40 protein-coding genes and 1 tRNA gene (1 of these 41 cut by a window edge) are annotated in these 57,671 nt (G+C 36.9%); 37 read left to right on the top strand and 4 right to left on the bottom strand.

Going from position 1 to position 57,671, the window contains the following annotated elements:
• The 28 genes from ACECE_RS29425 to ACECE_RS0213025 form a co-directional block, all read left to right on the top strand.
• Positions 1 to 1,871: the 3' portion of an HAF repeat-containing protein gene (locus tag ACECE_RS29425; protein WP_010247868.1), read on the top strand. It extends 355 nt beyond the left edge of the window; the window shows 1,871 of its 2,226 coding nt (coding positions 356–2,226); the start codon falls outside the window, past its left edge; its stop codon occupies positions 1,869 to 1,871.
• Positions 1,872 to 2,010: 139 nt separating this feature from the next.
• Positions 2,011 to 3,822, top strand: coding sequence for a translation elongation factor 4 (lepA, locus tag ACECE_RS0213155; RefSeq protein WP_010247866.1), 1,812 nt, complete (start codon positions 2,011 to 2,013; stop codon positions 3,820 to 3,822).
• Positions 3,823 to 3,836: 14 nt separating this feature from the next.
• Positions 3,837 to 4,979, top strand: coding sequence for a radical SAM family heme chaperone HemW (hemW, locus tag ACECE_RS0213150; protein WP_010247863.1), 1,143 nt, complete (start codon positions 3,837 to 3,839; stop codon positions 4,977 to 4,979).
• 205 nt (positions 4,980 to 5,184) lie between these two features.
• Positions 5,185 to 6,264: a heat-inducible transcriptional repressor HrcA gene (gene hrcA / locus ACECE_RS0213145; protein ID WP_010247860.1), complete on the top strand. Its 1,080-nt coding sequence runs from the start codon at positions 5,185 to 5,187 to the stop codon at positions 6,262 to 6,264.
• A gap of 24 nt (positions 6,265 to 6,288) precedes the next feature.
• Positions 6,289 to 6,900 carry a nucleotide exchange factor GrpE gene (grpE, locus tag ACECE_RS0213140; RefSeq protein ID WP_010247857.1) on the top strand — a complete coding sequence of 204 codons (612 nt, stop codon included), beginning with the start codon at positions 6,289 to 6,291 and terminating at the stop codon, positions 6,898 to 6,900.
• A 45-nt stretch (positions 6,901 to 6,945) separates the two neighbouring features.
• On the top strand, positions 6,946 to 8,787 hold the full coding sequence (gene dnaK / locus ACECE_RS0213135) for a molecular chaperone DnaK (RefSeq protein WP_010247854.1): 1,842 nt from the start codon (positions 6,946 to 6,948) through the stop codon (positions 8,785 to 8,787).
• 193 nt (positions 8,788 to 8,980) lie between these two features.
• Complete coding sequence (gene dnaJ / locus ACECE_RS0213130) at positions 8,981 to 10,129, top strand: molecular chaperone DnaJ (protein ID WP_010247851.1); 1,149 nt, start codon at positions 8,981 to 8,983, stop codon at positions 10,127 to 10,129.
• 25 nt (positions 10,130 to 10,154) lie between these two features.
• Positions 10,155 to 11,099, top strand: a complete 945-nt coding sequence (prmA, locus tag ACECE_RS0213125) for a 50S ribosomal protein L11 methyltransferase (RefSeq protein ID WP_010247849.1) — start codon at positions 10,155 to 10,157, stop codon at positions 11,097 to 11,099.
• Positions 11,081 to 11,824, top strand: coding sequence for a 16S rRNA (uracil(1498)-N(3))-methyltransferase (locus ACECE_RS0213120; RefSeq protein ID WP_010247846.1), 744 nt, complete (start codon positions 11,081 to 11,083; stop codon positions 11,822 to 11,824). Before prmA ends, ACECE_RS0213120 begins: the two co-directional genes overlap by 19 nt.
• The gene (locus ACECE_RS0213115; protein ID WP_010247843.1) at positions 11,824 to 12,195 is read left to right on the top strand and encodes a response regulator; all 372 of its coding nucleotides are present in this window, start codon (positions 11,824 to 11,826) and stop codon (positions 12,193 to 12,195) included. The genes ACECE_RS0213120 and ACECE_RS0213115 overlap by 1 nt, the downstream gene beginning before the upstream one ends.
• A gap of 363 nt (positions 12,196 to 12,558) precedes the next feature.
• On the top strand, positions 12,559 to 14,262 hold the full coding sequence (locus ACECE_RS0213110) for an RICIN domain-containing protein (RefSeq protein ID WP_407636665.1): 1,704 nt from the start codon (positions 12,559 to 12,561) through the stop codon (positions 14,260 to 14,262).
• A 181-nt stretch (positions 14,263 to 14,443) separates the two neighbouring features.
• Entirely contained in the window at positions 14,444 to 15,322 is an 879-nt protein-coding gene (locus ACECE_RS0213105) for a YicC/YloC family endoribonuclease (protein WP_010247838.1), read from the top strand.
• 18 nt (positions 15,323 to 15,340) lie between these two features.
• Positions 15,341 to 15,616, top strand: coding sequence for an extracellular matrix/biofilm regulator RemA (gene remA / locus ACECE_RS0213100; RefSeq protein ID WP_010247835.1), 276 nt, complete (start codon positions 15,341 to 15,343; stop codon positions 15,614 to 15,616).
• An 11-nt stretch (positions 15,617 to 15,627) separates the two neighbouring features.
• Positions 15,628 to 16,251 carry a guanylate kinase gene (gmk, locus tag ACECE_RS0213095; RefSeq protein ID WP_010247832.1) on the top strand — a complete coding sequence of 208 codons (624 nt, stop codon included), beginning with the start codon at positions 15,628 to 15,630 and terminating at the stop codon, positions 16,249 to 16,251.
• Between the two features lie 40 nt (positions 16,252 to 16,291).
• Positions 16,292 to 16,528, top strand: coding sequence for a DNA-directed RNA polymerase subunit omega (rpoZ, locus tag ACECE_RS0213090; protein ID WP_010247829.1), 237 nt, complete (start codon positions 16,292 to 16,294; stop codon positions 16,526 to 16,528).
• Positions 16,529 to 16,656: 128 nt separating this feature from the next.
• Positions 16,657 to 17,862: a bifunctional phosphopantothenoylcysteine decarboxylase/phosphopantothenate--cysteine ligase CoaBC gene (gene coaBC / locus ACECE_RS0213085; RefSeq protein ID WP_010247826.1), complete on the top strand. Its 1,206-nt coding sequence runs from the start codon at positions 16,657 to 16,659 to the stop codon at positions 17,860 to 17,862.
• A 58-nt stretch (positions 17,863 to 17,920) separates the two neighbouring features.
• Complete coding sequence (locus ACECE_RS0213080) at positions 17,921 to 19,309, top strand: glycine--tRNA ligase (RefSeq protein ID WP_010247823.1); 1,389 nt, start codon at positions 17,921 to 17,923, stop codon at positions 19,307 to 19,309.
• Positions 19,310 to 19,650: 341 nt separating this feature from the next.
• A complete protein-coding gene (gene ppdK, locus ACECE_RS0213075) occupies positions 19,651 to 22,293 on the top strand; it encodes a pyruvate, phosphate dikinase (protein WP_010247821.1) in 2,643 nt (880 codons plus the stop codon).
• 329 nt (positions 22,294 to 22,622) lie between these two features.
• Complete coding sequence (locus ACECE_RS0213070; RefSeq protein WP_010247818.1) at positions 22,623 to 23,966, top strand: WD40/YVTN/BNR-like repeat-containing protein; 1,344 nt, start codon at positions 22,623 to 22,625, stop codon at positions 23,964 to 23,966.
• A gap of 62 nt (positions 23,967 to 24,028) precedes the next feature.
• Positions 24,029 to 25,042 (top strand): D-alanine--D-alanine ligase family protein, encoded by a 1,014-nt coding sequence (locus tag ACECE_RS0213065; RefSeq protein WP_010247816.1) that lies wholly within the window; start codon positions 24,029 to 24,031, stop codon positions 25,040 to 25,042.
• Positions 25,043 to 25,445: 403 nt separating this feature from the next.
• Positions 25,446 to 33,074 (top strand): putative Ig domain-containing protein, encoded by a 7,629-nt coding sequence (locus ACECE_RS31145; RefSeq protein ID WP_010247813.1) that lies wholly within the window; start codon positions 25,446 to 25,448, stop codon positions 33,072 to 33,074.
• Positions 33,075 to 33,145: 71 nt separating this feature from the next.
• Positions 33,146 to 33,898: a sigma-70 family RNA polymerase sigma factor gene (locus ACECE_RS0213055; protein WP_010247809.1), complete on the top strand. Its 753-nt coding sequence runs from the start codon at positions 33,146 to 33,148 to the stop codon at positions 33,896 to 33,898.
• Between the two features lie 9 nt (positions 33,899 to 33,907).
• Positions 33,908 to 36,139 carry an anti-sigma-I factor RsgI family protein gene (locus ACECE_RS0213050; protein ID WP_010247806.1) on the top strand — a complete coding sequence of 744 codons (2,232 nt, stop codon included), beginning with the start codon at positions 33,908 to 33,910 and terminating at the stop codon, positions 36,137 to 36,139.
• A gap of 223 nt (positions 36,140 to 36,362) precedes the next feature.
• Entirely contained in the window at positions 36,363 to 37,097 is a 735-nt protein-coding gene (sigI, locus tag ACECE_RS0213045) for an RNA polymerase sigma-I factor (RefSeq protein WP_010247803.1), read from the top strand.
• Between the two features lie 14 nt (positions 37,098 to 37,111).
• Positions 37,112 to 38,980: a PA14 domain-containing protein gene (locus tag ACECE_RS0213040; protein ID WP_010247800.1), complete on the top strand. Its 1,869-nt coding sequence runs from the start codon at positions 37,112 to 37,114 to the stop codon at positions 38,978 to 38,980.
• A gap of 283 nt (positions 38,981 to 39,263) precedes the next feature.
• Positions 39,264 to 41,105 carry an S-layer homology domain-containing protein gene (locus ACECE_RS0213035; RefSeq protein ID WP_010247797.1) on the top strand — a complete coding sequence of 614 codons (1,842 nt, stop codon included), beginning with the start codon at positions 39,264 to 39,266 and terminating at the stop codon, positions 41,103 to 41,105.
• Between the two features lie 108 nt (positions 41,106 to 41,213).
• Positions 41,214 to 41,287 (top strand) — tRNA-Gln (locus ACECE_RS0213030).
• Between the two features lie 420 nt (positions 41,288 to 41,707).
• Positions 41,708 to 42,904 (top strand): DUF2812 domain-containing protein, encoded by a 1,197-nt coding sequence (locus ACECE_RS0213025; RefSeq protein ID WP_010247792.1) that lies wholly within the window; start codon positions 41,708 to 41,710, stop codon positions 42,902 to 42,904.
• Between the two features lie 89 nt (positions 42,905 to 42,993).
• Here ACECE_RS0213025 and ACECE_RS0213020 read toward each other — a convergent pair whose 3' ends face one another.
• Complete coding sequence (locus ACECE_RS0213020) at positions 42,994 to 44,175, bottom strand: hypothetical protein (RefSeq protein ID WP_010247789.1); 1,182 nt, start codon at positions 44,173 to 44,175, stop codon at positions 42,994 to 42,996.
• A gap of 445 nt (positions 44,176 to 44,620) precedes the next feature.
• Between ACECE_RS0213020 and ACECE_RS0213015 the strand changes: the two genes are divergently transcribed.
• Positions 44,621 to 46,234, top strand: a complete 1,614-nt coding sequence (locus ACECE_RS0213015) for an NADP-dependent glyceraldehyde-3-phosphate dehydrogenase (RefSeq protein WP_010247786.1) — start codon at positions 44,621 to 44,623, stop codon at positions 46,232 to 46,234.
• 159 nt (positions 46,235 to 46,393) lie between these two features.
• Here ACECE_RS0213015 and ACECE_RS0213010 read toward each other — a convergent pair whose 3' ends face one another.
• Positions 46,394 to 47,035, bottom strand: a complete 642-nt coding sequence (locus ACECE_RS0213010; RefSeq protein WP_010247784.1) for a LysE family transporter — start codon at positions 47,033 to 47,035, stop codon at positions 46,394 to 46,396.
• A 274-nt stretch (positions 47,036 to 47,309) separates the two neighbouring features.
• Here ACECE_RS0213010 and ACECE_RS0213005 point away from each other — a divergent pair, with 274 nt between their 5' ends.
• Both ACECE_RS0213005 and ACECE_RS0213000 read left to right on the top strand, forming a co-directional pair.
• Complete coding sequence (locus ACECE_RS0213005; protein WP_010247781.1) at positions 47,310 to 48,320, top strand: macro domain-containing protein; 1,011 nt, start codon at positions 47,310 to 47,312, stop codon at positions 48,318 to 48,320.
• A gap of 105 nt (positions 48,321 to 48,425) precedes the next feature.
• Positions 48,426 to 49,079, top strand: coding sequence for a vWA domain-containing protein (locus tag ACECE_RS0213000; RefSeq protein ID WP_010247778.1), 654 nt, complete (start codon positions 48,426 to 48,428; stop codon positions 49,077 to 49,079).
• Between the two features lie 235 nt (positions 49,080 to 49,314).
• On the opposite strand, the gene ACECE_RS0212995 is transcribed toward ACECE_RS0213000, so the two are convergent.
• On the bottom strand, positions 49,315 to 50,247 hold the full coding sequence (locus ACECE_RS0212995) for a helix-turn-helix transcriptional regulator (RefSeq protein WP_010247774.1): 933 nt from the start codon (positions 50,245 to 50,247) through the stop codon (positions 49,315 to 49,317).
• Positions 50,248 to 50,370: 123 nt separating this feature from the next.
• Between ACECE_RS0212995 and ACECE_RS0212990 the strand changes: the two genes are divergently transcribed.
• Positions 50,371 to 51,009 carry a type 1 glutamine amidotransferase family protein gene (locus ACECE_RS0212990; protein WP_010247771.1) on the top strand — a complete coding sequence of 213 codons (639 nt, stop codon included), beginning with the start codon at positions 50,371 to 50,373 and terminating at the stop codon, positions 51,007 to 51,009.
• Between the two features lie 250 nt (positions 51,010 to 51,259).
• Here ACECE_RS0212990 and ACECE_RS0212985 read toward each other — a convergent pair whose 3' ends face one another.
• Positions 51,260 to 52,804, bottom strand: a complete 1,545-nt coding sequence (locus tag ACECE_RS0212985; protein ID WP_010247768.1) for a stalk domain-containing protein — start codon at positions 52,802 to 52,804, stop codon at positions 51,260 to 51,262.
• Between the two features lie 268 nt (positions 52,805 to 53,072).
• Between ACECE_RS0212985 and ACECE_RS0212980 the strand changes: the two genes are divergently transcribed.
• From ACECE_RS0212980 to tnpB, 5 genes are all read left to right on the top strand, one after another.
• The gene (locus ACECE_RS0212980) at positions 53,073 to 54,128 is read left to right on the top strand and encodes an HRDC domain-containing protein (RefSeq protein WP_010247765.1); all 1,056 of its coding nucleotides are present in this window, start codon (positions 53,073 to 53,075) and stop codon (positions 54,126 to 54,128) included.
• A 32-nt stretch (positions 54,129 to 54,160) separates the two neighbouring features.
• Positions 54,161 to 54,481, top strand: a complete 321-nt coding sequence (locus ACECE_RS0212975) for a hypothetical protein (RefSeq protein WP_010247762.1) — start codon at positions 54,161 to 54,163, stop codon at positions 54,479 to 54,481.
• A gap of 63 nt (positions 54,482 to 54,544) precedes the next feature.
• Positions 54,545 to 56,923 (top strand): DUF4268 domain-containing protein, encoded by a 2,379-nt coding sequence (locus tag ACECE_RS0212970; RefSeq protein ID WP_010247759.1) that lies wholly within the window; start codon positions 54,545 to 54,547, stop codon positions 56,921 to 56,923.
• Positions 56,924 to 56,995: 72 nt separating this feature from the next.
• Positions 56,996 to 57,298 carry an IS66 family insertion sequence element accessory protein TnpA gene (gene tnpA / locus ACECE_RS0212965; protein ID WP_010245199.1) on the top strand — a complete coding sequence of 101 codons (303 nt, stop codon included), beginning with the start codon at positions 56,996 to 56,998 and terminating at the stop codon, positions 57,296 to 57,298.
• The gene (tnpB, locus tag ACECE_RS0212960) at positions 57,292 to 57,648 is read left to right on the top strand and encodes an IS66 family insertion sequence element accessory protein TnpB (protein ID WP_026073830.1); all 357 of its coding nucleotides are present in this window, start codon (positions 57,292 to 57,294) and stop codon (positions 57,646 to 57,648) included. The genes tnpA and tnpB overlap by 7 nt, the downstream gene beginning before the upstream one ends.
• The last annotated feature ends 23 nt before the right edge of the window (positions 57,649 to 57,671 follow it).

Below are 57,671 nucleotides of genomic sequence, written 5' to 3'. Positions count from 1 at the left end.
ATGCGTTTTTATGGGAAAATGGAGTCATGAAGGATATGGGTACTTTGGGTGGAAATGATGTAGAGCCCACTGCAATAAATAATAAAGGCCAAGTGGTGGGTGTTTCTGAGACTAAAGAGAACGAATACCATGCGTTTTTATGGGAAAAGGGAGTTATGAAAGATTTGGGTACTCTCGGCGGAAATTATACAAAGGCTACTGCAATAAACGATAAAGGTCAAGTTATAGGCTACTTATTTACTAAAGATGCAAAAGAAAGACATGCGTTTTTATGGGAGAATGGTGCTATGAAGGATTTGGGCACTCTTGGGAGTTGCTCGTTGGGCACTGATATAAATGAAAAGGGTCAAATTGTCGGATTTTCTGATACTAAAAAAGATAATAAATGGCACATTATTTTATGGGAAGATGGTGTTACTAAGGACTTAATAACCCTTGAAAATTCTACGAGCCATTCTGGTATCAATTATATTTACGATGATAATATATATGTTCGTATAAATGAGAATGGTATGGTATTGGCTTATGAGAGTTGGCGGGAAACAGTTTTATGGAAAGAAGGTGCTGTTAAGAAAATCGATTTTGGTGTCATTACTAGTGCTTTTGACGTAAACCCTTACGATGTGAATGATGATGGGGGAATTATAGGTGTTTTGGAAGGGAAAAATGCATCTACAAGTGCTTTTATATGGAAAGATACCAAGCCGTTTACAGTACAAACTATGATTCCTACTAATCAAGATATAGGAAAAACTGAACGTGAATTAACTGTTAAGGTAAATGGAAGTGAAGTTGTTTTTCCTGATGCAAAGCCTTACATTGATAAATCAAGTAACAGAACACTAATACCTATCAGATTTGTAAGTGAAAAATTAGGAGCACAAGTGACTTGGGACGGGTCTCTAAAAGTTATTGGGATTAAAAAAGAAGATATAGATATAAAAATGAAAATTGGAGATTCATTTGCTGTTGTTAATGGAGAAGAAATCCAGCTTGATGTACCTGCAGTAATTACATCTGGAAGAACGAGTGTACCTTTGAGATTTATATCCGAAGTATTAGAAGCTAAAGTTGAATGGGAACCAGAAAATATGACAGTTTCTATTTTAGCCATGGTTACAAAATTTGATGAAAAGCTTCTAACAGAGTTGAAGTCCATTTACAATAGTTATATGGAGTCATATAAAACGGGAGACATTGAAAGTGCTAAAGGATATGTGTCTGAACGTTATTATGCTATAGTTAAAAATTATCTTTTAGCTACAGGGGAAACTAAAATGCCAGAAAATCAGTTGTTAAGTGATATAAAAGATATTGAGGGTGCTATTCGATGTGGTGTGTTTGAAAATGGTCCTACAATAGGTATAGTTTACAAAAAGCCTTCAAAAGCAGAGGATAAGATTACGTTTGTTTTTTTGAGATTTGTGAAAGAAGATAGTGGTTGGAAATATGATTATACCTTAGTAGAGGATAGATACGGTTATAACGAAACGGACAAGTTTACAGCTAAGGATATCACTGGTGACATGCTTGATGGCAAGGTAATAACTGATGTACCTGCTATAAATAATGTTGAAATACCAAAATCGTATTTATCAATAGGTTTTCATAATAGCTGTTTCGTTTCTGTATCTATTAATAATGAAGAGCCAGTTATAGGAGCATACTTGGGGTTAATAATGGATGGGTTAAAAAAAGGTGAGAATACTGTGGATATACTAATAATTCCAGATGATAAAGATAATAACCCTTCCTTGCCGGAGATAGAAATATATTATTTGGATGAGAGCAATGCGAAAAAAGTAGTTTATAGCAATAAAGGTGTAGAAAAAACAGGAAATACCTCACAGACATTCATAGTAAAGCCATAAATTGTTTTTTAATAATACAAAATAAATATAATACAAATAAATAAAAAAATAACCTATTCATAAAAAAGTTCTTATGTTATAATTATATGCTGATATAAGTATAATCATAGGAACTTCCTTTATACTGGAGGATGAATTAATGGCAAGTGAAAGACAAAAGAAAATTAGAAACTTTTGCATAATTGCGCATATAGACCACGGTAAATCTACTCTAGCAGATAGAATGCTTGAGGAAACCGGGGTGCTTACAAAACGAGAAATGGAAGACCAGATTCTGGACAATATGGATATTGAACGTGAGCGTGGTATTACTATAAAGTCTCAGGCTGTAAGAATGGTTCATAAAGCTGAAGATGGAGAGGAATATATACTCAACCTTATAGACACACCGGGGCATGTCGATTTTAACTATGAGGTCTCACGAAGTCTTGCTGCCTGTGAAGGTGCAATACTGGTTGTTGACGCTGCACAGGGAATAGAAGCTCAGACCTTGGCCAATGTATATCTTGCTCTTGAACACGATCTTGAAATACTGCCTGTTATTAATAAAATTGACCTGCCCAGTGCACAGCCGGAGCATGTCAAAAAAGAAATAGAGGATGTCATTGGGCTTGATGCAAGTGGGGCTCCATTGATTTCCGCCAAAAGCGGACTCAATATAAGAGAGGTTCTGGAAAAGGTAGTTAAGGTTGTTCCATGCCCGGAAGGGGATGAAGAAGAGCCTTTGCGTGCGCTTATATTTGACTCTTATTATGACAGCTATAAGGGTGTTATTGTTTATACAAGGGTTAAGGAAGGCAAGGTAAAGGTTGGCGATGAAATCCGGATGATGTATACCAAAAAGGATTTTATGGTTACAGAAGTAGGATATTTCAGACCAGGTGCATTGACGCCTTGTGCTGAACTTAAAGCAGGTGACGTTGGCTATATTGCTGCAAGTATCAAAAACGTAAAAGACACAAGGGTGGGGGATACCGTTACTTTATCGGAGAATCCTGCGAAAGAGCCACTTCCAGGGTATAAGAAGGTAAATCCGATGGTGTTCTGTGGGATTTATCCTGCTGATGGTTCTAAGTACGGTGATTTAAGGGATGCGCTTGAGAAGCTTCAATTAAATGATGCTTCATTGACGTTTGAGCCGGAATCTTCTGTAGCTTTGGGATTTGGTTTCAGGTGTGGTTTCTTAGGACTTCTTCATATGGAAATAATTCAGGAGCGTCTTGAAAGAGAATATGATTTTGATCTTGTTACTACTGCGCCTAGCGTTATATACAAGGTGACAAAGACTGATGGTGAGCAGTTCTCAATAGATAACCCGACTAATTTGCCGCCAACAGCTGAAATTGAATTCATGGAGGAGCCTGTTGTTAAAGCTACTATTATGTCTCCTACTGAATTTGTTGGTAACATAATGGAATTGTCTCAGGAACGCCGTGGAGTATATAAAGATATGAGTTATATTGATGAAGGCAGGGTAATGCTGACTTATGAAATGCCTTTGAATGAAATCATATATGACTTTTTTGATGCATTAAAATCGAGAACAAAGGGATATGCTTCTTTGGACTACGAGCTTTTAGGATACAGAAAATCAGACCTTGTCAAGCTTGATATATTCTTAAATGGTGAAATAGTCGATGCTCTTTCGTTTATAGTTCATAGCGAGAAGGCATATTCAAGGGGAAGAAGAATAGCTGAAAAGCTTAAGGATACCATCCATAAACAGCAGTTTGAAATACCGATACAGGCTTGTATCGGAGGTAAAATAATTGCCAGAGAGACTGTAAAAGCATATAGAAAAGACGTTTTGGCCAAGTGTTATGGTGGAGATATAACAAGAAAGAAAAAGCTTTTGGAAAAGCAAAAGGAAGGAAAGAAGAGAATGCGTCAGGTAGGAAGCGTAGAAGTTCCTCAGGAAGCTTTTATGAGCGTTCTCAAGTTAGACTCCTAAGGGTGTGTGTTGGTATGGATAATAAAAAAAGTATAGGCATATATATTCATATACCTTTTTGCAGGGCAAAATGTTTTTACTGCGATTTTAATTCCTTTGCATGCAGGGACGAGCTTGTCCCTGCATATTTTAATGCCTTGAAAAAGGAAATCAGCTTATATGCAGAAAAGCTTAAAGGTTACAACATAAAAACTGTATTCATCGGAGGGGGTACACCTTCGGTGGTTGATGCGCAATATATATATGAAATTATGAGCCTGTTGAATCAGAAATTGGATATAGATAAAAAGGCTGAGATCAGTATTGAGACAAATCCCGGAACTTTGAATTTGGAAAAGCTACAAATATATAAGGAAATAGGTGTGAATAGATTAAGTATTGGCCTGCAGGCTTGGCAGGACAGGATACTTAAAATGCTTGGGAGAATACATACAGCTAAAGAGTTTGAAGATAATTTTAAACTTGCAAGACAAGTTGGTTTTGATAATATAAATGTTGATTTAATATTCGGCATTCCTGATCAATCTTTTGAAGATTGGTGCGAGACTTTGAAAAGTGTTACTGAACTGGGCCCGGAGCACATGTCATGCTACAGCCTTAAAATTGAGGAAGGTACTATATTTGGAAGTAGGCTGGAAAATGGGGAACTTGAACCTTTAGATGATGATATTGACCGAAAAATGTACAGTTACACTAAAGACTATCTTGCAAAAAAGGGATACAAACATTATGAAATATCGAATTTTGCAAAGCCGGGATATGAATGCCGGCACAACCTGGTATATTGGGATGTGGAAGAGTATATTGGGATTGGAGCAGGATCACATTCGTTTTTTGAATCTACCAGGTTTAACAACGTCTATGATATTGAAAGTTATATATCCAGCATTCTAGGTGAAAAAATTCCTTCTGAAAATGCAGAGAGTATAAATAAGAAGGAAAGCATGGCTGAGTTTATGATTCTAGGTTTAAGGCTTATAGACGGTGTAAGGGTAGAGGATTTTAAGAGCAGATTTGGTGTAGAAATCTATAGTGTGTATGGCAAAGAAATAAATAGACTGGTGGACTGGAAATTGATAATTGTAAAGGAAGGATTCATAAGCCTTAGCTCTATTGGGCTTGATTATGCAAACCAAGTGTTCATGGAATTTATTTAAGGAATGGCTGAAGTTATATTTCCAGAATTCTTTAATTGAAAGAGAAAACAAGCTACGGCGAAGAAAATAATTAGTGCGAATAATATTACAATTTAAAAGCAAATAATATCCATAAAAACATCTTGACAAAAGAAATCTACGGTGGTATTTTTAAAATAGTATTAGCACTCATTAAGGTAGAGTGCTAACAAAAGGAGAGATAATGATGTTTTTGGACGATAGGAAGAGGTTGATTTTGCATGCAATTATCGACGATTACATCAGTACCGCTGAACCTATAGGTTCTAGGTCAGTTTCAAAAAAACACGAGTTGGGACTTAGTTCTGCTACAATAAGGAATGAGATGGCGGATCTTGAGGAGATGGGTTATCTTACACAGCCGCATACATCAGCTGGTAGAATACCTTCCGATAAGGGATACAGGTTTTATGTGGATCAGTTGATGAAAGCCTGTGAACTTACTGTTGAGGAGATAAATACTATTAAGCGTGAAATGGAGACCAAAATCAATGAGCTCAGTCAGCTTTTAAGGCAGGCATCTGCTACCATGTCACGTTTTACGAAATACACCTCAATGGCAGCAACACCTGAAAGAAAAAACAGTGTTTTAAAAGCTGTTCAGGTTGTTCCAATTGAAAGAGGCAGTGCACTGGTAGTTGTAGTTACCAATGCAGGGATTGTTAAGAATAGTTTGGTTAAGATACCGGATACGGTATCTCCCGAGTTTTTAATAAGGGTTTCAAACATTTTTAATGAAAAATTAAGTGGCCTTACATTAGAACAAATTAATATAGTAGTAATAAGGGAAATTGAGATTTTAATAGGGTCATCCCAGGAGTTATTGTTGCCGATCTTAAACGGCGTGACCGAATGCATTAATCAAATTGATGCTTCAGAAGTATATCTTGATGGTACTACCAATATATTGAATTTTCCGGAATTTAGTGACGTTGTTAAGGCAAGAGAATTTTTAAACCTGATGGATACAAAGGATATACTATCTTTAGTGCTTAGCAGTATAGGCAGTGATGATAATAATGGTGGTATTAATATTCAGATAGGTAAAGAAAACAAGATTGAGGAAATGCAGGATTGCAGCTTGATAACGGCTACCTATAATTTAGGCGGTTTGGTTATTGGAACGATAGGAATTATTGGACCAACAAGAATGGAATATGCAAGGGTTCTTGCAGCAATGAATTATGTCAGAAGAAAAATAAATGAAGAAATTGATAGATTAATTGGTACAAACTTCAAGGATTTGAATAGAGATAAGAATTTATAATCAAAGGAGGGTTAACAGATTCCAATGAAGAAGAAAGATAATTTCAAAAACGACAAAGAGCAAAATATGAATAAAGATGAGTATTTAGACAAAGGTCTTGGTGATGGGGCAGAAACTGAATGCGATTGTGGTTGTGGTTGCAATCAGGCAGAAGATTCAGCTTCCAGTCAGGAAGTTGAAGAATTAAAGTCAAAGCTTGAAGAAAAGACAAAACAGTGTGATGATTATTTCAACATGCTGCAAAGAACAGCGGCTGAGTTTGATAACTTTAAAAAAAGGACTGCCAGAGAAAAAGAGGCTTTGTATCTAGATGCTACAATTGATGTTGTTGCTGCTTTCCTGCCTGTAATTGACAACATAGAAAGAGCAGTTCAGGCGGCAAACAACGATGCAGGGGACAATTCACTTAAAGAGGGAATAGATCTTGTATACCGTCAGTTCAAGGATGTAATGAAGAAACTCAATGTTGAAGCTATAGAAGCTGTAGGTAAAGAGTTTGATCCAAATCTGCATAACGCTGTTTCACATATAGATGATGAACAATATGGAGAAAATGTTGTAGCAGAAGAGTTCCAAAAGGGATACATTTTTAAGGACAAAGTTATAAGACACAGTATGGTTAAGGTAGCAAACTAGAAATTTAACGTAAAAAAATATATATTAATAGAAGGAGGCTTTATTATGGCTAAGGTAATTGGAATAGACTTAGGAACCACAAACTCATGTGTGGCGGTAATGGAAGGTGGAGAACCTGTTGTTATAGCAAATTCTGAAGGAGGTAGAACAACCCCATCAGTTGTAGCTTTTTCAAAGACAGGTGAAAGACTTGTAGGACAGGTTGCTAAAAGACAGGCTATTACAAACCCTGAGAGGACAGTAATATCCATTAAAAGAGATATGGGTACAGACAGAAAGGTAAAAGTAGACGACGGTTCTTATACTCCACAGGAAATCTCAGCAATGATTCTTCAAAAGATTAAGACTGATGCTGAGGCCTACTTAGGTGAAAAAGTGTCTCAGGCTGTTATAACAGTTCCTGCATATTTCAGTGACGCACAAAGACAGGCTACAAAGGATGCCGGTAAAATTGCAGGACTTGAAGTTTTAAGGATAATAAACGAACCTACTGCAGCGGCGTTGGCTTATGGCCTTGATAAGGAACATGAACAGAAAATACTTGTATTTGACCTTGGTGGAGGTACGTTTGACGTATCCTTGCTTGAAATTGGTGACGGAGTATTTGAAGTTTTGGCAACACATGGTAACAATAGACTTGGTGGAGATGATTTTGACGAAAGAATAATGAATCACCTTGTTGATACTTTCAAGAGAGAAAACGGCATAGATTTGAAGAATGACAAAATGGCTATGCAGAGACTTAAAGAAGCTGCAGAAAAAGCAAAAATTGAATTATCCGGTGTTACAACAACAAACGTAAATCTTCCGTTTATTACAGCTGATGCGACTGGGCCAAAGCACCTTGATGTTACAATTTCAAGAGCAAAATTTGATGAATTGACAGCTGATCTTGTTGAAAAGACTATGGAACCGACAAGACGTGCAATGCAGGATGCTAACCTTAGTCCAGACAAAATAGATAAGATTCTATTGGTTGGTGGTTCTTCAAGAATACCTGCTGTTCAGGAAGCCGTTAAGAAGTATTTTGGCAAGGAGCCTTTCAAAGGTATAAATCCTGACGAATGTGTTGCTGTAGGTGCTGCTATACAGGCTGGAGTTCTCACAGGTGAAGTTAAAGATTTGCTGCTTCTTGACGTAACTCCGCTTTCACTTGGTATTGAAACTCTTGGCGGGGTATTTACAAGATTGATAGATAGAAATACAACAATACCTGCAAAGAAGAGTCAGACATTCTCAACAGCTGCAGACGGACAGACTGCTGTAACAGTAAGGGTATTCCAGGGTGAAAGGCAAATGGCTGCTGACAACAAGCTGTTAGGTGAGTTTAACCTTGACGGTATTCCACCAGCTCCAAGAGGAGTGCCACAGATTGAAGTTACTTTTGACATAGATGCAAACGGTATTGTTCATGTATCTGCAAAAGACCTTGGTACAGGTAAAGAGCAAAAAGTAACTATAACAGCTTCCACAAACCTCTCTGACGCTGAAATTGACAAGGCTGTAAAAGATGCGCAGAAGTTTGAGGCAGAAGACAAAGCGAGAAAAGAATCAGTTGATGTTAGAAATAATGCAGACTCTATGGTATTCCAGTCTGAAAAGACTTTGAAGGATCTTGGAGATAAAGTTGGAAGCGATGACAAGGCAAAAATCGAAGCTGAAATAAATAAGGTAAAAGAAGCTTTGAAGGGCACAGATACTGAGTCCATCAAAAAGGCAACAGATGATTTGAGTAAAGCATTTTATGACGTGTCAGCAAAGATTTATCAGCAGAATCCTGGAGCAGCAGGCCCTGATATGGGTGGAGATCCTGGAGCGCAGGCAGGTCCAGATGGACAGGAAAACGTGTACGATGCAGATTATAAAGTAGTTGACGACGACAAATAATTTAGTGCAAGGTTTAATTTATCAAATGAAAGGCCAAAGTCATTGAAAATGGCTTTGGCTCTTTGTTGTAATATTATTGCAAAGTATAATATCTAGAGAAGTGTAATTAATATATTTTTGCAATTTACATACTATGTGGTATAATCTTTTCTATGTGTGTTATTAAAACTTATGATTTGAAGGAGTTGATTGGGTGGCTAATAAGAGAGACTATTATGAAGTCCTCGGTGTTGACAAAAGTGCATCCGATGCTGATATAAAAAAGGCTTACAGGAAAATGGCAAAACAATATCACCCTGATATGAATCCGGGAAATAAAGAAGCTGAGGCTAAGTTTAAGGAAGCAAATGAGGCTTATGAGGTTTTGAGTGATTCCCAAAAGAGAGCACAGTATGATCAGTTCGGTCATGCGGGCTTTGAACAGGGAGGCTTTGGCGGCGGTTTCAATGGTGATTTTGGTGATTTTGGTGGCTTTGGAGATATATTTGAGACGATCTTTGGTGGCTCAGGTTTTGGAGGAAGATCTTCTTCAACGAAAGCCCGTAGAGGACCTCAAAAAGGAGCTGACTTAAAAACTTCTGTAGATATCAGTTTTGAGGAAGCGGCTTTTGGGGTTGAAAAGGAGATCTCGATAAATAGGATGGAGGTCTGCGAAAAGTGTGAAGGATCAGGGGCAAAACCTGGAACTCAACCATCGACATGTCAGCATTGTAATGGAACGGGACAGATTCAGTATAAACAGAGAACGCCTTTTGGACAATTTGTGAATATAAAGACTTGTGATGTTTGCCACGGAGAGGGTAAAGTGATAACAAGCCCTTGTGAGGCATGTAATGGTAAAGGCAGGATACGAAAACCAAAGAAAATGAAAGTTAATATCCCTGCAGGAATTGATGACGGACAGACAATATCCTTAAGAGGAGAAGGAGAGCCCGGATCAAAAGGTGGTCCTGGAGGAGATCTCTATATTTCCATAAGGGTAAAGCCCCATGCTATTTTTCAGAGACAGGGTAATGATGTCGTTTGCGAGATGCCGATAACCTTTGTGCAAGCAGCATTAGGTACTGAATTGGAGGTTCCTACACTTGATGGAAAGGTGAAATATACTGTGCCAGAAGGTACTCAAACAGGATCGGTTTTCAGGCTTAAGGGTAAAGGTATTCCTTTCTTGAGAGGAAATGGCCGCGGGGATCAGTATGTAAAGGTACAGGTTGAAGTGCCAACGAAGCTTAACGACAAACAAAAATCTATTCTAAAAGATTTTGCTGAATTAAGTGGGGATGAAGTGCATGAACAGAGGAAGTCTTTTTTTGAAAAAGTAAAGGATGCCTTTGGAATGTAATATTTTTATGGAGGACTATTAGTATATGATTTGGCATGAAGTAAGGATAAAGACAACTGAGGAAGCATACGATGCAGTTACGGAGATGCTTACATCCATAGGTGCAGGTGGAGTTGCTATTGAAGACCCCAATGATATAATAAGTGAATTGTCAAAACCTGATTCGTTGGACTATGCTGATGAAGAATTCTTAAGCAGTCTGGAAGAGGCAGTTACAATAAAGGCGTACTTTTCAGAAGAAAAAAATATTTCCGAACTTACGTCACTAATTGAGGAAAAACTTAAGTTTATCAGTCAGTTTCTGAATGTAGGTGAAGGGTTTGTAGGGACATCACAGGTGGATGATGAAGATTGGAGTACATCCTGGAAAAAATATTACAAACCACTTAATTTAACTGATAAATTGGTTATAAAGCCCTCGTGGGAAAGCTACGAAAAAAAGAACGACGAAATAGTTGTAGAGATGGACCCGGGAATGGCTTTTGGAACAGGAACGCATGAGACTACACAAATGTGTTCTATCTTGTTGGAGAAGTATGTGAAGCCGGGAGATAAAGTAATAGACCTGGGATGCGGTACAGGTATACTTTCAATAATAGCTGCCAAATTGGGTGCAGAAGCTGTTACAGCGGTTGATATTGATGAAGTGGCAGTAAAAGTTGCCAAGGAAAACTGTGCTATAAATGGCGTAGATGGTAAAGTTTCGGCTTTTAGAGGGGTTATTGATGATCTCAAAAAGGAAAAAGCGGATATTATTGTTGCGAATATTATTGCAAATGTTATAATTGATATATCAAGCAAAATTCCTTCATATTTAAAGAAAGATGGTCTGTTTGTTACTTCAGGTATTATAAAGGAAAGAAGTCAGGAAGTTCTTGAAGCCTACACAAAGCTGGGTTTTAAATGCGAGCAATTTGAAGAACTTGGGGAATGGGTGGCGATTGTATTTAGATGCCTAGATTCTTTATAAACTCAAAAGATGTTTTTGACGATAATATAAATATTACAGGTGAAGACTATAATCACATTAAAAAAGTGTTGAGGCTAAAGTGTGAAGAAATTGTCACGCTCAGCGACGGAATAGGAAATGAGTATGTAGCAGAAATTAAGGATTTTGGCGATGGTTTTGTGCATACAAAGGTTATTGAGTCGTATAAAAACACAACTGAGCCTCCGATTAAAGTTACCCTGTATCAAGGTTTACCTAAATCAGATAAAATGGATTTCATTATTCAGAAAAGTGTTGAACTTGGAATAAGCAGAATAGTTCCGGTTCTTACTGAAAGGACTGTAGTAAGACTGGATAGTGAAAAAGATGCAGCGAAAAAGTGTGAACGATGGAACCGTATTTCACAGGAAGCAGCTAAACAATGTAACAGGGGCATTATACCCAAAATAGAAGTTCCCATAAGTTTTAAAGAGGCGATAAAGAAAGTGCATGATGTGCCGTTATCATTGATACCTTATGAAAAGGAGTCAAAAAACTCTTTAAAACAAATTCTTAAAAGCGTTGGAGATATAAGCGAAGTCTCAGTTTTTATCGGACCGGAAGGCGGATTTACAGAGCAAGAAATAGAGGAGGCAGTTAATTGTGGGCTTTCTTCTGTTACACTTGGGCCAAGAATACTGAGAACTGAAACTGCTGGAATTACTGTTTTAACAATACTCATGTATGAATTGGGAGATGTGGGTTAATGAGAAAGCTTACGTTTGTTGTAGTAGACGATGCAATTTTTATGCGTACGCTGTTAAAGAAGATGATTGAAGAGTATGATGGGTATACAGTTGTAGGTGAAGGCTCAAACGGATATGATGCAATTGATCTGGCTAAGTTGCATCAACCAGACATCATGACTCTGGATATTACTATGCCTGAACTTGACGGAATAAAAGCAGTAAGCGATATTCTTAAATTCAGCCCTGAAACCAGAATAATCATGGTTTCAGCTATGGGACAACAGTCAATGGTTATAGAAGCTATTAAACTTGGTGCAAAAGATTTTGTTGTAAAGCCTTTTGAAAAGTCAAGAGTTATGCAGGCCATTAAAAATGTTCTGGTTGAATAATTCTATAATAAGTCTATAATTCAAGAAATGTAAGTCTAGTATTTAAGTCCATGGGAATGTTTATTTCCAAGGACTTTTATTTTTATGGGAAATATTGTTTTGAATGAGGAAAGGTATATTGTGGTTTTTATTAGTTTAGTCTATAATTTATATAAATAGGCTTAATTTTGATTTGCGTCTAAAACTCTAAAGTTTCGATTTAGCTAACAGGTACAAGGTATAAAATCTGGAATTCACAAATTCAACATAATATAATTTGTTATAAAAAAATCAAAGGTTAAGTGAGTATTAAATAGGGGAGACTTTATTATGAAAAAATCATTTATTTCACTTGCTTTGGTAGTTTTTTTTCTTTCATTGATAATGATTGTTCCGAATTCATTGTCTTTAGCAGCAGAAGGTACATTGACAAATGGAACACAATTTAAAGACACGTCAGGAAACATAATACATGCTCATGGTGGTGGATTAATTAAATATGGAGGTTATTACTATTGGTATGGGGAATATCGTGATAGTTCAAATTACTTTTTGGGAGTCAGATGTTACCGATCAGCAGACCTTGTAAACTGGGAATACAGAGGCGAAGTATTGTCTCCAAATTCGGCATCAGAACTTGCAAAGTGTAATATTGAAAGACCAAAGGTTATGTATAATGCATCTACAAATGAATTTATTATGTGGATGCACTGGGAGAATGGAATTAATTATGCTCAGGCAAGGGCTGCAGTTGCTTATTGCAAAACTCCCGACGGCAAATATACATATAGTGGAAGCTTCAGACCGTTGGCATCTACAGGCGTGACAGATCATGGACTCCAGGGATATATGTCAAGGGATTGCAATGTATTTGTTGACACAGATGGTAAAGGTTATTTTATTTCTACGGCAAATGAAAACATGGATTTGCACGTGTATGAATTGACTTCTGACTATAAAAGCATAGCATCTCTTAAAGCAAAGTTGTTTGTAGGTCAACAGAGAGAGGCGCCATGCCTTGTTAAAAGAAACAACTATTATTACCTTATTACCTCGGGTTGTACAGGTTGGGATCCAAACCAGGGAAAATATGCTTATTCACAGAGCTTGGACAGCGGGTGGTCTTCACTTTATAACCTGGGAAATTCTACTACATATAACTCCCAACCGGCATTTATAATACCTGTTCAGAGCTCTACGGGAACAGAATATCTCTATACCGGAGACAGGTGGGCAGGAGCTTGGGATGGCAAAGTAAATGATTCGCAATATGTATGGCTTCCTTTAGAATTCAGATCAGATACAAGCTTGCAACTACCATTTTATAACTCTATAAAAATAAATGCTGCTGAAGGGAAAATTACTGAAAACATACCTGATACAACAAAGTATAAAATAGTGAATAAAAATAGTGGAAAGGTGCTTGATTCCAGGGATGGAACTCAAGCAGCACAGCTTGTTCAATGGACCGACAATACTAGTGCCAGCCAGAGTTGGTATCTAGTTGATACGGGCAGCGGTTATAAAAAGATAGTTAGTTCAGCTAGTGGACTGGTTTTGGATGTTAAAGATAGTTCTACTTCAGATGGTGGTGCAATTATTCAATGGTATAGTAATGGAGGTACAAATCAGCAATGGCAATTTATAGATATTGGAGATGGGTATTACAAAATTAAAAATTGCAGTAGTGGAAAGCTGCTCGATGTCACAAAATGGTCGACTGATGATGGCGGACTTATTCAACAGTGGTCCGATGCCTCAGGTGCAAATCAAAATTGGCAACTTGTTCGGTTAACTGATATTACAACACCTACACCAACTAAAACATCAACTCAAACACCAATAGTTACGTCAACACCTACAAAGACAACCCAAACAGTTGTAAAAGGGGATGTTGATGGCAACGGAACAGCAAATTCAATAGATTTTGGTTATATGAGAATGTATTTGCTTGGTTCAATAAAACAGTTTCCAACGTCAGATCCCAATGTTGGATATCAGGGAGCCGATATTGACGGTAACGGTTCATTCAATTCAATTGACTTTGGATATATGAGACAATTGCTATTGGGAATGAGGACATTTTAATTTAGGTTTCGAGTAAAATGCAAATTGCCATGTAATTTGCATTTTTATTAAGTAAACGTGAGAAAATAGGAAAAAACACAAAAAAAATTAAGATTATACCTGTAATTTATCGATAATTATGTTATAATGCATATTGTTTGGAATAAGACTATATTAAATTCATAAAAAGGATGAATTGATTATGATAAGAAGTATGACAGGGTTTGGCAGGGGGAAGTCACAGGCTGATGGGATGGAATGCCTGGTAGAAATAAAAACTGTAAATCATAGATATAGTGATATTTATATTAAGATTCCAAGGCAGATTTCATTTCTTGAGGACAAGGTAAGAGAAGTGGTAAGTAAAGCCGTATCACGTGGTAAAGCAGATGTTTATGTCAGTTTTGATGACTTCAGCGAAGATTCCAGAAGTATAATGATTGATGAAGGGCTTGCAAAGACCTATATTGATACAGTGAGGCTTTTGAAAGATAAATACGATCTTCAGGACGATATATCCGTTTCCCTTATTGCTAAATTTCCTGATGTATTGAAGGTTGAGAAAGTTGAGCAGGACGAGGAAAAAATGTGGAAGCTCATAAGTGAAGCTTTAGATGGTGCTGTTGATTCCTTAATCAATATGAGGCAGATCGAGGGAGAAGGTTTAAAAAACTGTATTCTGGAGAGAACTGATTATATCGAGAATATTGTTAAAGAAATTAGTATAAGAGCTCCTGAAGTTGTAAAAGAATATAAGTGTAAATTAGAAAACAGAATTAAAGAATTGCTTGATCAGCAGATTATTGATGAAAACAGGATAGCGACAGAAGTAGCAATATTTGCAGACAGGTGCAGTATTGATGAGGAGCTGGTAAGACTTACAAGTCATATCGGCCAGCTAAGGGAGACATTGAAAATCGGGCAGTCTGTTGGAAGAAAACTTGATTTTTTAATCCAAGAGATGAATAGAGAAATAAACACCATTGGTTCAAAGGCCAATGATTTAAATATAACAAAATTTGTTGTTGATATTAAGAGTGAATTGGAGAAAATAAGAGAACAGATACAAAATATCGAATAAGTATTAGGAGGAATATTAATGAAGTTAATAAACATTGGATTTGGGAATATTGTATCCGCTAGCAGGCTTGTTGCTATAGTCAGTCCTGAGTCCGCACCTATAAAGAGAATAATTCAGGAAGCAAGAGAGCGCGGAATGCTGGTTGATGCAACCTATGGGAGAAGGACAAGAGCAGTAATAATTACTGATAGTGATCATATAATATTATCTGCTGTACAGCCTGAAACAGTAGCTCATAGATTAAACAGCAAGGAAACTGAAGTAGTTGTTGAAGAGGAAGAATTGGAAGAATAGGGGGAACTGTGATGTTCCGTGAGGGACTTTTAGTGGTAGTTTCAGGCCCATCAGGCACTGGTAAGGGCACACTTCTTAGCAATATAAAAGAAAGAGAAAAAAATATAAGGTTTTCTGTTTCTGCGACGACAAGGAGTCCAAGAAGTGGCGAGATAGATGGAGTAAATTACTTTTTTAAAACACATGAAGAATTTGACAGCATGATTAAAAACAATGAGCTGGTAGAATGGGTAAAATATTGTGATAATTTTTATGGTACACCCAAAAAGTGTATTGAGGACACTATAAAATCAGGGTTTGACTGTTTACTGGAGATTGAGGTTGAAGGTGCATTGAACATTAAAAAGATTTACCCTGATTGTGTATCAATATTTATTCTGCCACCATCCTTTGAAGAGTTAAGAAGAAGGATAGAAGCCAGAGGTACGGAAAAAGCTGAAGTTATAGATAAGCGTATGGATAAGGCTATAAAAGAAATGAACTATGTAGACAGATATGACTATGTTGTTGTGAACGATAGGATTGAAGAGGCTGTAAGTAGCATTAGCAGTATACTAACCTCAGAAAAACTTAAGTTCGAAAGGAACATAAATATACTTGAGAGTATTGGAATAGAAAATAGGAGTTTTGCTTAGAAATAAATTGTGCAAAAAACTAATTGGAGGTTTGAGACTTATGAAAGATAATAATGTAAAGAAACAGTCAATGATTGATCCCGGTATAAGTTCATTGCTAAATAGGGTAGACAGCAGATATACATTGGTTGTAGCGGCAGCTAAAAGAGCAAGACAAATTACAGAAGGCGCACATAAGCTTACAGAATGTGAGTCTGAAAAACCGGTAACTATTGCAATTAATGAAATTGATGAGCAGAAGATTACATATATCAGGACAAAGAGCGGAATAAAGTAAGGTGTATGTAATTTATAAAGTTTAGATTGAGGTTGAGACGCTAATGGTTTTTCTCAATCCCAATCTTATTTTTTGAGGAATTTAGGGATACTAAAAACCCTGTGATTTCTTGTTATGGAGAGGATTTTATGTTAGAGGGCAAAACAGTTGTAGTAGGTGTTTGTGGCGGCATAGCAGCATATAAAGTGGTTGAAGTAGTTAGCAGGCTAAAAAAGCTTAATGCGGATGTTAATGTAATTATGACCGAAAATGCTGCTAAGTTTGTTACTCCACTGACCTTCAGGTCAATTGCACATAATCCTGTTATAACAGATATGTTTGATGAGCCGAAGGAGTGGGATATACAGCATATATCACTAGCTACAAAAGCTGATGTTATAGTGGTTGCTCCTGCTACTGCAAACATAATTGGAAAAGTTGCAAACGGTATTGCCGACGACATGCTTTCAACTACAATAATGGCTTCAAAAGCTCCTGTAGTTTTTGTGCCGGCAATGAATACCAATATGTATGAAAATCCAATTGTTCAAGATAATATAAAAAAACTTTCTGAACGTGGATATATATTCTTAGAAACTGAAACCGGACGTATGGCATGCGGAACTGTAGGAAGGGGACGATTGCCTGAACCGTCGGCTATTGTGGAAAGTGTCAGCGAACTTGTTTGCAGTAAGTGTGATCTAAAAGATTTAAAAGTTTTGATAACTGCAGGACCTACGCAGGAACCTATAGACCCTGTAAGGTTTATTTCCAACAAATCGTCTGGGAAAATGGGATATGCTATTGCAGCACAGGCAAGTAAAAGGGGTGCTAAGGTCAAGATTATATCAGGCCCGGTTAATCTTAAGACTCCATGTGGAGTTGAGGTCATCGGAGTAAAAACTGCTCATGAAATGTTTAGTGAAGTGATGAAAAGCTATGAGGACTTTGATGTATTAATTATGGTTGCAGCTGTAGCAGATTACAAATGTGCTAATACATCAGATAAGAAGATTAAAAAGAAAGATGACAATTTGACTATAGAATTAGTTAAAAACCCTGACATAGCGAAAGAACTTGGAAAAGTGAAAGGAAACAGGATATTGGTAGGGTTTAGTGCGGAAACTAATGATCTTATCAATAATGCCTGTGAAAAGCTTACTTCAAAGAATTTGGATTTGATAATCGCTAATGATGTTACACAGGAAGGTGCAGGGTTTGAAACTGATACAAATATAATAAAGATCATAAAAAGAGACGGAAATATACTGGATTTTCCTATAATGAGTAAAACAGAAGTTGGGGATAGGATTTTAGATGAAGTGTTAGCTTTGTTGCGAAAAGATTATTATTGACAACAAGTGAATGAAGATTAAAAATATATATATTGATATTGTTAAGGAGGCATTTTTGATGGAATTTGAAAAGACTATGGACAAGATAGTCGCACTTGCGAAAAATAGAGGTTTCGTATATCCGGGATCAGACATATATGGAGGACTTGCAAATGCTTGGGATTACGGTCCTTTGGGGGTTGAACTCAAGAATAATGTAAAAAAGGCATGGTGGAGAAAATTCGTGCAGGAAAGTCCATATAATGTTGGTGTTGACTGTGCTATTCTTATGAATCCACAGGTGTGGGTTGCATCAGGACACGTTGGAGGCTTCAGTGATCCGTTAATTGACTGTAAGGACTGTAAGACACGTCACAGGGCTGACAAAATGATAGAGGATTGGAATGCTGAAAACAATCTGGATGTTAGGATTGATGGCTGGACAAACGATCAGCTTATTGAATATGTAAAGGAAAAAGGAGTAAAATGTCCTAATTGCGGATCTGCTAACTTTACCGATATCAGAAAGTTCAATCTTATGTTTAAGACTTTTCAAGGAGTTACAGAGGACTCAAAGGCGGAGATATTCTTAAGGCCTGAAACAGCTCAAGGAATATTTGTTAATTTCAAAAACGTTCAAAGAACTTCAAGAAAGAAGATACCATTTGGAATCGGACAGATAGGTAAGTCCTTCAGAAACGAAATTACTCCTGGTAACTTTACATTCAGGACTCGTGAATTTGAACAGATGGAACTTGAATTTTTCTGTGAACCCGGAAAAGATCTTGAGTGGTTTGATTACTGGAAAAACTATTGCTTTAACTGGCTCTTAAACCTTGGAATAAACCAAGACAGCTTGAAGATGCGTGATCATGAGAAGGAAGAGCTTTCACACTATAGTAATGCAACAACAGATATTGAATTCAAATTCCCATTCGGTTGGGGAGAACTTTGGGGTATTGCAGATAGGACTGACTTTGACTTGAAGCAGCATATGACGCATTCAAAAGATGATTTGTCATATTTTGATCCTACTACGAATGAAAAGTACGTTCCATACTGTATTGAGCCTTCACTTGGTGCTGACAGGGTTACACTTGCGTTCTTGTGTGATGCTTATGATGAAGAAGAGGTAGCAGAAGGTGATGTTAGGGTTGTTCTGCATTTCCATCCTGCAATTGCACCTGTTAAGATAGCTATACTTCCGCTTTCCAAAAAGCTTGGTGATGATGCATACAAGGTATATGAAGCGCTTACCAAAAAGTATGTATGTGAATATGATGAAACCGGAAGTATAGGAAAAAGGTATAGAAGACAGGACGAAATCGGAACTCCTTACTGCATAACATTTGATTTTGACTCACTTGAGGATAAGAGTGTTACAATCAGGGATAGGGATAATATGCAGCAGGTTAGAGTAAAGATTGAGGATTTGGATAATTACTTTGAAGGTAAGTTTGAATTTTAGTTAATAGATAAGAATTAGTTATATCTTCTTATAAAGGATGTAGGCTTTGATAAATTGCCCACGTCCTTTTTTTACAGTAGAAAAGTGCTAAGAAGAATAATTATTAATTTTTTGGAGAGACTTATTAAGGGATTTTTACCCATAGAAAATTTGTATATTTATTCGTAATTTTTCAAAAAAATTAATGAAAAATTTTATAAGTATGTTATAATTAGTATGGTCAGAAAAGCAGTTCCCACAGATGTCCATTTATAAGAAATAAGAAAAGTATATTTAATATACATTTCTAGAATATAGTACATAAATGATACACAAAAAAGTAAATGGGAGGGTTTTTTTTAATGGCAAAGTATGTATATCTTTTTAACGAAGGAAACGCTTCAATGAGAAACCTGCTTGGCGGCAAAGGGGCCAACCTGGCAGAAATGACGGGTTTAGGCCTTCCTGTTCCTAGAGGCTTCACAGTTACGACGGAAGCATGTACCAAGTACTATCAGGATGGTAAAGTTATTTCTAAAGAGATCGAAGAAGAAATTTATACAATGATGTCAAAGACTGAAGGAATTGTAGGTAAGAAATTTGGTGATCCGAACAATCCTTTTTTAGTTTCAGTTAGGTCTGGAGCAAGAGCTTCCATGCCTGGAATGATGGATACAATATTAAACTTAGGACTTAACGATACTGTTGTTGAAGGTCTTGCAAAACTTACTGACAATGTAAGATTTGCTTATGATAGTTATAGAAGATTTATTCAGATGTTTAGTGACGTTGTAATGGAAGTAGACAAACCAAAGTTTGAAAAGATACTTGATGCTGTTAAAGAAGAAAATGGAGCTCATTTCGATACAGATTTGACAGCTGATAATTTAAAGGAAGTTGTCAAAAGATATAAAGAACTCTTCAAAAAAGAAAAGGGATTTGATTTCCCTCAAGATCCAAAAGTTCAGTTAATGGAAGCTGTTAAAGCAGTTTTCCGTTCTTGGGACAATCCAAGAGCTATAGTTTATAGAAGACTTAATGATATTCCAGGTGACTGGGGAACCGCTGTAAATGTACAGGAAATGGTTTATGGAAATATGGGAAATGACTCCGGTACAGGGGTTGCTTTTACAAGAAACCCATCTACAGGAGAAAAGAAGCTATATGGAGAGTTCTTGATGAATGCACAGGGTGAAGACGTTGTTGCCGGTATCAGAACACCTCAATCAATAGATCAACTCAAAGAAATCAATCCTAATGCTTATAATCAATTTATAGATATTGCAGAAAAACTTGAAAAACACTATAGAGATATGCAGGATATGGAGTTTACAATCGAAAAAGGTAAGCTGTTTATGCTGCAGACCAGAAATGGTAAAAGAACTGCTGCAGCTGCTTTGAAAATAGCTGTTGATCTGGTTAATGAGGGAATGGCTACAAAAGGTGAAGCTGTAATGAAGGTTGATCCAAAACAGCTTGATGCACTCTTGCATCCGAACTTTGAGCCTAAAGCCTTAAAAGCTGCCATACCTGTTGCAAAAGGATTACCAGCATCACCAGGAGCTGCTACAGGTAAGATATATTTTGAAGCTGAGCATGCAGTTAATGCTTACAAAAATGGTGAGAAGTTTGTTGTTCTTGTTAGACTTGAAACATCTCCGGAAGATATCGAAGGTATGCATGTTTCAAAGGGAATACTTACTGGACGTGGCGGTATGACTTCCCATGCAGCGGTTGTTGCGCGTGGTATGGGGACATGTTGTGTTGCAGGATGTAATGATGTGAAAATTAATGAGGAAGAAAAGTATTTTATTGATAAAAATGGAAAGAAGTATGTTGAAGGAGATTGGATTTCTCTTGATGGTTCAACTGGTAATGTTTATGGTGATCGTTTACCTACAGTTCAGCCTGAAATGACAGGCGATTTTGCAACATTGATGGGTTGGGCTGATGAATTAAGAACATTGAAGGTAAGAACAAATGCCGATACACCTGCTGATGCAGCACAGGCTATGAAGTTTGGTGCAGAGGGGATTGGACTTTGCCGTACAGAGCATATGTTCTTTGATGCTGACAGAATACCTGCAATGAGAGAAATGATTGTTGCAAGGACTGAGGAGCAAAGAAGAAAAGCTCTTGATAAATTGCTTCCTATGCAAAGGGGAGACTTTGAAGGTTTGTTTAAGGAAATGAAGGGATACCCTGTAACGATCAGATTCCTGGATCCTCCGCTTCATGAATTCCTTCCACAAGCTGATGAAGATATAGCTTCACTTGCTAAAGAAATGGGAATGAGCTTTGAAGACCTAAAAGGAATTGTTGCAGATCTTCATGAGTTTAATCCTATGATGGGACATAGAGGATGCCGTCTTGCGGTTACTTATCCTGAAATTGCTGAGATGCAGACAAGAGCTGTTATTGAAGCAGCTATAAATGTTAATAAACAGGGAATGAATGTTATACCTGAAATCATGATCCCATTGGTAGGCGATATTAAGGAATTGAAATTTGTTAAGGATGTTGTAGTAAAAACAGCAAATGAAGTAATAGAAAAGTCAGGAATGAAGCTTGAATATAAGGTTGGAACAATGATTGAGATTCCAAGAGCTGCAATTACTGCTGATGAAATAGCAAAAGAAGCTGAATTCTTCTCGTTTGGAACAAACGACCTCACCCAGATGACTTTCGGCTTCAGCCGTGATGATGCTGGTAAGTTCCTTGAAGAGTATTACAATAAAAAGATTTATGAGTCAGACCCATTTGCAAGGCTTGATCAGAATGGAGTAGGTAGACTTGTTGAGATGGCAGCAAAGCTTGGTAAACAGACAAGACCAGATATCAAGCTTGGTATATGCGGAGAGCATGGTGGAGATCCATCATCAGTAGAGTTTTGCCATAAAGCCGGATTGAATTATGTATCGTGTTCGCCATTTAGAGTTCCAATAGCAAGGCTTGCCGCTGCACAAGCTGCTATAAAGAAGGAAGGGGACCTTGGACAAAAGTAATTCATTTTAAGATTTAAGTTTACTTAGGATGCTGGAAATATAGCTTCCGCTATTCCTTAATGAAAAATAAAAAGTAGCAATATGAAATGCACCTTAAGTGTTGTATGATAAATGATAACATTTGAAGGTGCATTTTTTATGTCCTTAAAACAGAGTGTTTATGGAAAAAATATTGCTTCACTTTGATATGGTAAGTGGGATTTTATAATATTTGTTTAGATTTAAGGATATATTGTATTGTAAACATTGTGATTTGCCTATAACAATATTTTCTGTTATATGTTAGAATTGAATAAAACAAAACATTTATGGGAGTGAGAGTGAACTAAATGAAAAGGGTAGCATGTGCATTGGTAATGGTCGTACTACTTTTGGTAAGCGTTATCGTATTTGCTCAGAACAACCTCGAACCTGCTTTACAAAGTATAGCCCGAAGTGATTCTGGTTTATATGCAGCAGTAGGAGATGCAGGATTTATTATCACTTCAGATAATGGAGTAAGCTGGACTAAAAGATCTGCACCAGCAGGAGAAAAACTAAACAGAATAGTTTGGGGAATGGGAAAGTTTGTTGCAGTAGGAGATAAGGGGACGATTTTGACTTCTACCGATGGCGTAGGCTGGACAAAAGCAAATATAGACGAGAAAATTAATATATATGGTGCAGCAAGCAGTGGAAGAGAATTTGTTGTGGCAGGACATGATGGTACCATTTTAGTATCTAAAGATGGAGATATGTGGAATCGCAGAAGAATGGCAACAGCCGAAAGTATTTACAGGGTTAGATGGGTAAATGGCAGATATATAGCTGTTGGAGGTGGAATGCTTATTCTTACCTCTACTGATGGTATTACATGGGATGAAGTAAAATCAGAACCAGCTTCAACCACTATGTTTACTGATGTTGCATGGGATGGTGATAAATACATTGTTGTTGGTGATCATTTGAGCATATGGCTATCTAGAGATGGAATAACCTGGACTCAGGATGAAAACGCCGAATCTGTACTTAAGAAGGAAGGAATGGACATTTCAGAGTGTATTTATTCTGTAGTGTGGACTGGGAACAAATTTTTAGTTGCAGGTCACGGGGGAAATATTTTGTCTTCACTTGATGCATATAGCTGGCATAAGGAAGCTAATGCAACAGGAAAGACTTTGAAGGACGTTATATACTCTAAAGATAAGTTTATTGCTATTGGTGATGAAGGAACAATTCTTAATTCTGAAGATGGGGTTAGTTGGAATAACCTTAACAATATAAGTGCAGAATCCAATGAAGTGAATTTGAAAGCTGGAGAACAGAAACAACTTAAAATTATATTGAGTCATCCATATGGAGTTTCTACAGATGTTACCGATGCTACTTTGTTTGAGGTAAGTGGCGGAGATGATATATTGACAGTTGAAAAGAATGGTACCATGAAGGCTGTTAGCGAGGGACAAGCACTTGTTAAAACAACCTACGATTATAAATCTATAGAGGTTCTTGTTAACATTGAACCTGCTAATACTGAAGCGGGGAAAAAACCTCAGAGTACAGATAATCAGGCCAATAGACAAGCTAACGGTGTTAGATTATCGAATGTTTTGTTGATATCAGGCGCTATGATAGCAGTTGTGGCTCTAATTACAATAGCTTTATATAATAAAAGGAAAAGAAGAAAAAGTTGAGAGTAAGAAAAGGATTAGGAAAGGAAAGGAATTAAGGGAATATAAATTGGGGGGAGTGGGGGTTGAAAATTAATACTATTGGGATTGTGTTCGAGTCAAGAGAGGACGCACTAAAGGTTGCAAGCACTATGGTTCGAAAAGAGCATGTAAATATTGATGTTCTATATCATTGGAGGGAAAAGGAAGAGATTTCAGCAGTAGTTAGTGCAGTGAAAAATCTGGGATTTGAAGTAAGAATACTTGGTACTCCTGATGATATTATTACAAATATGGGCATAGTAAAAAAACAGGTGGATTTTATATTTAATCTTTCAGTTGGATTCAGAAGAAGGTTCAGGCTTTCGGTGGCGCCTGCAATTTATGAGGCCGCAGGTGTTCCTTATAGCGGAGCTGATCCTTATACAAAGATGGTATGCCAGAATAAACATCTGATGAAGTCTTTATGGGATAAGATGAATATACCGACACCTCCATGGGCTTATATTGATAATATTTCAAAAGTGCAGGAGCTTGAATTGCCCGAATTTCCAATAATAATCAAACCTGCGTATGAAGGTAATTCAATTGGTATTAATGCTAATGCTGTTGCATATAACAAAGAAGAGTTGTTTTCCAAAATTGAAGCTATATATAGTACATTACACATGCCGCTAATTATTGAAAAGTTTATTGCTGGGAAAGAGTACAAGATCGTCGTTATAGGGAACAAAAATCAAAAGTTTATCGGTATGGTAGAATATTTAAACGGTGGTGGGTCATCTCTTAGAAATGAATTTATTTATTTCAGTGCGAAGGTTAATGGTGATTATTATCAGGTAAGAAGAGATATAAACTTACCTGAGTATAAAAGCATAAAATCTGATTGCCAGGCTATTTATGAAATGTTCCTTCCTGTTGATTATGGGACATTTGACATACGTGTGGATGAATATGGGAAGCATTATTTCCTTGAGTTTAATGCAGATGATTCCTTGCATCCTGTAAGAACTATGGCACAGTGCTGCAAATTAAATGATATTGATTACGAGAAAATGATTGAGAGTATTTTAAAGTCTTCATTTGAAAGATGGGATTGAGCCAAGTAAAAGAGGCAAAAAAAATTTTATATTATTTTATTTTTGAGTGAACAAAAAAATAAATATTAGCGAATATACTATAAAGGAAAGTATTTGTAGAAAGTTATAATTCTAGTGAGCATTCTTAGGCCACTTTTCTGAGAGTTATAATTTAACTGATACTTCCTTTTTCCCTTATAAACCGCTTTCTTTGCATATACATAATGTCAAGAAAGGGGTTCTTTTTTTATTTATGCTATAAAAAAAAAGTCCTCTTTAGCCGATAAAATCCTTAGATACATATAATTCTGAACTTTTTCTATTTTTTTGTCAGCAAATGCTGTTTTAGCATTTGGGGCTCAGGTGATTATAGAATATAAGTTACCGTTATTAACTTACAATTGCGTATTTGGGGGTTTTAGAAATGTTATGGATAAAGTTTCCACTAAAGAATATCATATCAATGGTGCTTTGTATTGCATTTTTAGCTACCATTGTTTTGCCTGTTATTATTCCTATACAGGTATATGCTTCGTCTGCTCCTTCAGCCATAAAGTATTTGCCTTTTAATAATGGAACAAATGAATATACAGACACTACAATGATGTTATATTTTGATAAACCAGTTACTGCTGTTGCAGGCAAATACATTACAATCAAGAAAGCAAGTGATGACTCTACCTTTGAGTCTATTGAGGCAACTGATGCCAAAATCACAGTTAATAATTCCAATTTTTCAGTGACTATTAACCCAGCAGGGACTCTCAGCAGAAATACAAAATACTATATTAACATCGAGGCAGGAGCATTTGTCGACCAGGCAACTGGTCTAAACTCATATGCAGGTATTAGTGATAAGACAACATGGGCTTTTACTACTATTCCGAATGCAGATTCAATACATTTAGAAAATGCAAGCAATAACTCTATTAGTAATATGAGTGAACAAACATGGAATCATAACATACAGAATTCAAGTGGAACAAACAGGATGGTTATTTTTCAATGTGCAAGCAAGAATTCTTCTGATACACCTGTTCTAGCTACGTCTGTTAAATTTAACGGTGTTAATATGACAAAGCTTACTCAAAGATCTATGAGTGGTGGTGGGTACTCTGTTACTTCAGAATTGTGGTATATTATGGATAAGGATCTCCCGGCTTCTCTCGGTTCATATCCTGTAACTGTTACATTTTCAGGAAGTTGTTCTGCAATTTCAGGAACTGTTTCTTTTTATGGTGTTAAGCAGGAACAGCCCGAAGCTACGGCAAGTAATACTTCTGCATCAAATTCAATCTCTACAAATATAACGACACTTACGAATGGTGCATGGCTCGTCGATGTTTATTCAAGTTATTTAAATACTGCTTCCCCAACAACTACTGTCCCTAGTATGTCAACGTTGTGGAGTATAATGGGAGCTTCCGGTTCCGGAGCAAGTGCTACAAGACAGATTAATACTGCAGCTACAGAATCTATGGGCTGGCAGTGTTCTGATGTAGGACAGCAATCGTCTCATGCTATAGCAGCTATTGCACCGGCATATGCAAATGATAACAATAATCCGACAGTTTCAGCTTACAGCCCTGCAAATAATGCTGTCGATATATCTGTTTCAACGCAGATTGGTCTTACATTCAGTGAAGATGTTAAAGGTGTTGCAGGAAAATATATTTATATAAAGAAGAGCAGTGATGATAGTGTTGTAGAAAAAATTGATGCAACGTGTCCAAAGGTATCCATAAGTGGGAAAGAAGTTTCAATTCAAATATCTTCGCCACTGAGAGGGGGTACCAAGTACTATGTTGCCATAGATTCAGGAGCTTTTGCTGATAAAAGTGAAACTCAGAATGCTTATGCCGGAATCGGTGATAAAACAAGTTGGACTTTTACTACAAGTGCTGTAATCCCTGGACAGAATTTGCTTGTCAATTCAAGGTTTGATTCTGAATACAGTACCACTCAGTCGCCTATCGGATGGAGTACTACAGGAACTTCTGACGCTGATTTTGTTGAATTTGGAGGATATTCGAATTATTTTAACCTGACACACTATAGCGGTTCTGCCTATTCAACCTACACATACCAGACAGTAACTGGTCTTGCAAATGGTGTGTACACTGCTAAGGCCATGGTCAAGTCTTCCGGTTCTCAGAATTCATGTTACTTTGAAGCAAAGGATTATGGCGGGGCTTCACTAAAATATAATATTTTACAGACAGCAAGCTGGACTGAGGTAAGTATTGGAAACATTCAGGTTACAAATAGCCAGTGTACAATTGGTTTTTATTCGGATGCTAATGCAGGCAACAGTTTAAACATAGATAATGTGGAATTCTTTGCTGACATTTCTTTATCTGGAAGCACTGTGGCAGAGAATTCAGCGGTTGGCTCAACAGTAGGAACCTTTGGTAGTGCATATGAAAGCGGATCTCTTACCTACGAATTGGTCGAAGGAGAAGGATCAACTGACAATTCCTGCTTTACCATATCGGGCAATGCACTAAAGACAGCGTTTTCTCCAAACTATGAAGTTAAAAACAGCTATAGCATAAGAGTCAGGGTAAAAGATTCTATAGTGCAGTATACTGAAAAGGCATTTACAATTAATGTTACAAATGTAAATGAAGGCATTACACTTAACAGTCTGATACTTGATCAAAGTGCGATAGAAGATTCTGCATTTTCTTTTATATTTCCAGCAGGCACTTTTACGGATATTGATGGAGACAGCCTGAGTTATTCGGCAACTTTGGATGATAACAGTGCTCTTCCGGCATGGTTGGTTTTTACAGCAGCAGAAAGAAAATTTAGTGGGACACCTTTAAATGCAAATGTAGGAACATTAAATATAAAGGTTACAGCGACAGATGGGAGTTTTTCTGCTTCAGATATTTTCAGTATAACTGTTTCAAATACAAATGACGTACCAACTGACCTTGCATTGACAAAGAACTTTGTAGCTGAAAATCTTTCAACCGGCACTGTAGTGGGAACATTAAGCACTACAGATGAAGATGTAGGGGATACATTTACATATACAATTGAGAATGGTGCGGATAGTGCTAATTTTGCTATTGTGGGAAATGAACTTAGGACAAACGCTATATTCAACTATGAGGTGAAGAACAGCTATTCAATAAGTATAAAAACAACTGATGCAGGTGGACTTTCATTTGTTAAGGCTTTTACAATTAACATAACAGATGCGAATGACGGACCGACGGACATTTCATTGACAGGTACCAGCATTAATGAAAATATTTCGGCAGGAACTGCTTTTGGGACAATAAATACCACAGATGCTGATGCTGGAGATACTTTTACATATACGCTGGTTGCTGGAGAAGGTGCAACTGATAATGCCAGCTTTTCAATATCGGGAAATCAGCTCAAGAGTGGTGCTGTTTTTAATTGTGAGACCAAAAGCAATTATAGCATCAGAATAAGAGCAACTGATGCAGGTGGACTTTGGTTTGAAAAAGCATTTGCAATAACAGTAAATAATATGAATGATGCACCTGTAGTAGCTGGAGGAATAGCAGATCAGACGGCAACTGAGGATATTGGATTCAATTTTCAGTTTGATACCGGCGCCTTTTTTGATGAAGATGGTAACTCTTTGACTTATATAGCAGCACTTTCAGGAGGTGGAGCTTTACCGGGGTGGCTGTCATTTGACTCCGATACAAGGACTTTTAGTGGTACGCCGTTAAACAGCGATGTAGGAACAATTAGCATAAAAGTTACAGCAAGTGATGGGACTTTGTCCACCTTTGATATATTTTCAATTACTGTTTCAAATACCAACGATACCCCAACAGATATTACGCTTTCCAATAACACAATACCGGAGACAGCAGTGGAAGGAACAACTGTAGGAACATTCTCAACATCGGATATAGACGTGGGAGATACTTTTTCATATACACTGGTAGAAGGTATAGGTGGTGCTAATAATGCCAGCTTTACAGTAGTTGGAAATCAGCTGAAAGTCGCAGGAGGCATAACCTTCAATTATGACCTTAAGAACAGCTATACAGTAGGCGTTAGAACAACTGATTTTACAGGGCAGTCTTATGACAAGGTGTTTACAATAAATATCAGTGACAGTGGAGTTAATAATGCACCCACAGATATAGGAATTTCAAATACCGTTATATCAGAAAATATGCCTGTTGGAACGGTAGTTGGGAATGTGAATTCTGTAGATATTGATGCAGGTGATATATTTTCATACACTTTGACAGCAGGAAGCGGCGATATTGACAATGGAAGCTTTGAAATTTCGGGTGATGAGCTTATAATTGCTGAACAGGCCGACTATGAAATAAAGAGCAGCTATACAATCAGAGTTACAACAACTGATGCAGCAGGGGCTTCTTTTTCAAAACAATTCACAATTACTATTTCAGATGTGGATGAAGCACCAATGCTGGCAAATCCTATTCCAGATAAAACTGCTTATGAGGATAACGGATTTACCTTCCAATTTGCTTCTAATACGTTTAACGAGCCTGAAAACACTCTAATGACATATTCAGCAAAACTTGCTGATGGAAGTGAACTTCCAGGTTGGCTGGTGTTTACGCCAGGCACAAGAACCTTTACAGGAACTCCTCTTATTGGAGATGTAGGGGTAATTAATGTTGAGGTAACAGCAAGTGATGGGAATTTGTCTACTTCCGATACATTTACTATTACTGTGGAGGCCACAAATGATACACCTACAGAAATTACGTTGAGTAACACAAGTATAGGTGAGAGTGTTGCATTGGGATTTACAGTCGGACAATTTGGTACTGTGGATGAAGATATAGGTGATACATTTACATATACAATAGTGGAACAGGAGTTGTCTGCTTTCGTTATTGAAGGAAATGAGCTAAAGACGAACAAAATGTTTAATTATGAAGGAAAAAGCAGCTACAGTATAACAATAAGAACAACTGATTCTGGAGCAGGCAATCTATGGTTTGAACAAACGTTTTCCATTACGATAACTGACCAAAATGATACTCCGACAGGTATCTTATTGGGAAATAATCATATAACTGAAAATTCTGCTGCAGGAACTACTGTTGGAACATTAACAACTTCAGATGAAGACGTAGGAGATACTTTTACGTATTCACTAATTGATGACGTTAATTATAGTGACAACACAAAGTTTAGCATATCTGGTAATACACTCAAGACTTCCGCAGTTTTTAACTATGAATCGAAAAATCTTTACACTATAAAAATAAGAAGTGTAGATTTCAAAGGAAAATACGTAGATAGTGTATTTACAATTAATGTAGATAATGTAAATGAGGGTATTGTACTTTTCAATTTGATACCTGACCAGAATGTTGATGAAGATTCTTTGTTCAGTTTCGTTTTTCAGGAAGATACCTTCAAAGATCTTGATAATTATGCAATGAATTATACTGCGGCTTTAGAGGATGACAGTCAGCTACCTGGATGGTTGACTTTTAGCCCATCAGAAAGGAAATTCAGCGGTACACCGCTAAATAGTAATGTTGGGGAAATAAGTGTTAAGGTAACAGCAAATGATGGAAACTTTTCCGCTTTTGACATATTTACAATTACTGTTTCAAACATCAACGATGCTCCAACTGATATTACTCTTTCAAAGAACACAATACCAGAAACGACACTTCCTTCATCTATAGTGGGAACATTTACAACATCAGATATAGACGCAGGTGATTCTTTTACATATTCTTTGGTAGGTGGGACAGGTGCTGATGATAATGCTAGCTTTACAATTGTTGGGAACCAGTTGCAGACTGCTGCTGATGCAACCTTTGATTCTATTGTACAGAATCTATACAAAATAAGGGTTAGAACGAGTGACTCAGGTGGACAGTCTTTTGAAGAAGCGTTTACTTTAACAATAACTACCTTAAGAGTAGAACCTGTGCTGGTAAATGAGATTGCCGATTTAAGTGCGGTGGAAGATACTGCATTTAGCTTCCAATTTGCGGCTAATACTTTTATTGATCCCCAGGGACTTGAATTATCGTATACATCAACTTTGGCCAATAATAACATTCTTCCTGACTGGCTTACATTTGACTCTGGAACAAGGACTTTTAGCGGACTACCTGATAATAGCAGTGTAGGAACAATAAGTGTAAAGTTAACAGCAAGCAACGGAACTCAATCGACATATGATACGTTTAATATTACAGTTTCAAATACAAATGATGCTCCAACGAACATAACATTATCTGCAAATAGTATTGAAGAAAATAGTCCGGCAGGAACCCTTGTTGGAGTGCTTAGTACTATTGATGAAGATTCAGGAGATAGTTTTACTTATACAATTGTACCTATTAATGGAAGCTCAGATCATGAAGGATTCGAAATATCAGGAGTTCAGCTTGTATCAAGTGCTGTATTTGATTACGAAGCTAAAAATAGCTATACCATAAAGATTAGAAGTACCGATCTCAATGGATCGTACTTTGAAAAATCGTTTGTGATAGTAGTTGCTGATGTATTGGAAGCAACACCAACGCCTACTGCAACCCCAACGATTACACCTACTGCAACACCGACGCCTACTGCAACCCCAACGATTACACCTACTGCAACACCGACACCATCTGCAACACCAACGATTGTGCCTACCCCAACAGCGACACCGAAACCCGTTGAGTCGCATAATGTAGAACAGCCTCCGGTGGTAGTTGATACAACTCCGGTAGTGTTAGCCACGCCCACGGCTGCAGTAACTCCTGTACCAAGTATTCCAAAGCTATTAAACCTTTTAGTCGATAATGGTACATTATCACCTGAATTCGATCCTGAAAAGACGCTATATTCGTTAAAGATAGAAAATAGCATTTCATATATAAAAATAACTGCATTTACTGAAGACATAAGCCACATAGTAAAGGTTGATGAAACTAGAGTATCTTCCGGAAATTCTATTTCTGTAGGTCTTAATGTAGGAATTAATACTATAGAAATTGAGTTGACAACCGGGGATGGTGCTATGAAAAACGTATATACCTTGACAGTGGAGAGGGCGGCATCTAAAGATGCATATCTTAAAGGCATTAATGTGTTAGGTGGTCAATTAACTCCAAGCTTTACCAGTAGCGAATCCTTTTATAGTGCCAGATTGAAAAGCGATGTACGTATTGTTTGCTTAATTCCATACGCTTCCAGTGAATTTTCGGCCATAACAGTTAATGACGTTACAATTAAGAGCGGAATGATATCTCATGCTATAGGATTGGAAGAAGGAAATAATACACTTGTTTTGAAGGTGATAGCGCAGGATGGTGTGACCAGTAAAAACTATTATATATCTATATATGTTGACCCTTTACCAACACCAACAATAATCCCATCACCAAGTCCGACGCCGACAAAGGACAACTCTGATCCGTTTTTCTCTTCACTTGAGGAGTTGATTGAGAAAAACAATCTGGGCAATAAAGATGGAAAGGATCAGGGAAATGGTGAAGAAATAATTGAGATAGGTTTTCCGTTTAAAGATGTAAAATCAAATCATTGGGCTAAAGATTTTATTAACAAATTGTACGACAGAAAAATAGTACAGGGAGTAGATGAGGTGGGTAATTTTATGCCTGACCGGACTATAACCAGAGCAGAATTCACGCAAATAATTGTTAATTCGTTGAGTATACCAACTGATGATGCCAGTTCATCATTTAATGATGTAAAGGAAAATGACTGGTATTACAAATCTGTATCTGCTGCTGCAAGATATGGAATTATACTTGGAAGACCTGATGGTAGTTTTGCGCCGAATGAAACAATAACCCGTCAGGATATGGCTTGTATTGTTTCTAAGTTTGTTGAAAAGAAGGAAAATATTGATTCAAATGAGTTAGAGCAAGGAATCGATTTTGGCGATAGAGATACTATAAGCGCATATGCCAGGACTAGTGTTTATTTCGCTGTAAGAAGTAGTTTGATTGTAGGAAAGCCTGAAAATAAGTTTGATCCTAAAGGGATGACAACAAGAGCAGAGGCAGTAACTGTCATATACAGACTTCTAAAGTTTTAATGTTTTTGCAACTGATATACACTAAATAAATATAATCCTACGTTATTATATATTGAGGAGGATTGATTTCCTTGCGTAATACTAAAATAACAGATATTAATGGGGCATATTCAGAAGATGCCGAAAAATTCGAATTTGCTTCAAATCTAAAGATGATAAAAGAGGGAAATCAACAGGTAAGGGAAGAATTTATCGAAAAATATAAACCTTTTATCTTGAGAGTTACATCCATGACCTTAAACAAATATGTTGAGGCTCACCGAAGTGATGAGTTTAGTATTGCGTTGTCAGCCTTCAATGAGGCAGTTGACAGATTTAATTCGGGAAGCCGTAATAAATTTCTTTCCTATGCTGAAAAGGTAATTAGAAGCAGAATAATAGACTACTTGAGAAAAGGTAAGAGTGATAGCCAGCATGAAAGCTGGTCACTTGATTCTTCAAACGGTCTGGAGTTCGGCGAAGTGTATCAAGCATCCGATTCGTATTCTCAGTTTGAGAGCATAGAAGATAGGGAAGAAATTGAAGAGCTTACGAAAAAACTTATGGAATTTGGTATAACTCTTGATGAACTTGTGCTTAGTACACCAAGGCACAAAGATACTCGTGAACTTTGCATAAGTATAGCAGAAATTCTACTTGAGGATAAGCCTATGCTTGAATTTTTACATAAAAGTAAAAGTATTCCTAGAATTGAACTGGCTGAAAAAGCCCATGTTCATGAAAATACCATTGGAAAGAACAGAAAATATATAATAGCTGTTTGCTTAATCCTAACAAGTGACCTTAATATATCAAAAAGGGTTTTAAAGTATGAATGTAAGTGAGGGATAAGAATGTTAATTTTTGGAGTAGTCTATGGTATTCAGAATGATAAGGCCATCGTTTTAACGGATGAAAAAAAGTTCTTGGCTATAAAAAAGCGAGATGGTATGTTCATAGGTCAGACTGTTAAATTTGGAAAGGAAGATATCTGTAAGTCAAAAAGTAAAGTCTATTTATACTCTCCTTCAAGCAAGCGGATAGAAGAGCTTTCAGAAGAATCTCGGGTCAAAAACCTAACAAGGCTCATTAATATAAAAAATTTCTCACGTATTAACAGTACTAAAAACTTTAACCGGGTTTCAGATATCAAGAATTTTACAAGGATATCCAATTCTAAGGACGCAGAGAATGTTTCAGATATCAAGGGTTTTACAAGGGTATCTAACTCTAAAGATAGAGAGAATGTGCCGGATATAGTGGATTTTACGAGAGTATCCAGCTCTAAGGATTCATCAAATGCATCTGAAATCAAGGGCTTTACACGTGTATCAGGTTCAAAGGATTCTTCAAAAGAAACTAAAGTCAGAAACTTTTCACGTATTACGCGCATAAGCGGCTTTTCGCGTGTGGTAGGAATAGCAGCTGCTTTTGTTATGGTATTTATGTTTTCGAGATATGCCTTGCTAAATAAGGGGGCAAGTAATGAATATGCTTGTATTGGTATTGATATAAATCCAAGTATTGAAATTGTGATAGATAATGAATATAAAGTAATTGAAACGGTTGCCAAAAATAGTGATGCCGAATCTGTATTAAATGGGCTTAAACTGGAAGGAATACCTTTGAAGTCAGCTATATCAGAAATCGCCAATAAAGCGGAATCATGTGGTTATTTCTCTGATAGTAAGAATGTTGTAGTTGTTTCAATGGCTCTAAACAATAAAAGTAAGGAGTATAACACCGATAAATCCGTGGAGGAAGAAAAGCTCAATAATCTAAAGCAAGAATTGGAAGAGAACTCAATTGCGATTGAGGGTACAAATATTATTCAAAAAACTGTTTTGCTGACTCCTGAAGAAATGGAAGCAGCAAAAGAAAAAGATATTTCTATGGGTAGATACTCGTTGTATATGGAGGCTAAAGAGAAGGGCGTAGAAATTTCAATAAATGAAGCAAAAGAAAGCAGCTTAGAGGAGTTGGTTCAGAATATAGAAGTCGCAGAAGAGAGCGTTGTTCAAACTCCTACTCCGCTTATAACTGAGTATCCAACGCCTACTTTGACACCGTCACCAGTAGCTTCTCCGACAGTTATTCCGACAGTTATTTCCACCGTAGAGCCAACAAAAGAACTCAGTGCAGCAGAGATAGAAGAGTTGGGAAAAAGTATAGTAACTGTGAACGCTTACAATAAGAATAAAAAGGCAATTTTGCATGGAAGTGGTTTTTGTGTGGCGCCGGGTTTGTTTGTAACAAATTACCATGTGATAGAGAATGCTGTTTGTCTAAAAATTACAACAAATGATGGTAGGACTTATAATGTTGAAGGAATTGTAAAAATGGATAAGAAAACGGATTTGGCAATTCTTAAAACGGTAAAAGACCCTGGCGTGAAAGCACTGGAAACAGACACAAAACCAGTATTGGATAAAGGTGATAGGATTGCAGCTATAGGAAGCCAGAATGGAAATAAATACGCTGTATCGGAAGGAAGTATTGTTGGATTTAAGAAAAGGGCCTCTATTGATTTGATTCAGATAGAAGTTCCTCTTTTAAAAGGAAATTCAGGAGGACCGCTATTTGATATGGAAGGAAATGTTATAGGTATTGCCTCTTATGGTGTTTCTGACAATAGCTTGAATTTGGCAATTCCAATTGATTATGTATCTGGTTGGATCAAAGAGCTTTCAAAATACTCCTTTAAAAATACAAAAGTAATTAGAAGAACTCTAAGCTTTGACGACAATTATGATTTGAATATTGTTGTCTTCAATATAGTAAATGCTCTGGAAAAGGAAGATATGGAAAGCTATTTTAGCAATATGACAGAAGAACTATACTCTGAAGAAACGAAGAATAATTTGGAGGTTCTGTTTAAGAATTACGAGCTTACATATAATCTTGAAAGCTTGTATGTTGCTTCACAAAACGCTGATAATGCAGTAGTTAAGTATGTTTACTCAATATATAAAGGTAATGGGCCTGATTTTAAAAACTGCAGGATAACAGGAAGCTGTAACCTGAAAAATATTAATGGCGTATGGAAAATAGCCAAATCGGAGGAGAAAATAGAGTATATAAATTAGCCGTAAGAAATAAATATATTAGATCCTTATAAATGGGATGTAAAAACTCCTCAATTAAAATGAGGAGTTTTTTGAAATTCCCGACAAAAAATATTTTTTCAACGAATTTTATTAAAGACCTTTGACCAGGTATGTTATACTTATAAAAGATAATTTTAAATAAATATAATTTTTTAAGTAGCATTTTTGAAGAGAGGAACTATATGATGAAGAGGTGGTAGATTTGATATGTATTTTTGCTATCTATAGCTCCGAAACTAAGGACTTAGCCAATATTATTGAAAGAATCAAGGGGGGAGATGATCAACTAAGGGAAAATTTCATAAAAGATTATATTCCGTTTATAGTCAAAGTACTCTCAAGTTCAGCAAAGAAAAAAATTGATATAAGAAACAATGATGAATATAGTATTGGTTTGATAGCATTTAATGAAGCTATTGAAAAATATGACAGAGATAGAAATAAAAAAGGATTTAACTTCTTTTCTTTTGCAGAGTTGATTATTAAGAGAAGGGTAATCGACCACTTTAGACTTACATCAAAAAATATGGAAATGCCTTTTTCCTGCTTTGAGACAGAGGATGAATGTTTTGAAGATAAATACCTTCAGGATGAGTCGTGGACAAGATATGACAGGATCGAAGTTTTCCAGGAAATAAAGCATTACTCAAGTGTTCTTAAGAGCTTTAATATTGACATTAATGATTTGCACAAGTATACACCGAAACATAAGGATTCTATCAAGATGTGTGTTGATATTGGACGAAAAATTGCAGGGAACAAGGATATTTATAATAAACTTATACAAAAGAAGTATTTCCCGATGAAGGATATTATGAAGCTCGTAAATGTGCATCCGAGTACAATAGAAAAAAACAGGAAGTTTATAATTTCTGTTTGTATAATATATGGAAATAACTATGAGTATCTAAAAACATACTTTAGTAGTGGTAGGTAGGGGGAGATTTGAAAATGTATACAGGTATGATATTTAGTATAGATAAAAATACTGTAGTAGTTGCAACTCCTGAGAATGCTTTTTATAAGCTGAAAAGAAAAAGTACAATGTTTATAGGCCAGGAAATAGTATTTACAAAGAAAGATATTATTGATTATAGATATCTCATAAAGAGGTTGTCTGTTGTTGCAGCATGTTTGTGCCTGATTATAGGGATGTCTGTACCCTTTGTAATGAATCGTTTAAATAATATTGCTGGCTTAAAGGAGTTTGCGTACGTTAGTTTGGATATTAATCCTAGCATGGAGTTTACTATTGATGAAACGCAAAAAGTTTTGAAGGTTGAAAGCTTAAATGATGATGCTAAGGGAATAATTAACAGTTTAAATGTTAAGGGAATGAGAATTAAGAGTGCATTTACTGAAGTAATTAGCAGGTGTGAAGAAAAAGGTTTTCTTAACACTGAGGACGATGTATATTTTTTGATTTCCGGCTCTATAAATCCTGATAATAAAGAATATAAGAAAGATAATACAGGTGCTGAGGATAGTCTAAACTATATATTGAACGGATTAAAGGAAAGTGTTGGGAAGACAACTGCTAAAAACCCTGAAGTAATAGCTATAAAAACAGAGCCTGGTGATAGGAAGGAAGCTATTGAAAATGATATTTCACAGGGGAAATATGCCCTTTACACCGAATTGAAAAAGCGAGGAAGCAAAATAACGATTGGAGAGGTTAAAAGTTCTACTGTCAAAGATCTCATAACGATTTTGGTTGATATGGATGCAGCGGCATCAGCAACTCCAAAACCTGAAATAACACCTCAACCTACTTTGAGTGCTGGTCAGACTTCGACAACAACAACACCAACATCAACATCAACGCCAACTATAACTCCGACACCAGTATTTAGTAGAAATCAGACTATGACTAAATCGCAAGACAATATGAAAACTCCGGGTCATGAACCGTCTTCAAGTGAGGATAAAGCGGGAACAGGACTTAGAGGAGAATATTTTGACAACATAGATCTTACAAATTTTAAATTGACCCGTGTGGATGGGACAGTTGATTTTAGTTGGGATACAAATTCTCCAGCGTCTGAAATAAGAGATGATGAATCTTACAGCATACGTTGGACTGGAAAGATAAAACCGAAATACAGTGAAGAGTATACATTCTATGTTCTTCGTGACAATGGAGTAAGACTTTGGATTAACAATAAGTTGATAATCGATAAATGGGACAGTGAATGGGCTAAAACTGACTATGGAACTATATCTCTTGAAGGTGGCAGAATTTATGACATAAAACTTGAGTACTTTAATAATACCGGCTATGGTTTTATCAAACTTGAATGGAGCAGTAAAAGTACTAATAAGGAAGTAGTTCCTGCAAGTTGTCTGTATCCTGCGAAAGCAACTGCTTCGGCCGGTGTTGTAAAAGGAAATGGTACAGGTCTGAGATTTGAGTATTTTGATAACGATAATTTGACAAATCTCAAATTAGAAGGAATAGATCCTATTGTTGATTTCAATTGGGGTGTTGGTTCACCAGATAGATCGATTCAGCAGGACCAAAAGTTCAGTATACGTTGGTCGGGTCAAGTACAGCCGGTAAACAGTGAGAATTATGTGTTTTATCTTACTCACGATGACGGGGTAAGGCTATGGATTGATGGGCAACTGGTATTAGATAAATGGAGCGGAAGTGAGGGAAAGGTATCTGAAAGTACTGGTATTTCTTTGAAAGCCGGGAAGAAGTATAAAATAATACTTGAATATCATAATAGCAGTCAGGCTGGAAATGTCAAGCTAGAGTGGAAAAGTCCAAGTACAAAAAGGACTATTGTTCCAAAGGCATGTTTATATCCTCAATAAGCAGTCTTTCTCGTGTGGTTTCCGGAATGGACAAGTTATTTTAGATTGAGGACCATTTTCTTTGATTTACATTGAGCCCAATGAATGGTATAATTATATTAAAATGTATCAAAATTATGTAGTTCAAATGGTTTGTTTGACTACATAATTTTTTGCCACTCTTTCAGTATGTTTTATAGATGATAAGAAGCTAGTCTAAGCAAGTATTGTTTGGTTTTAGGGAGTAAATTTTAACATAATTTATTATTTAAAATTAATTATAATAAAAGGGGGCTTTTCGTTAATGAAAGCAAAAAATGGACTATCCGTATTACTTGCAGTACTGTTTGTGTTTACAAGTGTATTTTCAAATCTTGCATTTGCTGATTCAACCTCAAGTGTCAAAATTGAGTTGGACAAGACCTCGGCAGCTGTTGGTGAGATTATCAAGGCTTCAGTAATTGTAGACAATGTTAGTGGGTTTGCAGGGTATCAGGTGAATATTAAATATGACCCAACAGTTTTGGAAGCAGTAAACCCTGATACAGGAGCTGCTTTTACCAATAGTACAAACCCTAAGAATGGTACAATACTAAACGATGCTACATATGGTGCTTTACCGATTGCGTCAAATAATATTTTACAAGGTATTTTGAATTTTGGTAAGACTTACACTAGTTTGGAAGGTTACAAGGCAAGTGGTTCGGCTGAGACATCTGGTACAGTGGCTGTTATTGGATTTAAGGTGCTAAAAGCCGAAGAAACATCAATAGAGTTTGCTAAGACTTCAACTATGCCAACTGCAGTGTCAGGCGTTTTGTTATTTGATTGGGACGGAAATAAGTTAACTTCAGGCTATTCAATAACTAACCCGCCAGTTGTTAATCATATCGGAACATCAGTAACTTCTACCCCTATAGTTGTAACAGGTCCTTTAGTTGTTACTCCAACTCCGGCACATGATGGAAATTCAGGGCAAATAGACTCTAATGTTGTAAGCAATGATACTGGAAAGGTAACTTATAAATTTGAAGAGAAGCAATTGGAAACGGCATTGGAAGAAGTGATTCCGGATTCTAAAGGAGTTAAAACTGCTACTTTACCGCTAGAAGGAGTTAAGGGAGCTACAGTATATACTCAACAGTTTCCAAATGAAGCATTGCTGTCCAATATACTTTCATATAAGATAAATATGAATACTGCATACGCACTAGTATCTCTTCCTTCAAATATGCTAAATACCAGTGCATTGTCGTCAAAAGTTCAGGGTGCTTCTTCAGTTGCTATTTCAGTGGCATCAGATAACTATTCTGATTTGGCAGCTGATATAAAAGAAAAGATAGTAGACAGACCTATGATTGAGTTAAGCTTGAATATTAATGGTGTGGCAACTGAGTGGAATAATCTTGAAAGCCCTGTAAAGGTATCTATTCCTTATAAGCCTACTGAAGCTGAATTGAAGACTATAGAACATATTGTTGTTCTACAAATTGACAGCACTGGAAAAGCATTAACTGTTCCAAGTGGTAAATATAACGCAAGTACTGGCATGGTTACATTTACAACTACACACTTTGGCAGATTTGCTGTTGCATATATCAATAGAACATTTACTGATTTAAAATCTTTTAGTTGGGCAAAGAATCAGATTGAAGTTTTGGCATCAAAAGGAATAATAAATGGTACTTCCGATACTACATTTAATCCGCAGGCAGCGATAACAAGAGCAGACTTTATGGTACTTTTGGTTAAAGCTTTGGATTTGAATGCTACTGTAGATTCCAATTTTGCAGATATTCCGTCAGATGCTTATTACTATAAACAGATTGGAATAGCGAAGAAGCTTGGTATTACAACAGGTGTTGGAGACAATAAGTACAAACCTAAAGAAAAAATAACAAGACAGGATATGATGCTACTTATCAGCAGAGCTCTTTTGGTATCAGGAAAGATATCCTCAGAAGGTACAGCTGATGTTATTGCAAAGTATACCGACAAAGGGCAGGTTGCATCTTATGCAGTAACTGGTGTAGCTACTTTGGTTAAAGAGGGTATAGTTGTTGGAAGCAATAATATCATTAATCCGAAAGGAAATGCTTCAAGAGCTGAGTTGGCTGCTATTGTCTATAAGATTTACAATAAATAAGTTTTTACCGGGGTGGCAAATTTGCCACCCCGAAGTTTTTTGCAAATTAATAGAAATTACCATTGCATTATTTTTTGATCTATGCTATAATTCTTTTTGCTTGAACATTGCGGGATTGTGTAATGGTAGCACGAATGACTCTGGATCATTTTGTGAGGGTTCAAATCCTTCTCCCGCAGCCATATTAAAACTCAAATTTTGATACAATGTAAAGTCACTGATTTCAGTGGCTTTTGTTGTTTTTGGGGGTTTTGTACTTTGAATTTTCACTGTTGTGTTGTAAATATAAGGTAAGAATGCACCTTTTAGCAGAAAGGAAATATGAGATTTTATACTTGGAGGATATTTGCTTAAAGTAAGGTTTATCAAAACTAAGAAAGTTCATGAAATGCAATTATAGTATGATATAATGTAATAGATTAACATATGTCCATGCGTTTGATATTATAATAGGTTATTCTAAAAATAGGACATCTATAAGACGACGGAAGGCTGGAAGGTTTATGCTATAACCGAGACAGGCAAGGCAGCTCTTAAGGACGAATATTACCGGCTCATTGCCATAATACAAGATGGTATTATGATCAAGGAGGAGAAAGAAGATGAGTAAAACTGTCAGAAAGTTTATGCAGGAAGATATATGGAATATTGGACGAAATGAATCATGGTTCACCGATATGGCTGCGAAGGGATTTCATTTGCGCAGAATCGGGAATGTTTTCGCTACTTTTGAGAAGGGTGAACCCAAAAAAACAAAATACCGGATGTATATTATCAATCCTGCTACAACAGAGGAACAACTTGAATTATATAAAGAGTCAGGATGGCAACTTGTCACCAATCTAGAAGAAATGTATATCTTTTCAGCATCAGAAGAAACGAATGTTCCAGAGCTAGATACTGATCCTATGGAGAAGAGCTATACTTTGGTAGCATTGAATAAACGGATGAGAAAGCAGGTAGTTCTTTTTTCAATATGTATGGCGCTGTTTCTTTGGATAATGTTTTATATGTTCTTTCTTGAGCGTACTCCAACACTGGCGATGTTAGAGGCATTAGGAATTCAAGGTCCGCTGCTTATGTTCGTTGAGATTTATGTTTTTTATTCTATTATACGCAATTACATGACGTTGCGCAGTCTTAAAAAATCTCTTTTCGAGGGAAACCCCATTGATCACCAAGCAAACTGGCGGAAGCCCCGTTTAATTAATGGTTTTATAAGCGCATTTTTCATCCTAATAGCATTCCTAACAGCTTGCTTACCTTTCGTTGAAATTGCTCAAAGCAAAAATTATACCATACCGGAAACATCGGTTAATCTGCCTATCGTCAGGCTTGCAGATATAGAACGGAACCCTGATCTTGAGCGCGAGGTCGTATATAATTCGCGAAGTGTGGACTGGGGTAACCGGGTCAGCTATGATTGGTCGCTTCTGGCACCGATTCAATATGAGGTAAATGAGCATGGCATTATTAAGAACATGATGTGGTATGACAACAGCGGTTCTTATTCACCAAGCGTTGAAACGCATTACTACCAATTGGCTTTCTCATCAATGTCCATTAGTTTGATTCACGACCTTATGGAACGCTATGTTGATGAATTCGACCCGAAGGTGATAATTCAAGAGACGGAGCATACATTTTTTGACAAACTATTTGTAGCAGAAGATGGAATCAGGAAGCAAATCTTTGCATATTCAGGAAATGAAGTTATCTATGTAGACTATTTCGGTAACGAGCAGGCGGAGAATATTATCACATTGTTACCGCAAGTTTTCGGTGTTTATGAAAAATAAGAATTTAGTAGATTAAAATACTAGAGGAGCAGACCCATCATGAAATACTGGTGGTTATTTGCGAGACTGTGAAAAAACTATAATGAACCTCATCCTACAAGCTGTTTATATAACTTTTTGAATTCCTTCTTTATTTTATCACCTTCTTCATAATCTTCAAAGACACGAAAAACTTCTTGATAAAACGTTTTAATCTCCTGCTTATAATGATCCATACTGTCCTTGTTATATGGCCTTAACTTGACCTTCATTAATTCTACCTTCATTAACAAAAGTGCTACTTTGTAATATTTATCCCTCTCTTGATGGTTAGCACAAAACTCAAGACCTTCTTTTAATATATCTGTTGCTTCGGTTAATGAATCTAAGGTATTTTGAAGCATGCATATTTCGGCCTTGACGTAAAAGGTTTTCGCATATCTCTCAGGATCGATGCCCTTATAAAAGAGAGATACTTCATCAATTTTCTTTCTTGCTTGAACTAAGAGTTGCTTACGTTTTTCACCATTTTTTATGGCACCTATTGACTCAAGTGAATTCTTTACATAAATATATCTCAATCCAGCTTCTATATGATGTCTTTTGTCCTCATTAAGTTCAAGATAGCCTTCCTCTTTCAGCATATCATCTATTTTCTTATTTATATGCTCAATTTCTTTTTCATCATGTCCGCTTTGAACCGCTATACCCAAAAGATTTCTATATCCCTTAATAAGCAAATCATAGTCTTCAAGCTCATTGGCCTTCTTAATTCCTAATTTAATATTTTCAGTTGCTATGCCAGCATTGTTTTTATCATTTACAAACAAGTTCCACCCAAGATCGCTTATTAATATACTTGCATGAATAGCTTTTATTTTCATGGGAGTTTCATTAATCATAATTGTATCTGTACTAGATATTAAACGGCTGCAAGCCTCATCCACATACCTTGCCAAGCGTATCCTTAATTTATAATGACGGCTTAACCATAATGGTCTGCTTAAAGGAAAAGCAATCCGAATAATTTCTATCCAGTTCTTGTTCTTTTGATTCTTTTTTATAATCTTCAACAAATTAAACTCATTATCAAATTTTAGCACAAGGCATGCAAAAACTAACGTAAAAATAAGAAAAACAATAATACCAACTATTATGATATTAAAGTTTGTAGCAGCTAAAGTAATGAAACATCCCATTAAAGCAGAAAAGAAATTTGCACTTATCCACCCAAAAGTATTCCTTGCATCTTCATTACCTGCAACTTTCTGAACAATTCTACTAAGTTTCATAGATTCTGCTACTTAAAACATGGACAATATATATAATTTGGGGACGTATGTAAAATCTTCAAATTCTGTCTAGATATATTTTGTCTAGTAGCTTCTCCTTTCATAGTTTTATCTTATTTAAAGAGCGGCTATTGCAATATGAAGCAAAACTGCTTTGCTATTTGATTTTTTCACCTTAAGCTTCATGTTTGGGGTATGTTCATAACTACTACATTACCTTGACTTGAGACCACCCAAATTGAGTTATCTGTATCTAAATATACTCCTCTTTATTTCCATTTGCAACATCCCTTATTCAGAGTATTATTCATATTTAATTATTTTGAGCAATGAACGCAGTATGGTACAGAAAGTCAATTATTGATATTACAAGAAAGTTTTATATGGTATAATTTATATATTCACTTGAGAGATATGAACTTTGTTTCAATAAGAAGGAGGGCATATGAGAGATTTATTTGCAGGGGTCTTTAAAGAAAAGAATGAAATACCGGAGCAGTTTAGGATAGAAAGCAGGGAACAGCGGGAATACCTTGTTGATGGAAAGCTGAAGACCTGGGAAGGTAGTTGCTATGAAGTCCTGTCTCCAATCTACACCAAAGTGGGAGATGAATACATTCAGGAAAGGATTGGAAGTTATCCGCTGATGGACGAAACAACAGCGTTGGAAGCCTTGGACGCTGCTGTGAAAGCATATGATAATGGAAAGGGAATCTGGCCAACCATGCCTGTGGAAGAAAGAATCTTCTGCATGTATAAGTTTGTTCAGAAGATGAAAGAGAAGAGAGCCCAGGTTGTTAATATGCTCATGTGGGAGATCGGGAAGAATCTGGCTGATTCTGAAAAAGAATTTGACCGGACTGTGGAATATATCGAAGGGACTATTGAGGCATTGAAAGATCTGGACAGAGTGTCTTCCCGCTTTGTTGTCGAGCAGGGGGTTTTTGCACAGATCAGACGTGCTCCTCTGGGTGTCGTATTATGTATGGGCCCATATAATTACCCCCTGAATGAGACATTCACAACACTGATTCCGGCTCTTATCATGGGAAACACTGTTGTAATGAAGCCGGCAAAGCATGGAGTATTATTGCTGGAGCCCTTGCTGGAGGCATTTCGTGATTCTTTCCCAGCTGGAGTCATTAATACCGTCTATGGTCGGGGAAAAGTCGTGATCGGGCCTCTTATGGCAACCGGAAAGATAGATGTTTTTGCTTTAATCGGGTCTGCAGCATCGGCAAACAGTATTGAAAAACAACACCCAAAACTGAATCGACTGAAGACTGTTTATGGACTCGGGGCGAAGAATCCGGGTATCATTTTGGAAGATGCGGATATTGACCTGGCAGTGAAGGAATGTATCAGCGGATCCCTGAGCTATAATGGACAACGGTGTACTGCATTGAAAGTTTTGTTTGTCCATGAGAAAATCGCAGATGAATTCATCCGGAAATTCTGTGAAGGTGTGTCAGCACTGAAAACAGGAATGCCGTGGGATGGAGCTGCCATTACTCCTTTGCCTGAGGAAGGCAAAGTGGAGAAGATGATGGAATATGTGACGGATGCACTTGAAAGAGGAGCGGCTATTGTAAATGAAAACGGGGGAGCCCATCTGAACAGTATTTTTAGTCCTGCGGTATTATACCCGGTTAAGGAAGATATGAGAATTTATAGAGAGGAACAGTTCGGGCCGGTTGTTCCAATTGTGCCTTTTAGTGACATTTCGGTACCAATCCGGTACGTAGAAGAATCGGAAGTAGGCCAGCAGGTGAGCATATTTGGCCGGGACTATGAATGCATATCCAAACTGATCGATCCCATGGTTAACCAGGTATGTCGAGTGAATATAAACAGCCAGTGCCAGAGAGGACCAGATACATTTCCTTTTACCGGGAGAAAGGACTCGGCGGATGGAACTTTATCCGTAAGTGATGCACTAAGGGTGTTTTCCATACGCACATTGGTCGCAGCCAAGAACACCGAGCTAAACCGAAAAATCCTAAGTGAAACGACGAAGAACAGAAAATCGAAATTTTTATCAACGGACTATATTTTCTAAGGGAAAATTTTTAAATAAAGGGTTTTCGAGATTAGGAGATTATCTGACGGTTATTCGGTGGATACTTTTAATCACGGAAATCCTTGTTTTTTATCATTAACACTATGTTTTATTGGAGTAAAATAACCTACTATAAACTGCTAAATTGAAATACACTGATCAAATAATGGTTTTAATGCTTTGCACAAAAAAGTTTATTCCGAAGCAAATCATAACCAATCCAAGAACTCCTATTATGACAGAATAGGCTTTGAGGTTTATAAACCTTTTGGTTTTGCTTATTAAGATTGCGATTAACAAATACCACGATATATCAGCAATGATATGACCTGTATAAAAAAGGGATACCCCGACAAAGCCGTGTAAGCTGTACGCAGAAGTCATAAGACTTAAGCCTATAATTGCCCACCATATAGTAAAATATGGGTTAACTGCACTTATTACAAATCCACCGATTACCATTTCCAAATTACGCTTATATGAAGAATCGTTTGATTTAACATTGAAGGATAGACGCTTTTGAAGTATGTCTTTGATCATTGTGATGCCAAGATAAACCATTACTGCCCCGCCTATAATACCAATAATCATTTTGGACATAGGTGTTGTAATGTACTTGCCTAAACCCAAAAATAGTAGTATCACAACAAATGCCTCAAGTATAGCATGTCCAAGAGGGATAAGAACACCAGCCTTGATTCCTTTTTTTAGGCTCATGTCTAATGTATATGTAAGTAATGTGCCGGGCATGATAGCACCAGAATATGCAATAAGTAGCGATTGAAAAAATATAAGAGACAAACAGTATCCTTCTTTCTTGATTACTTTTTATTAAAATTATATCAACAATAATGGTATATTACAAAGGCAAAAATAAAAAATGGATTTCTAATTATGGAATACTCAGTTAATTAAATTGTTATAAAAGAAAATATTTGATAAAATCAAAAATAGACAAAATATTTAGAGGCGAATAATGGCTTCTTTATATTTAAATGATATTCTCTATAGAAACGGTCTTGATACAAAACGTGTAATACTTATTTGGCACTACGCAGACTAAGGAGGTGAGCAGATGCCCTTTACCATAGTCCGAGAGGACATAACGAAAATGAAGGTTGACGCGATTGTCAATGCCGCAAACACAGAGTTACAGATGGGTGGAGGAGTTTGTGGGGCTATATTCAAGGCGGCGGGTGCATCCGAACTGCAAACTGCCTGCAAAAATCTTGCGCCGATTCAAACTGGCGACGCGGTCATTACACTAGGATTTGGGTTACCCGCTAAGTTTGTCGTTCATACAGCAGGACCAGTTTACCGTGGTGGCAAGAATGGTGAGGAAGAGCAACTTCGCCTTTGCTATATAAACAGTATGAAACGAGTGGTAGAAAAAAAGTGCGAAAGCATAGCATTTCCTCTGATTTCAAGTGGTATATATGGCTACCCGAAAGACGAGGCTTTGCGCATTGCCACGGGAGCTATACAAGACTTCCTTATAGATCACGAATTAGAAGTGTATCTGGCTGTATTTGATAAGGCAGCGTTCACGGTTAGCGAGAAGCTTATCGGTGAAGTCGTGAGCTATATTGATGAGCATTATGTCGCAGAACACAAATTAGCGCGGCATAAGGTACTTGATGTCGAGATCGAAGCCCTTGAGGAAGCCGACCTTATCAGCTATAACGCGCCGTCACCTATGCGAGCCCCGATTGTTAGCAAAGGTATTGACGAGCTGGTAGGCAGCCTAGACGAACCGTTCTCGGAGACACTCCTGCGGTTGATTGATGCCAAGGGCAAGACGGACGTGGAAGTATATAAACGTGCCAACCTTGACCGAAAGCTATTTTCCAAAATTAGAACAGGAAAAGGCTATACACCTAGCAAGCGCACTGCCGTTGCCCTTGCAGTGGCATTGGAGCTGTCACTTGATGAAACGGATGACCTTTTGGAGCGGGCAGGCTATGCTTTGTCCCACAGCCAGAAGTTCGACGTTATTGTCGAATACTTTATCGTTAGCAGGAAGTACGACATTTTTGAGATTAACGAGGTGCTGTTCAAATATGACCAGCCGTTATTGGGAGGGTAAGTCTAGAAAACAAATGAGCAAGTCATTTGTCGCTTGAAAAGCGACCGCATGTCTTGCTGAAATTGTTATCCTTAAGTCATAATAAAACTTAAGGAGGACATGGCAATGAAAAAAGGATTAACTGAATTGGTATTTATATTGGACAAAAGCGGCTCTATGGGTGGCCTGGAAATCGACACTATAGGTGGTTACAACTCAATGCTTGCTAAACAGCAGACAGTTGAGGGTGAATGCTATATCACAACAGTGTTATTTGATAACAATTATGAGCTGCTACATGACCGCATCGACATCAATGCAGTAAGCCCGATTACTAAGAAGGAGTACCAGGTCGGCGGATCAACAGCGCTGCTTGATGCCATCGGCAGGACAATTCACAAAATTGGCAACGCTCAAAAACACACAGCAGATGATTACCGCGCTGAAAGGGTGATGTTCGTCATCATCACAGACGGTGAGGAAAACTCCAGTCGTGAATACTCAGCAGAAAGGATCAAGGCTCAGATCGAACGACAGAAGACAAAGTACGGATGGGAGTTTATTTTCCTCGGGGCAAACATCGATGCTGTTGAAACGGCAGGACGGTTCGGGATCTCCGCAGACCGCGCTCAAAATTATCATGCAGACAGTGAGGGCGTCGAATTAAATTTTCGCGTCATGAGTGAAGCGGTGGCTACATTTCGTGAGTGCGCCGTAATGCCGGTAGGATGGAATGACAAGATTCAAAAGGATTATAAGGAACGTGGGGAACGGAAATAAACAATAGACCTGTTTCCACAGACGTATTTTACATAAATTTGACTCAAGACATCATTTGGGGCAACTCCGCCATATAGAGTCTGTATATATTTATACTGATAAAAGGATTACGTTTGCTTTCAAGAATGGATTGGATTATATAAGTATAAAGTATCCCCGTAAGGTTGGCAGTAATGCTTTCTTTACGGGTATTCTTTGTTTGTGTTTATAATGAACTGAATAAAATGTAGAAATATTAACTTTCGTATATGGTAGCTATATCATGTATTCTACGCTTCATTTCTGTGCGGATATGTAACGGCTCTAAACACTCGCATTTATCACCAAAACTGAAAAGAATATTGTAGTAGTATTCGTTCTCTATGAAAGGAAAACTAACAATGTAATGCTCATCACCGTCTGGCGAAAAGTGTTCATAAGTGCAATAATCAAGTACCCTGTCCATGACAGATTTATGAATACGAATTTTGATTTTTGTTTGCATAGTTGCCAAAATATCAGTAAAATCTAACTGCGGTTTTTGATAATCTCGTGGGGTAAAAAATTCCTCTTGTATTTGCAGGTTTGATGTGCGGGATAGTTTGAATAAGCGAAAATCATTTCTTTTATGGCAATACCCTTGCCAATACCAATGACTACTTTTCAATACAAGCTGATACGGCTCGGCTGTTCGTACGGTTTTATTTCCGTAGCGGTCTGCATATTCAAACGAAAGTAGCTTGCTTTCCTGTAAAGCTGTTTTGATAATCTCTAGATATGGTTGTATGTTCCTGTTGCCCATCCACGGACTTAAATCTATATATATTTGATTTGCTTTTAATTCAATGTCTTTCGCTCTGTCGGCGGGGATAAAACTCTTGACTTTCGCAAGGGCGTTTACCAGTTCGTCACCTCGTATCATGTTGGAAAGACTGGAAAGCCCCATCAAGATAGCGGAAAGGTCCGCAGTGGAAAAAACCTTTCTATCAATCTTGTATTTTTGCATGATTTCAAATCCGCCGCCCACTCCCGATGTTGAGCAAACAGGAATACCCGCCATGTTGATAGTGTCTATGTCGCGGTAGATTGTGCGGGGTGAAACTTCAAACATATCTGCTAACTCCTGTGCACCTATACGCTTTTTATCAAGGAGTATCATAATAATGCTAACAAGCCTCTCAACTTTCATCTGATAGCCGCCTTCCAAAATTTCTTGTTATCATTATAGAATGTTGCCATACTGTTGTCAACAATTACAAGGTATAATAAAAAAGCAAGCAAATTAGAAACGCAATGAAAATGGAGGAAATTTATGTTTACAATCTATGTTTACGTTCTGGATACTTTAGCCGACTGGGAACTGGGGTATGTTATTTCGGAGCTGAATTCTGGACGATTTTTCAAAAAGGGGGAGCAACGTGTATCGCTCAAAACGGTTAGTTATTCTCAAGAGCCAATCAATACAATGGGCGGGATGACAATAGTGCCCAATTGCTTAATTGATGATATTGTTGTTAGTGAAACAAGCATGTTGCTATTACCGGGCGCAGATACATGGAACGACCCAAAGCATCTCGCTATCATCGAAAAAGCAAGCGGATTTCTCTCTTTAGGTGCTACGGTGTGTGCAATCTGTGGGGCTACCGCTGCGCTTGCCAACTTTGGGCTTTTGGATAAGCGTCCGCATACCAGTAATGGACCGGGATTTCTTGAAATGTTTTCTCCTGGTTATAACGGGCAAAGTTTTTACATAGACAAGCCATCTGTAGCGGATAACAACCTTATTACTGCAAGTTCCACCGGAGCTTTGTTGTGGGCAAAACAAATTATTGAGCATTTAGGTGTTTTTCAATCAAACACACTGGAATCTTGGTATGAATATTTTAGTACCGGTGAGCCTAAACATTTCTTTGCTCTCATGCAAACTTTGCCGTCTAGCAATGAAAACTGATCCACCTTTGTCATAAACAGGACTTAGGTACTGCCTGATAAAAGCACTCCGGGATTGCGGACAAAGCAAAGTTTTCTGTGTGGGCGACGACTGGCAGTACCCCGATAGAATATTACACAAATTTCTATTGGTAGCACGTTTAGCGTTCTTAACAATATGCATTGCTGACATGTGGATTGCGTTGCCTTGATGTGAAGGTTAGAGGAATAGAAGAGCTTGGAATGAAAGTAACGAAGGGTTCCTTTCGAGACTATTTTGATGAAACCAACTTTCCAAGGTTGTTAAAAAGTTGGGCTGGATCTCCGTCATTATTCCAAATATTCGAATCTGCCCACATTAACACACTATCTCCACTGCTATATGCTTTTGGCCCAGAGGTAATCATTACAGATGATTTACCTTTAAGTGTAAATCCATTTGGGAAATAGTAAGTCTGGTTTCCTTTGACTGATATAACCTGCCACCCTGACAGGTCAATACTTGAAGCACTATTATTTGTTATTGTTATTGTCTCTCCATAACAATCCAAATCACTAATTACAACATTTGCTTCTTGGTTTAAGTCTGTTGGAATAGAAGTTGTTGTAGGTACTATTGTTGATTTAGATGATGTCGTAGTTGCTGAAGTTGTTTTATCAAATGCAATAGTGTTTCCATCACTGAATGCTACAATGGTCCCGAGTTCGTCTGTTCTATATACTTGGACGCTAGTAGCAGCAAGTTTATCAAGAGTTTGTTTTGTTGGGTACCAATAATCATTGTCTTTTCCTACACTTATTACAGCATATTTCGGTGATACTGCTTTTAGGAAAGGCTCTGTTGTTGAATCATTGCTTCCATGGTGACCGACCTTTAGTACATCGGCTTTAAGGTTAGATCCTGATGATAACATTTCTGATTCAGAAATATTCCCAGCATCACCTTCGAAAAGGAACGAGTTATTTTTATAGGTTAGCTTGATAACTGCAGAATAATTATTCAAATCCTCGTAAGTATTTCCTACAGGTGCAAGAATACTTACTTCTAAATCCGAATCTAAATCTATATTAACTCCAGCTTTTGCAGTATTAATTTTTAAGTTTTTATTTTTTGCTGCTATAAGAACATCCTCAAATACCTGTGTTGTTGCATTTGGCATATAAATCTTACCTATATCAAAATTATTGATAACTGTGTCTAAGCCACCAATATGATCCTCATGATAGTGTGTTCCTACAATTACATCGATCTTATTTAGTCCTTTGCTCTTTATGTATGAAACAACAAAATCACCATCTTCATTGTTACCGGCATCAATAAGTAGTGATTTTCCATTTGGTGTTTCGACTAGGATACTGTCGGCTTGTCCTACATCAATAAATGAAACCTTTAGTCCAGCGTCATTAATAGTTGCAGTTCTTGAAGTTCCGTCCCAAGAAACTATAGAACCTAAACTTTCAGAAATAAACCGTAAAGGTACCAGCGTTCTATTATTTCTTATTGTTGCTGGTACATCTAAAGCCTTTTGAATCCCATTAACTGTAGCATCTGTTCTATCAATAGTTAGAATAATTGTTTTTGTCCCTTTTACACCTGTAACTGTTCTTGTGCTGGGTTCCCACGAAACTACAGCGCCAAGAGCTTCGAAGATAGCCCTTAAAGGAACCAAAGTTCTTCCGTTTTCTATAACTGGAGGAACATCGAATTGAACCTGTTTACTATTAACTATCACTGAAATCTGACTTTCGGCGAGAATTGGACTAAGGCTGAAAATTAAAACTACAAATAAAACCAAAGATATAAGTCTTTTCTTCAAAATAGCCACCACCTAGATAGATTTAATTTTAACAAAGAATCTATTCCTCATTTGTTTGTGATTTCCTTCCAAATTCTTAATATATTTTGTTGGAATTAACAATATATTTATTAGTTTATGGATAAATTGGGAGACATGAATAGGTTTTTTCATAGACTTGATTTAAATGGGGGATTTGATAATGCAATTCAGAACTTAATACTAAAAAAATGCAAAAAGTTTGTAAAACATGGTACAATCTTCTTATAATATATGTGAGGTGAGTAGAATGGGCTTATTTGATAGGATGAAAGAACCTGTTTTTCTTAAGGGAAATAGTAATGCAGAAGTACAAATTGAAAAGCTTAAAGCATTGGAACCCATACTTAATGCGGAAGGGCAAAATATAATAAAACAAGATATAAAAAGCCTTGAATATGGAATTGCAGGAGAAAAGAATATTGAATTTGAGTTGAAAAATAGTCATATTCCTATGTATATCTTGCATGACATCTACATTGAGGATGGAGAGTTGAGTGCCCAGATAGATTATCTTGTATTTACAAAAAAGATTTGCTTTATTATCGAATGTAAAAATCTCTATGGAGATATTGAAATTAATAGTTCTGGTGACTTTATCCGCACTATGGAATTTAGTGGCAGAAAAAAGAAAGAGGGTATTTATTCACCCATCACACAAAATCAAAGACATTTAGAATTAATGAAAAAGATTATGACAGACAGAAAGAATAATATATTTACTAAATATATGGCTGGAAGATACTTTGAAGATTTTAATAAGTCAATAGTGGTTTTGGCTAATCCTAAGACAGTACTTAATGCAAAATATGCAAAGAAAGAAGTAAAAGAGAAAGTTATCCGTGCGGATCAATTAGTTAAACATATAAAAGAAGTGTACGAAAGTTCTAAAGTAGCTGCTGACTCAGAAGATAAAATGTTAGCTTGGGCTCAATCTTATTTGGATTTACATAAGGCTGTTGAGAAAGATTATACTGGAAAATACGAGCAGTATAAAATTAATATAATAACACCACGTAAGCAAGATGAAGAAGTACTAACTCCAGTAGCTGAGAGAAGCACTATAACAGTAGGCGAAGTTCCAGTAGAGGAAACGGATATTTTTAAAGAATTAAAGGCATATCGATTAGATAAGAGTCGTGAAGAAAAAATAAAACCTTACTTCATTTATAATGATAATCAATTGAAAGATTTAATTTCAAAAATGCCTAGAAATAAAGAAGAACTGCAGACAGTTTCAGGGTTTAGTGAGGTAAAGGCGAATAAGTATGGCGATGATATTTTAAAAATTATAAAAAAATATTGAATATTTAGCGTTTTTATTACAAGGAGGCTGGCATGAGTACTTTAGAAAACAAATTTCATGAAGAAATGAATAATATATATTTTATTGCTAAGAAGGAACTGAAATATAATGCTGCGAGATTCATTCAATTAGTATCAGCGGAAGGCGGTATTAAGGCGGCAAAAAAGCTGATATCAAAGAGCGGCGGTACTTATGGATTTGAAGTTTTATGGGAAAACAAGCGACTTGATTTATCAGTAGAAGCATTGGTTTTAAGGCCAGAGTATGAAGCTTTGTTTACAGATGAGGAGAGGGAAACTTGCAAGAACCGATTAATCGAATTTGGTTATGAGTTTAATGACTTAGAAAAATAAACTTTAATTTGTTTAACTGCTAAATTGAATAACAAGAAATTAAATTTCTGAAGGGGTCTTTATATGAACGACTTACAATCTCTTTCACAGATATACCAGAATAAATTATTTCGAATTCCTGACTATCAGAGAGGTTATGCCTGGAAGCAGGAACAACTTGTGGACTTTTGGGATGATATAGTGAACTTGCTATCTGAAAGGTATCATTACACTGGGCTGTTATCACTTAAAGCTGTTCCAAGGTCTGAATCAAAGGAATGGAATAATGACAAATGGCTATTGGATTCAGGCTATAAGGCTTACCATGTAGTTGACGGTCAGCAACGCCTGACGACTTTTTCAATCCTTATAAATGAAATAGTAGGTTTTGTTAAAAATCTTGAATGTAATGCGGAAAAAAGCGAAGAGGATATTGTTCTTTGTTATCAGACTTTAAAAGCCATACGTTCAAAGTATATTTCACAGAAACGCCCTCCACAGAACTTGATAACAACTTATCTCTTTGGTTATGAGACAGATAATCCAAGTGCTGATTATCTTACATATAAAGTTTTTTGCGAGCCATTCAGTGGTTCGGTTGATGAAACCTATTATACACAAAACCTCAAGAAGGCAAAGGATTTTTTTGCCGATCGTCTAAAGGAGCTTCACTTATCAGAGGGAATTGAGGGGATTGAAAGTGTGTTCCGTAAACTTACCCTGCAGTTGATGTTTAATATCCACGAGATTGAAGATGACTATGATGTTTTCGTGGCATTTGAGACAATGAACAATCGTGGTAAAAAGCTTACAAACCTCGAACTTTTAAAGAATCGTCTAATCTATCTGACAACCCTTTATGATAAGAATGAATTGGATGTAATGGATAAGGATGAATTGAGAAAGAAAATAAATGATTCATGGAAAGAAGTATGTTACCAACTTGGTCGCAACCAGAGTGCACCTTTATACGATGATGAGTTTTTGAGAGCACACTGGATCATGTATTTTCAGTATTCTCGGCAAAAGGGCGATGATTACATTAAATTTCTACTGAATAAATTTTCTGCAAAGAATATTTATGAAAAGCAGGTTGTAATCAGTGCTGAAGAAGATACACAAACTGATGATTGTCAAATGGAAGATGATGATGTGCCGCAGCCATTAGAGGAAGATGCTGTTACGACCGTATGCAAATTGAAGCCCTCTGAAATTGCGGATTATGTTAATAGCTTAAAAGACGTAGCAAAATACTGGTTTTATACATACTTCCCGGAATTAAGCGATTTATCAGCCGCTGAAAAAACATGGCTCGACAGGCTTAACCGAATCGGAATTGGCTATTTCAGACCGCTTGTTACTGCATCTTTGACAATGAATGCTGTTGTGACCACGGAAGAGCGTATAGTATTGTTCAGTGCAATTGAACGCTTTATCTTCTTGTCTTTCAGGATGGCATCATTCCAATCAAGCTATAAGAGCAGCGATTTTTATAGAAAAACTCGGGAGGTTTATCTAGGTGAGTTGCCAATTTCCAAGGTAACAAAGGACTTGATTGAAACAGCTACTGCAGATATGGATTTTGCAATTAAAAACTTCATGACACGAATTGATAAGCGTTTTTCAAACGGCGATGGGTTCTATGGTTGGCATGACCTCCGATACCTGCTTTTTGAGTATGAATACGAGAAGGCTTTAAAAACCGGCATTGAAAAGCTGGGGTGGAAACCGTTTACAAAGGCAGAAAAAGATAAGGTAACAATAGAACACATTCTTCCGCAGACTCCAACAAAATGGTACTGGAAAAACCAGTTTAGGATGTTTACGCAAGAAGAAATAAAGATTCTTTCCGGCTCCTTGGGCAATTTGCTTCCTTTATCTCAGAGTGTGAACTCCAGTCTACAAAATGACAGTTTTGATGACAAGAAATCTTCGAAAACAAATGGCCGACGTGGTTATGAGGATGGATCGCATTCGGAAATAGAAGTATCACATGAAAGCGACTGGGATGCCACATGTATTCTTGTACGTGGAATAAAAATATTAAAGTTTATTGAAACCAGATGGAATATTCGTTTCTCAGATGAGACACAGATGATTGAATTGCTTCATTTGTCTTTTTTAAATACAGAACGTAAAGAAGTGCCTGAACTTGACGTGGCGGATTTTGATGAGCCTGATGAACCCGCAGAACCAACAACCAGGGAACTTGGTGAAAGACATCATTTGAGGATGGACTTCTGGAAGCATTTTGCCCAGTATTGCCGTGATAATGGACGTGGAGAAGATATAGGAAGAAGAAAACCTTCATATGATGACTGGTATGATATTACAGTTGCAAATAATAATTATCACTTGTTTTTTCAGCTAGTAAGGAAGAAGATACTACGGATTGGAATTTATGTAGATAATCCGGAGTATTTTTCAAAACTTGAATCAAAAAAAGACCGGATAGAAAGGTAAGCGTACAATACAACCCATCTGTTAATCAATTTGTTAGCATGAGATAATACACCAAAAACCAGGAGGCGTCTTATGTTATATAAAGAATGGGAAAAGTTAATTAGAGAATTCGAAAAAAGCGGAAAAACCCAGGCTCAGTGGTGTAGGGAAAAGGGGTTGAAAATCAAAGCATTCAATTTCCAATATAGAAAATATAGAAGAGATAATCAAAACAAGGAAGAAATTAACAAAACAAACTGGATGCCAATTCAGTTTGAACCAATGATGACATCAAAACTCAACATAAGAATAGGTAAAGCTATAATTGAAATTGAGAACGGATATGACGAAAGACTTTTGCAAACTATAGTTAAATCCTTGGAGGCAATATGTTGAGCATAAGTGGAACAGAAAAAGTATATCTTGCTATTGGAAGTACTGATATGAGACGCTCTATCGACGGTTTGGCAGCAATAGTTCAGCAATGTTTTTCTCTCGACCCATTTTCATCGAATCTTTTTGTGTTTTGCAATAAAAACAGGACAATGATAAAAATATTACATTGGGATCATAACGGATTTTGGCTATACTTCCGACGACTTGAAAAGGGAACGTTTAAATGGCCTTCAGATAACTCTAAAGAGACAATTCAGGTGGGTACTAGGGAACTCTATTGGTTATTAACTGGACTTTCAATTGAGCAAAAACAAGCACACCGGAAAGCAGCTTCAAACGTGGTGATATAGAGAAATTTAATCAAAAAATATTT

It is taken from the genome of Acetivibrio cellulolyticus CD2 (assembly GCF_000179595.2).
GTDB classification, from domain to species: Bacteria; Bacillota; Clostridia; order Acetivibrionales; family Acetivibrionaceae; genus Acetivibrio; species Acetivibrio cellulolyticus.
This window is presented reverse-complemented; position numbering and strand designations above follow the sequence as displayed.

What these genes read in the sequence shown, in the direction of transcription:
- lepA (WP_010247866.1), top strand. Translation starts at nt 2,011, where the DNA reads ATGGCAAGTGAAAGACAAAAGAAAATTAGAAACTTTTGCATAATTGCG.
- hemW (WP_010247863.1), top strand. Translation starts at nt 3,837, where the DNA reads ATGGATAATAAAAAAAGTATAGGCATATATATTCATATACCTTTTTGC.
- hrcA (WP_010247860.1), top strand. Translation starts at nt 5,185, where the DNA reads ATGTTTTTGGACGATAGGAAGAGGTTGATTTTGCATGCAATTATCGAC.
- grpE (WP_010247857.1), top strand. Translation starts at nt 6,289, where the DNA reads ATGAAGAAGAAAGATAATTTCAAAAACGACAAAGAGCAAAATATGAAT.
- dnaK (WP_010247854.1), top strand. Translation starts at nt 6,946, where the DNA reads ATGGCTAAGGTAATTGGAATAGACTTAGGAACCACAAACTCATGTGTG.
- prmA (WP_010247849.1), top strand. Translation starts at nt 10,155, where the DNA reads ATGATTTGGCATGAAGTAAGGATAAAGACAACTGAGGAAGCATACGAT.
- ACECE_RS0213120 (WP_010247846.1), top strand. Translation starts at nt 11,081, where the DNA reads ATGCCTAGATTCTTTATAAACTCAAAAGATGTTTTTGACGATAATATA.
- ACECE_RS0213115 (WP_010247843.1), top strand. Translation starts at nt 11,824, where the DNA reads ATGAGAAAGCTTACGTTTGTTGTAGTAGACGATGCAATTTTTATGCGT.
- ACECE_RS0213110 (WP_407636665.1), top strand. Translation starts at nt 12,559, where the DNA reads ATGATTGTTCCGAATTCATTGTCTTTAGCAGCAGAAGGTACATTGACA.
- ACECE_RS0213105 (WP_010247838.1), top strand. Translation starts at nt 14,444, where the DNA reads ATGATAAGAAGTATGACAGGGTTTGGCAGGGGGAAGTCACAGGCTGAT.
- remA (WP_010247835.1), top strand. Translation starts at nt 15,341, where the DNA reads ATGAAGTTAATAAACATTGGATTTGGGAATATTGTATCCGCTAGCAGG.
- gmk (WP_010247832.1), top strand. Translation starts at nt 15,628, where the DNA reads ATGTTCCGTGAGGGACTTTTAGTGGTAGTTTCAGGCCCATCAGGCACT.
- rpoZ (WP_010247829.1), top strand. Translation starts at nt 16,292, where the DNA reads ATGAAAGATAATAATGTAAAGAAACAGTCAATGATTGATCCCGGTATA.
- coaBC (WP_010247826.1), top strand. Translation starts at nt 16,657, where the DNA reads ATGTTAGAGGGCAAAACAGTTGTAGTAGGTGTTTGTGGCGGCATAGCA.
- ACECE_RS0213080 (WP_010247823.1), top strand. Translation starts at nt 17,921, where the DNA reads ATGGAATTTGAAAAGACTATGGACAAGATAGTCGCACTTGCGAAAAAT.
- ppdK (WP_010247821.1), top strand. Translation starts at nt 19,651, where the DNA reads ATGGCAAAGTATGTATATCTTTTTAACGAAGGAAACGCTTCAATGAGA.
- ACECE_RS0213070 (WP_010247818.1), top strand. Translation starts at nt 22,623, where the DNA reads ATGAAAAGGGTAGCATGTGCATTGGTAATGGTCGTACTACTTTTGGTA.
- ACECE_RS31145 (WP_010247813.1), top strand. Translation starts at nt 25,446, where the DNA reads ATGTTATGGATAAAGTTTCCACTAAAGAATATCATATCAATGGTGCTT.
- ACECE_RS0213050 (WP_010247806.1), top strand. Translation starts at nt 33,908, where the DNA reads ATGTTAATTTTTGGAGTAGTCTATGGTATTCAGAATGATAAGGCCATC.
- ACECE_RS0213040 (WP_010247800.1), top strand. Translation starts at nt 37,112, where the DNA reads ATGTATACAGGTATGATATTTAGTATAGATAAAAATACTGTAGTAGTT.
- ACECE_RS0213035 (WP_010247797.1), top strand. Translation starts at nt 39,264, where the DNA reads ATGAAAGCAAAAAATGGACTATCCGTATTACTTGCAGTACTGTTTGTG.
- ACECE_RS0213025 (WP_010247792.1), top strand. Translation starts at nt 41,708, where the DNA reads ATGAGTAAAACTGTCAGAAAGTTTATGCAGGAAGATATATGGAATATT.
- ACECE_RS0213020 (WP_010247789.1), bottom strand. Translation starts at nt 44,175, where the DNA reads ATGAAACTTAGTAGAATTGTTCAGAAAGTTGCAGGTAATGAAGATGCA.
- ACECE_RS0213015 (WP_010247786.1), top strand. Translation starts at nt 44,621, where the DNA reads ATGAGAGATTTATTTGCAGGGGTCTTTAAAGAAAAGAATGAAATACCG.
- ACECE_RS0213005 (WP_010247781.1), top strand. Translation starts at nt 47,310, where the DNA reads ATGCCCTTTACCATAGTCCGAGAGGACATAACGAAAATGAAGGTTGAC.
- ACECE_RS0213000 (WP_010247778.1), top strand. Translation starts at nt 48,426, where the DNA reads ATGAAAAAAGGATTAACTGAATTGGTATTTATATTGGACAAAAGCGGC.
- ACECE_RS0212995 (WP_010247774.1), bottom strand. Translation starts at nt 50,247, where the DNA reads ATGAAAGTTGAGAGGCTTGTTAGCATTATTATGATACTCCTTGATAAA.
- ACECE_RS0212990 (WP_010247771.1), top strand. Translation starts at nt 50,371, where the DNA reads ATGTTTACAATCTATGTTTACGTTCTGGATACTTTAGCCGACTGGGAA.
- ACECE_RS0212980 (WP_010247765.1), top strand. Translation starts at nt 53,073, where the DNA reads ATGGGCTTATTTGATAGGATGAAAGAACCTGTTTTTCTTAAGGGAAAT.
- ACECE_RS0212975 (WP_010247762.1), top strand. Translation starts at nt 54,161, where the DNA reads ATGAGTACTTTAGAAAACAAATTTCATGAAGAAATGAATAATATATAT.
- ACECE_RS0212970 (WP_010247759.1), top strand. Translation starts at nt 54,545, where the DNA reads ATGAACGACTTACAATCTCTTTCACAGATATACCAGAATAAATTATTT.
- tnpA (WP_010245199.1), top strand. Translation starts at nt 56,996, where the DNA reads ATGTTATATAAAGAATGGGAAAAGTTAATTAGAGAATTCGAAAAAAGC.
- tnpB (WP_026073830.1), top strand. Translation starts at nt 57,292, where the DNA reads ATGTTGAGCATAAGTGGAACAGAAAAAGTATATCTTGCTATTGGAAGT.